Source organism: Burkholderia semiarida (assembly GCF_029268935.1).
In the GTDB taxonomy this organism is placed as follows: domain Bacteria; phylum Pseudomonadota; class Gammaproteobacteria; order Burkholderiales; family Burkholderiaceae; genus Burkholderia; species Burkholderia semiarida.
In genome coordinates this window covers 594-58264 of sequence record NZ_JAHLCL010000002.1, presented here as the reverse complement: position 1 = coordinate 58264, position 57671 = coordinate 594, and the positions used below count along the sequence as shown (strand labels likewise).

At 66.4% G+C, this 57671-nt stretch carries 41 protein-coding genes and 2 pseudogenes (1 of these 43 only partly in view); 33 read left to right on the top strand and 10 right to left on the bottom strand.

The window, feature by feature from the left end; translation table 11 throughout:
• A protein-coding gene (locus KPB06_RS03710) for a GlxA family transcriptional regulator (protein ID WP_089466000.1) crosses the window boundary here: on the bottom strand, window positions 1–173 show its start. The gene continues 793 nt to the left of window position 1, outside the view; only the first 173 of its 966 coding nucleotides appear in the window; the start codon lies at window positions 171–173; its stop codon lies off the left edge, out of view.
• 172 nt (window positions 174–345) lie between these two features.
• Between KPB06_RS03710 and KPB06_RS03705 the strand changes: the two genes are divergently transcribed.
• From KPB06_RS03705 to KPB06_RS03695, 3 genes are all read left to right on the top strand, one after another.
• A complete protein-coding gene (locus KPB06_RS03705) occupies window positions 346–987 on the top strand; it encodes an HD domain-containing protein (RefSeq protein WP_275905448.1) in 642 nt (213 codons plus the stop codon).
• A 350-nt stretch (window positions 988–1337) separates the two neighbouring features.
• A complete protein-coding gene (gene parS, locus KPB06_RS03700; protein ID WP_006480981.1) occupies window positions 1338–1793 on the top strand; it encodes a type II RES/Xre toxin-antitoxin system antitoxin in 456 nt (151 codons plus the stop codon).
• Window positions 1790–2269, top strand: coding sequence for an RES family NAD+ phosphorylase (locus KPB06_RS03695; protein ID WP_060317467.1), 480 nt, complete (start codon window positions 1790–1792; stop codon window positions 2267–2269). The genes parS and KPB06_RS03695 overlap by 4 nt, the downstream gene beginning before the upstream one ends.
• Window positions 2270–2308: 39 nt before the next feature.
• Here the strand turns inward: KPB06_RS03695 and KPB06_RS03690 are convergent, their stop codons facing one another.
• Window positions 2309–3244, bottom strand: a complete 936-nt coding sequence (locus tag KPB06_RS03690; protein ID WP_275905447.1) for a tyrosine-type recombinase/integrase — start codon at window positions 3242–3244, stop codon at window positions 2309–2311.
• Between the two features lie 607 nt (window positions 3245–3851).
• On the opposite strand from KPB06_RS03690, the gene KPB06_RS03685 reads away from it, so the two are divergent.
• The 11 genes and pseudogenes from KPB06_RS03685 (at window position 3852) to KPB06_RS34545 (ending at window position 15786) form a co-directional block, all read left to right on the top strand.
• The gene (locus tag KPB06_RS03685; RefSeq protein WP_124659522.1) at window positions 3852–5837 is read left to right on the top strand and encodes a gamma-glutamyltransferase family protein; all 1986 of its coding nucleotides are present in this window, start codon (window positions 3852–3854) and stop codon (window positions 5835–5837) included.
• A gap of 371 nt (window positions 5838–6208) precedes the next feature.
• Window positions 6209–6751, top strand: coding sequence for a hypothetical protein (locus KPB06_RS03680; protein ID WP_275905446.1), 543 nt, complete (start codon window positions 6209–6211; stop codon window positions 6749–6751).
• A gap of 321 nt (window positions 6752–7072) precedes the next feature.
• Complete coding sequence (locus KPB06_RS03675) at window positions 7073–7258, top strand: hypothetical protein (protein WP_155634627.1); 186 nt, start codon at window positions 7073–7075, stop codon at window positions 7256–7258.
• A 687-nt stretch (window positions 7259–7945) separates the two neighbouring features.
• Window positions 7946–9115, top strand: coding sequence for an ornithine cyclodeaminase family protein (locus KPB06_RS03670; protein ID WP_226094377.1), 1170 nt, complete (start codon window positions 7946–7948; stop codon window positions 9113–9115).
• Window positions 9109–10491: an alanine racemase gene (locus tag KPB06_RS03665; protein WP_059579601.1), complete on the top strand. Its 1383-nt coding sequence runs from the start codon at window positions 9109–9111 to the stop codon at window positions 10489–10491. Before KPB06_RS03670 ends, KPB06_RS03665 begins: the two co-directional genes overlap by 7 nt.
• A 2-nt stretch (window positions 10492–10493) precedes the next feature.
• Complete coding sequence (locus KPB06_RS03660) at window positions 10494–11531, top strand: cysteine synthase family protein (protein ID WP_059579603.1); 1038 nt, start codon at window positions 10494–10496, stop codon at window positions 11529–11531.
• A complete protein-coding gene (locus KPB06_RS03655; protein WP_059579606.1) occupies window positions 11528–12904 on the top strand; it encodes an MATE family efflux transporter in 1377 nt (458 codons plus the stop codon). Before KPB06_RS03660 ends, KPB06_RS03655 begins: the two co-directional genes overlap by 4 nt.
• A 1014-nt stretch (window positions 12905–13918) precedes the next feature.
• Window positions 13919–14695, top strand: coding sequence for a helix-turn-helix transcriptional regulator (locus KPB06_RS03650; RefSeq protein ID WP_226094378.1), 777 nt, complete (start codon window positions 13919–13921; stop codon window positions 14693–14695).
• Window positions 14696–14707: 12 nt separating this feature from the next.
• Window positions 14708–14956, top strand: a complete 249-nt coding sequence (locus KPB06_RS03645) for a hypothetical protein (RefSeq protein WP_060009226.1) — start codon at window positions 14708–14710, stop codon at window positions 14954–14956.
• A 153-nt stretch (window positions 14957–15109) separates the two neighbouring features.
• Window positions 15110–15685, top strand: a pseudogene (locus KPB06_RS03640) (DUF3683 domain-containing protein); the annotation flags it as partial.
• Between the two features lie 44 nt (window positions 15686–15729).
• Window positions 15730–15786 (top strand): DUF3400 domain-containing protein, encoded by a 57-nt coding sequence (locus tag KPB06_RS34545; protein WP_420831929.1) that lies wholly within the window; start codon window positions 15730–15732, stop codon window positions 15784–15786.
• A 50-nt stretch (window positions 15787–15836) separates the two neighbouring features.
• Here KPB06_RS34545 and KPB06_RS03635 read toward each other — a convergent pair whose 3' ends face one another.
• Window positions 15837–16817: a thioesterase II family protein gene (locus KPB06_RS03635; protein WP_275905444.1), complete on the bottom strand. Its 981-nt coding sequence runs from the start codon at window positions 16815–16817 to the stop codon at window positions 15837–15839.
• A gap of 75 nt (window positions 16818–16892) precedes the next feature.
• Here KPB06_RS03635 and KPB06_RS03630 point away from each other — a divergent pair, with 75 nt between their 5' ends.
• From KPB06_RS03630 to KPB06_RS03600, 7 genes are all read left to right on the top strand, one after another.
• Entirely contained in the window at window positions 16893–17603 is a 711-nt protein-coding gene (locus KPB06_RS03630; protein ID WP_059583855.1) for an ABC transporter ATP-binding protein, read from the top strand.
• Window positions 17600–18991, top strand: coding sequence for an ABC transporter permease (locus KPB06_RS03625; protein WP_060010827.1), 1392 nt, complete (start codon window positions 17600–17602; stop codon window positions 18989–18991). The genes KPB06_RS03630 and KPB06_RS03625 overlap by 4 nt, the downstream gene beginning before the upstream one ends.
• 151 nt (window positions 18992–19142) lie before the next feature.
• Window positions 19143–19487, top strand: coding sequence for a FixH family protein (locus tag KPB06_RS03620; protein ID WP_226094347.1), 345 nt, complete (start codon window positions 19143–19145; stop codon window positions 19485–19487).
• 59 nt (window positions 19488–19546) lie between these two features.
• A complete protein-coding gene (locus KPB06_RS03615; protein WP_059642214.1) occupies window positions 19547–20689 on the top strand; it encodes a DJ-1/PfpI family protein in 1143 nt (380 codons plus the stop codon).
• 109 nt (window positions 20690–20798) lie between these two features.
• Window positions 20799–21581: an outer membrane lipoprotein-sorting protein gene (locus KPB06_RS03610; RefSeq protein ID WP_059642217.1), complete on the top strand. Its 783-nt coding sequence runs from the start codon at window positions 20799–20801 to the stop codon at window positions 21579–21581.
• Entirely contained in the window at window positions 21578–22849 is a 1272-nt protein-coding gene (locus KPB06_RS03605; protein ID WP_226094348.1) for a hypothetical protein, read from the top strand. The genes KPB06_RS03610 and KPB06_RS03605 overlap by 4 nt, the downstream gene beginning before the upstream one ends.
• Before the next feature lie 67 nt (window positions 22850–22916).
• Entirely contained in the window at window positions 22917–23309 is a 393-nt protein-coding gene (locus tag KPB06_RS03600) for a RidA family protein (protein ID WP_059583847.1), read from the top strand.
• Between the two features lie 19 nt (window positions 23310–23328).
• Here the strand turns inward: KPB06_RS03600 and KPB06_RS03595 are convergent, their stop codons facing one another.
• From KPB06_RS03595 to KPB06_RS03570, 6 genes are all read right to left on the bottom strand, one after another.
• A complete protein-coding gene (locus KPB06_RS03595) occupies window positions 23329–24555 on the bottom strand; it encodes a cytochrome-c peroxidase (protein ID WP_275905443.1) in 1227 nt (408 codons plus the stop codon).
• 58 nt (window positions 24556–24613) lie between these two features.
• Entirely contained in the window at window positions 24614–25576 is a 963-nt protein-coding gene (locus KPB06_RS03590) for an amidohydrolase family protein (protein ID WP_060010814.1), read from the bottom strand.
• Window positions 25573–26235: a GNAT family N-acetyltransferase gene (locus tag KPB06_RS03585; protein WP_060010812.1), complete on the bottom strand. Its 663-nt coding sequence runs from the start codon at window positions 26233–26235 to the stop codon at window positions 25573–25575. The genes KPB06_RS03590 and KPB06_RS03585 overlap by 4 nt, the downstream gene beginning before the upstream one ends.
• 13 nt (window positions 26236–26248) lie before the next feature.
• Window positions 26249–27274, bottom strand: a complete 1026-nt coding sequence (locus tag KPB06_RS03580) for a PLP-dependent cysteine synthase family protein (RefSeq protein ID WP_059583841.1) — start codon at window positions 27272–27274, stop codon at window positions 26249–26251.
• A 160-nt stretch (window positions 27275–27434) separates the two neighbouring features.
• Window positions 27435–29276, bottom strand: a complete 1842-nt coding sequence (locus KPB06_RS03575; protein ID WP_146075239.1) for an alpha/beta hydrolase — start codon at window positions 29274–29276, stop codon at window positions 27435–27437.
• Window positions 29277–29286: 10 nt separating this feature from the next.
• Window positions 29287–29553 (bottom strand): acyl carrier protein, encoded by a 267-nt coding sequence (locus KPB06_RS03570; RefSeq protein WP_060010806.1) that lies wholly within the window; start codon window positions 29551–29553, stop codon window positions 29287–29289.
• Between the two features lie 172 nt (window positions 29554–29725).
• On the opposite strand from KPB06_RS03570, the gene KPB06_RS03565 reads away from it, so the two are divergent.
• From KPB06_RS03565 to KPB06_RS03510, 12 genes and pseudogenes are all read left to right on the top strand, one after another.
• Entirely contained in the window at window positions 29726–30472 is a 747-nt protein-coding gene (locus KPB06_RS03565) for an iron-containing redox enzyme family protein (RefSeq protein WP_059583837.1), read from the top strand.
• 13 nt (window positions 30473–30485) lie between these two features.
• Window positions 30486–31994: an AMP-binding protein gene (locus tag KPB06_RS03560; protein WP_060010803.1), complete on the top strand. Its 1509-nt coding sequence runs from the start codon at window positions 30486–30488 to the stop codon at window positions 31992–31994.
• Window positions 31995–32061: 67 nt separating this feature from the next.
• A pseudogene (locus tag KPB06_RS03555) lies at window positions 32062–33282 on the top strand (AMP-binding protein); the annotation flags it as partial.
• A gap of 646 nt (window positions 33283–33928) precedes the next feature.
• Window positions 33929–34333 (top strand): acyl carrier protein, encoded by a 405-nt coding sequence (locus tag KPB06_RS03550; RefSeq protein ID WP_275920414.1) that lies wholly within the window; start codon window positions 33929–33931, stop codon window positions 34331–34333.
• Window positions 34334–34380: 47 nt separating this feature from the next.
• On the top strand, window positions 34381–39990 hold the full coding sequence (locus KPB06_RS03545) for a type I polyketide synthase (RefSeq protein WP_081075321.1): 5610 nt from the start codon (window positions 34381–34383) through the stop codon (window positions 39988–39990).
• A complete protein-coding gene (locus tag KPB06_RS03540; RefSeq protein ID WP_059608828.1) occupies window positions 39987–44654 on the top strand; it encodes a condensation domain-containing protein in 4668 nt (1555 codons plus the stop codon). Before KPB06_RS03545 ends, KPB06_RS03540 begins: the two co-directional genes overlap by 4 nt.
• A gap of 57 nt (window positions 44655–44711) precedes the next feature.
• On the top strand, window positions 44712–49073 hold the full coding sequence (locus tag KPB06_RS03535; RefSeq protein WP_275905442.1) for a thioester reductase domain-containing protein: 4362 nt from the start codon (window positions 44712–44714) through the stop codon (window positions 49071–49073).
• A gap of 314 nt (window positions 49074–49387) precedes the next feature.
• Window positions 49388–50164: a hypothetical protein gene (locus KPB06_RS03530; protein ID WP_059583826.1), complete on the top strand. Its 777-nt coding sequence runs from the start codon at window positions 49388–49390 to the stop codon at window positions 50162–50164.
• A 457-nt stretch (window positions 50165–50621) separates the two neighbouring features.
• Window positions 50622–51872, top strand: a complete 1251-nt coding sequence (locus KPB06_RS03525; RefSeq protein WP_059583824.1) for a metallophosphoesterase family protein — start codon at window positions 50622–50624, stop codon at window positions 51870–51872.
• 3 nt (window positions 51873–51875) lie between these two features.
• On the top strand, window positions 51876–55346 hold the full coding sequence (locus tag KPB06_RS03520; RefSeq protein ID WP_059583822.1) for an ATP-binding protein: 3471 nt from the start codon (window positions 51876–51878) through the stop codon (window positions 55344–55346).
• A 122-nt stretch (window positions 55347–55468) separates the two neighbouring features.
• Window positions 55469–55993 carry an HD domain-containing protein gene (locus KPB06_RS03515; protein ID WP_059583821.1) on the top strand — a complete coding sequence of 175 codons (525 nt, stop codon included), beginning with the start codon at window positions 55469–55471 and terminating at the stop codon, window positions 55991–55993.
• Window positions 55994–56002: 9 nt separating this feature from the next.
• The gene (locus KPB06_RS03510; RefSeq protein WP_059583819.1) at window positions 56003–56680 is read left to right on the top strand and encodes a DUF429 domain-containing protein; all 678 of its coding nucleotides are present in this window, start codon (window positions 56003–56005) and stop codon (window positions 56678–56680) included.
• Between the two features lie 124 nt (window positions 56681–56804).
• On the opposite strand, the gene KPB06_RS03505 is transcribed toward KPB06_RS03510, so the two are convergent.
• A complete protein-coding gene (locus KPB06_RS03505) occupies window positions 56805–57275 on the bottom strand; it encodes a hypothetical protein (RefSeq protein WP_059583818.1) in 471 nt (156 codons plus the stop codon).
• Window positions 57276–57671 lie beyond the last annotated feature (396 nt).

Here is a 57671-nt window from a genome sequence, read left to right as displayed (position 1 = left end):
AGCAACCGCGCACCGGACGAACTGCGGATCGGGCCTGGCCCGGCCGCGATGATCCGCAACGCATAGAACGGTTTCCCGCATTCGGCGTTCGCCTGCGCGAACACGTCGAGCGGCGCGGAGACGTCGAGCAGCTGAACGCCCGGAACGGCGAAAATACCTACGACCTTCGGCATGATCGTTGCGTGTTGTATCGAACGTGATGCGCAGCAGTATAGGGGCGCCGCATTCGCCGTGCAGGCGTCGTGTCCGTCGATCGCGCAAAATGGCAGAATTTGTCGTGACATGTCTATTTAAGACATACGTCGGACTCCGGAGAATCGAGGGTATCTTCCACGGAGGTCGACCATGACTGTGAGTGTTGCCGGCATTACCCTTCCCGCTACGCGACTGACGCGCGAGATTACCGAACTCGTGCGCGATACCGAGTCCGAGCTGTTGTTCCATCACTCGAGCCGCGTGTTTTATTTCGCGGCGCTGGCGGGCCGGCGCCGCGGGCTCGACTACGATCCCGAGCTGCTCTATTGCGGCTGCATGTTCCATGACATGGGGCTCACGCACCGGCACAGCAGCGCATGCGAGCGCTTTGAAGTGGACGGTGCCAATGCTGCCCGCGATTTTCTGAAGGGCCACGGGATATCGCAACAGGACATCGACGTCGTGTGGACGTCGATCGCACTGCATACCACGCCCGGCATTCCGCAACACATGCATCCCGTCGTCGGGCTGGTCACGGCGGGCGTCGAAATGGACGTACTGGGCCTCGCTTACCCGGAATACAGCGACGTCGAGCGGGAAGCGGTCGTGCGCGCGCATCCGCGGACGCCGCATTTCAAGGAAGACATCATTCAGGCGTTCTACGACGGCATCAAGCACAAGCCCGGCACGACGTTCGGCAACGTAAAGGCCGACGTGCTCGCGGACAAGGATCCGCATTTCCGTGCGGGCAACTTCTGCAGCGTGATTCGGGCGTCCGCATGGGCCGGCTGAGCGGGGGAGGGTGGCCGCGCCTCGGCCGACGTTGATCGACTGCCGGGCGTACGGCGCATTCGGCGCCGACGCCACCCTCGCGGCCTTGGCCGAACCCGGGGGACAAGGGGCGTTCGTTCGACTCGCGTATTACCGCCGGAAGCCGGAAAATTGTTACGTGACAACTTCGGGTAATCAGGCGCGTGAATTTTATATACTGAATTTGTGTACGCGCTCCCCGAGGCGAATCTCCGATTCGCGTGTCCCCAAATACCGGCCTGCCAGCCCGACGGGCAAACCCCGATGCTCGGCCGTCCGCAAGCATCCGGCAAAACGCCTATAATGATTGGGCAAATTGCCGGAGACAGGTCATGAGCACCATCGCTTTTCATCCTTCGGGCGTCGCCCATCCGCGTCAGGCCGAATTCACGATTCTCGAACAGCTGCTGGCGATCCGCGTCCGCTCGGGCGCGGATCTGGCCGAACTGGCGAGCGCGCGCGTCGACGTGTCGGTGATCGATCGCCTGTCCGAGCGCGGGCTGAAATCGGACGAGCTGGCCTTCATCATCCCGCGCCGCACGCTGAGCCATCGTCGCCAGGCGCACGAACGCCTATCGCCGGAAGAGTCGGACAAGGCGATTCGTCTCGCACGCATCGTCGCGCAGGCGACAGCCACGTTCGGCGACCAGGACAAGGCGATGGCGTGGCTGCGCAACGGGCTCCAGCGCTTCGGCGGCCGCACGTCGCTCGACATGGCGAGCACCGAGCATGGCGCGCGGCTCGTCGAAGAGGCCCTCACGCAGATCGACGAGGGGTATTTCGCTTGACGACGCTGTGGCGGATCAGCAATTACGCCGACCTGAAAGGCGTCGGCGGGTTGCGGGCCGGTGGGCGCTGGCATTTCGCCGGGCAGCCGGTTGTGTATCTCGCCGAGCATCCGGCGCTCGCGTTGCTCGAGACGCTGGTTCATTTCGAAATCGCGACCGTCGCGCAATTGCCGAGCGGCTACCAGTTGCTGCGTATCGAGGTGCCCGATTCCGTGGACGTGGCCGAAATCGCCGAAGGCGATGCGCCAGAGGACTGGCGAACGAACGTCGACTGGACCCGCAGCGCCGGCACCGAGTGGCTGCACACGCAGCCGAGCGCGCTGCTGCGCGTGCCGAGCGTCGTCGTGCCGCACGCCCATAACTTCCTGTTGAATCCGCTGCATCCGGCCGCGTCCAGTATCCGTATCGCGGAAGTGATGCAAGCGCCGTACGACACGCGGATTCTGCGGCTGGTCCAGTCGAGGCCGGGCGAATAGCGAACCGGGAGGAACACGATCCGCGCCGGCGGCGCGCGTTCAGCGCTCGTGAGCGGCGCGATCCGCGGCCGCATCGGGCGGCAGCGTCTGCCGGATGCGCGTGACCGTTCGCATGCTGGCGAGGCCGAGCATCGCCGTGACATCGGCATGCGCGTGGCCGGCGAGCAACTGGCGGCGCGCATAGGTATTGCGGAGTATGCGCGGGCTCATGTCCGCTGCGCGAAAGCCGATCGCGTTCAGCGCGTCACGTACGACCAGCAGCAGGAACATGTCGTTCATCGCTCCCCCGCGCGGCGCGGGAAACAGCCGCGCCGACGGCGGCACGTCGGTCGAGTGCGCGCGCCATGCGGCGAGCGGCGCCACCGCGAACGCGGCGAGCGCGATCCGGCGCGCCGGCCGCGCGCGATCGCGCGGCACCGACAATGCCGCTGGCCGCGCGTCGAGATCGAGTGCATCGCCTGTCGCCGCGCGGATCTCGGCCGACGTGATGCCGCTCGCGAGCAGCAGCGCGACGATCGCGCGATTCCGGCAGTCGGCCGGCGTGTCGTTCGCTCGAGGCTGCACATGACGCTGCAGCGCCGCGTCGGCATCGGGCGGCAGGTAGCAGGGCTCGGGCTCGCCGTCCGGCCATGCGAGATCGCGCGTCGATCGGCCGGCCGGATGGATCGTCCGCACACCGGTGTCGACCAGATGCCGGCCGAGCCGGTCGATCAGCTTCCCATAGCGCACGCGCGTCGACGTGCCGGGCGCGCAGGTGCGGTCGAGTTCGGCGAGGAAGGCTGCGACGTGGTCGGGCCCGAATGTCGCGAGCGACACGCGGTGTGCGCTCAGGTGGCGCAGGAATCGCTCGAACATCGCGACGTGCTGCACGACCGAGCGCGGCGCGAACGGCCGGCGGCCGGCGCCGGCCGCAGTGGTTTCCTGCCAGGCGCGAAACGCGCCGACGGGGTCGTGAATCCAGCGAGTCGTGTCCATCTCCGTTTTATAGCCGGACGCGGTGACGCCGGCAATCGTCCGGATGCCAGGGCGGAGCGCGGCGATGCCGACCCGTCAGGCCGCGGTACGCGTGCCGTCGATGTCGTCATCGTTCATCGTCAGGCAAACGAGCACGCGCAACAGCGTGATGAAGACGCGGAACGTATCCGGTACGCGGTTCCATTGCATCGATATCCGGATTCCTGACCATTAGCCGCCGGCCGGCATGAACGCGACCAGCCGTGCGAGGAAGCCGAGCTTCAGGCAAGAACGCAGGCGTTGTCAAGCGCGGGCAGCGTGCGCAATGGCGCGGCTGCCGCGCGTCGGGCGAAGGCGCCGCAGCCGCGCCGGCGTGGGCTTGCCTGCCCGGCCGCGCGAGCACGGCGAACGCCATTTGCGTCGCGATGTAAGCCGCATTGCGATGCAGCAGGCAAAACCGCATGCCGGTTCGGTGACGTTGCGTACACAACTTTCGGCTGCGTGACGTGATTTCCCTATTGCCGGAAAAATTTTGTCCGTGCGAGTATCGAACACGTTGCCCGGGCACCGAGGCGGTTGCCGGCAACAGGATGCCCATCGCAACGATCGACAGGAACATCGGCAGACAATGCACAGAACAGCGATTTTTCCGTATGCGTCCGCGTTGCTCGCGGCAGCCCTGCTGACCGCCTGTGGCGGCGACGTCGAGAACGAGGCGGCCCGCACGACCGCGCCTTCCGCCGATGCGAGCTGCCTCGCGGTCGACAACAGCGGCGCGACGGTCGTGGTGGGCTCGAACCAGCCGGGCGACCCGTCGCTGCCGGAAGCGTCGTCGGGCTATCGCACCGGGATGAAGCCCGTCTATGCGAAAACGTACCTCGTAGCCACGTCGAACGCGTACGCGAGCGCGGCCGGTTGCGCGGTGTTGAAGAAGGGCGGCACGGCCGCTGACGCGGCGGTCGCCGTGCAGGCCGTGCTCGGCCTGACGGTGCCCGAGGCGACGGGCCTCGGCTCGGGCGGCGTGCTGCTCTACTACGATGCGCGCGGCAAGACGCTGCAGGCATACGACGGCCGCGAAACCGCGCCGGCCGCCGCGACCGAGAACTACCTGCGCTACGTCGATGACGCCACCGATCATTCGGCGCCGCTGCCGAGCGCGCGCGCGAGCGGCCGCTCGATCGGCACGATCGGCGTGCCGCGGCTCATCGAGGCGCTGCAACAGGATCACGGCCGCTTGCCGTGGCAGAGCCTGTTCGGCGATGCGATTACGCTCGCGACCAACGGTTTCCCGATCGGCGGCCGGCTGGCCGACGCGATCGCCGCGAATGCCGCGAACCTGAAGCGCGACCCCGAAGCCGCCGCGTATTTCCTGAACGCCGATGGTTCGCCGAAGACGCTCGGCACCGTTCTGAAGAATCCGGCCTACGCGCGCACGCTGTCGCTGATGGCGCAGTCGGGCGCGAATGCGCTGTATACGGGGCAGATCGCGCAGGACATCGTCGCGAAGATCGCCGCGACGAAGGGCGCGGACGGCTCGACGCTCACGCCGGGAAAGACGACCGTCGCCGACCTTGCCGCATATCAGGCGAAGCGCCGCGACCCGGTGTGCACGACCTATCGCAGTTACTGGGTTTGCGGGATGCCGCCGCCGTCGTCGGGCGGCATCGCGGTCGCATCGGCGCTCGGCATCCTCGAGAACTATGACCTGAAGTCGCTGAAACCGACGGCGATCGATCTCGAAGGCGGCAAGCCGACCGTCGCGGGCGTTCATCTCATTGCCGAAGCCGAACGGCTCGCGTATGCCGACCGCGACAAGTACGTGGCCGATACCGACTTCGTGCCGCTGCCGGGCGGCACGTGGAACACGTTGCTGAACAAGCCGTACCTGAAATCGCGCGCGGCGCTGATCGACCCGGCCAAGAGCATGGGCACCGCGCAGCCCGGCAATCTCGGTGCCGTGCCGCTCGGCGTCGACACGACGCTGATCGAGCATGGCACGAACCAGTTCACGATCGTGGATGGCGACGGCAACGTGCTGAGCGCGACGACGACGGTCGAATCGAGCATGGGCTCGTTTCACATGACCAACGGCTTCCTGCTGAACAACCAGTTGACCGACTTCTCCGCGAACCCGCTCGACACGTCCGGCAATCCGGTCGCGAACCGCCTGCAGCCGGGCAAGCGGCCGCGCAGCTCGATGGCGCCGACGATCGTGTTCGGGCAGGCTGCCGACGGCTCGCGCGGCGACTTCGTGATGGCGACCGGTTCGCCGGGCGGCGGCACGATTCCGCAATACGTGGTCAAGACGCTGGTCGGCGCGCTCGACTGGGGGCTCGATGCGCAGCAGTCGGCGGGGCTCGTCGATTTCGGCGCGAGCAACAGCCCGACGACCACGATCGGCGGCGAGCATCCGAACGTCAACCCGGCGAACAACGGCGCGAACGATCCGCTGATCACGGGGCTGCTCGCGCTCGGGCACAAGGTATCGACGTCCGCGCAGGCGAGCGGCGTCAACACGGTGATGCGCGTGACGGTCGGCCAGTCGCCCGCGTTGCAGGGCGGCACCGATCCGCGTCGCGAAGGCATCGTGCTCGGCGATACGTTCCGGCCGTAACCGGGCAGCGTACGCACGGCCCCGGTCCGCTCGTTAGCGGCCGGGCCGTGCATCGTGACGCGGCCGCATCGACGGCCACGCGATCCTCGTCCTTCGGAATGCAGATGAGGCGGCCGGCATGAAGCACGTCTGCCGGCCCGGGCCACGCCCGTCCATCGTCGAATAGAGCGGCCGCCCCGCCGTAAACGTCCGATTGTCAAACAGTGTGAGTCAATCGTCAGCATTTGCAACGGAAGTAACAGTCCCCGCAATTCGATCGTTTTGCACGCCGCCGCCGCTACATTAGCTCCACCTGCCGCATGTCGCGGCGAGGCATGCGACAAGCCGCACGAAGGCGGCCCGCAGCAACAACGTCTTTGGGGAGAATGACCATGAACACGATTCGCACGATTCTGCTGGGTGCCGCTCTGACGGCGATGGCGACTTCGGCTGCATTCGCACAGACGGCCCAGACCGGTGCGCAGGGTTCCGCAGGCGTCGGCGCCCAGGTCCAGACGCCGCTGCTCGGCGGCGGCGTGGGTGTGCAGGCCGGCGGCGGCGTGAATGCGGCAGGTTCGGGTTCGGGCGCGGGCGATGTCGTCGGCGGCGCGCTGAACGGCGTCGGCAAGACGGTCGGCGGCGTGGGCTCGGCAGCCGGCGCGGCGGTCGGCGGCGCGACGCAGGCGGTCGGTTCGGCGGCCGGCGCGACGAAGGATGCGACGGCGTCGGCCGTCCACACGACGAAGTCGCACGTGAAGCGCGTCGCCGGCTCGGCGAAGAGCCATGCACAAGGCGCGGTGTCGACCGCGGGCGACGTCGCCCGCGGCGCGAAGGCGAAGGCCGGCGAGGCGCTCGAAGGCGCGACGAACTCGGTGCAGGGCGGCGCGTCGGTTGGCGTGAAGGGCTCGGCGTCGGCGCAAGGCGGCGCGCTGTAACAAGTAGCACGCATCGCGTCACGGCCCGGCCCGCTTCGATGCGGGCCGGGCTTTTCTATTGGGGAAACGCGATGTGTCGTGCGCGGTGTCTCATGTCGAAACACGGCAGCATGAGTGCATCGATATTGATTAGGATGACAGAAATAAAAAAGTGGGCGCTCGACTGAACTCGACGCCGAAAGGAGACGGCTATCGGGCCGGGGACACCGGAACGGCGTATCCACCCCGAACATTTCGGCGGCCCCCGATGCGGGGCGCTTTGGCGACTTCAAGGAGCCTATCGTCCAGGCGGCATGTTGAGTGACATCGGAGCGCCGTGGAATGGATGAGCCCGCCTTGTCCGGTGTTTCCGTATCTCTTCACGCCTGGATGCCCGGGCCGCACATTGACGGGCGCAGCAACCTCACGTCGGCGCGCAAGCCGGGCCTTTCGATGCTGCTATCAAGCAGCTATCGCTCGCAATTTTCACTTTCATGGCTCAATGACGATCGCCGTAAAGGTATTTGAAATTATTAAATAAAGTGTTTGCAAGAAAAGTGGGGGTTGGTTTATAAATACGAGCGATTTGTATTCTCTGTCGATCGCCACCATCGACGTTGATGGGGTTTCAGATCGATGTGACTTTGAGGGCCGCCTGCAAAGCAGGCTATGCCGACGTTGGGAGAATCCCGCCGAATTTTCTGAACTCGTCAGCCCGTGCCTGATGAATCGCAGGGGTAGCACGTTATTTTCGTGATCGAAGCGATGATTATCTGATCGGTGTCAATTGCGTGTCATCTTGTGATTCGCATTGGTGCTAATAAGGTATTTCACAATTAAATTGATTCGGATTGCGAAATTATAAGAAGGCGTTCGATGAAAAATGAAATGGTTGCAAATTACTTTTTATTATCTGTAATCCGACCGTTGAAAAACGAGATCGCATGATGAATACGCCGCTAAGCATGAAGCACCCGCGGTAATGGAACGTGTCGCCAGTCGACCGACACATCCGATTCATCTCCACCGAACAATATCGAGAGAAGACGACCGCGAAATGCACCACGCGGTGCATCGGTCGTCGACACCGAAAGCGGCGTATTCGCCTGATGTCAGACAGGTGAGTGCCGGATTTCACACGAGGGAAACAAATGACTCTTTTCGACGGGATCGATCCGTCCGATTCATGGCCGATGTCGAAACCCATTGCACACGATGAATGGCGCGGCGACGAGGCGATCCGGTCCACCGGCGTCGCCCCGTTACATCCGTGTTCAAGTCAACCTGCACGATGCATGCGGCAGGCCCCTTCGATACGTGAAATTCGGTGAGACACGAGTGAATACGATGATATCCACGATGGCAGATGACGCCAAACCCGACGCGGACATTCGGCTGCGGCTCGCGACGCAACCCTCGAAACTCCTGGTGCTTGGCAAGCGCACGATCGACGAACTCGACTACGACCCATCGATGGTGCTCGAAGCCGTCGAACGGGCATACCTTGGCCTCGGCACCGGCGAATCCGACAATCCGCGCAAGCTGATGAGCCAGCCGGCGGACAAGCATTCCGTCGCGTACTCGATGCTGGGTCGAGACGGTGGACGCAGAACGGTCGGTTTCAAGACGTCGTATAAGTTCGATCCGGAACATAACCGCGAACTTCAGAAGTACTACACGACGTTGTTGCTGTTCGACGACGAAACGGGCTTGCCTGTCGCGCTGATGGACGGCAGCCTGGTCGGGTCGCTGCGCACGCCGGCGGTGTCGGCCCTGATCGCGCGCGCGGCGGCGCCGCGGGCGCGAACGGCTCTCGTCGTCGGCACGGGCACGCAGGGGCGGATGGCGGCGCCGTTCCTGCTCACCGCATTGCCGGACGTCGAGCGCGTGATCGTGCACGGTCACTACGAGTCGGGAATCGACGCCGTGCGCAATACGCTGAAGCGCTTTCACCCGGATCGTGACATCGAAGTGTCGAAGGATCTCGTCGCCTCCGCGAACGAGGCCGACATCGTGCTGGGCGTGGCTGGCGCCGGTGTATCGGAGGCCGTGCGGCACGCGGCGCTGAAGCCGGGCGCGCTGGCGCTGCTGGTCGGATACGGAATTCATGCTGACGCGCTGCATTGCGCCGATTACCGCATCGCGACGAGCGAGGCGCAAATGCAGGTGACCGGCGCCGATCTCGTGGACGAAGCCGGAAAACTGCCTGCTGTCGACGCCGAGTTGCCGGACATACTGCTGGGCCGCAAGCCTGCACGGCGCAACGACACCGATATCGTTTACGCGTTCAACAGCGGAATGATCGTGACGGACATCGCGCTCGGGCGCGTGTTGGCCGATGCCGCGCTGGCGAAAAGGCTCGGTCGGGAAGTCGAACTATGGTGACGGATATTCCCCGATTGCCCGCGTTGTGGGATCCGCTACTGCGCGATTTCGTGGACGGACATCAGGCGATGATCCACGATCTTGTCGATGGCTTCGACGCACCCGTTCATTTCCTGTTTCCCGGGCGCTTCGCGCGCAATGTCGCCGAATTTCAGCGCGTACTGGACGATCGCCAGGTGTCTGGGCGCATTTACTATGCGAAGAAGGCGAACAAGGCGCGATGCTTCGCGCATGCGGCCGCGGCATCCGGGATCGGCGTCGACGTCGCGAGCACGGGCGAATTCTCGGAAGCGTTGGCCGCCGGGGTGTGCGGGACCGATATCGGCGTATCCGGGCCGTCGAAGTCGGAGGCGCTGCTGCGGCTCGCGGTTTCGCACGATGCGTTGATCGCGATCGACAGCGAGGAGGAACTCGATCGGCTGATCGCGCTCTCGGGACAGGCCAGGCGGACCGCGCGCATTCTGTTGCGCATGGCGCCCACGGCACGAGGCGATAGTCGATTCGGATTGAGTGCCGAGGCGCTGCGCGTTGCGCTGTCGACCTGTGCCGCGACGCAGGCGTCGGTCGCCCTTGAAGGGTTCTCGTTTCATCTGTCCGGGTACAGCGCGATGGAGCGCTGCAATCAGGCCGCGATGGCGATGCGTGCGTGCATGGCTGCTCGTGAACTCGGCCTTGCGCCGAACACGATCAATATCGGCGGCGGCTTCGCGATGTCGTACGCCAGCGAGAGCGACTGGCGCGCATTCCAGCGCGCACACCGGCCGGACGATTACCACGCGAACAAGGTATTCGGCGGCTTCTATCCGTATCACTCTGCCTGCAGCGGCGCGCGGATGCTCGATGCAATCCTGGCGGGCACTCCCGACACGGAGTCCGCAACACTCGCCGAACTGGCCCGCGAGTATGGCCTGAAAATCATGCTGGAACCGGGGCGTGCACTGCTGGATCAGGCAGGATTCACGGTCTTTGCCGTGCAGGGCGTGAAGGACTGCGGCGACTATGGCATCGCGACCGTCAATGGCACGAGCTTCAGCGTTTCGGAGCAATGGTTCGCCAGCGAATTCCTGCCCGATCCGGAACTGCTGAGCGCGGCGCGCGAGCCCTCGCGATCGCCGCGCACGGGCACGCCTTATCGCGCCTGTGTCGGCGGGGCGAGCTGCCTCGATTCGGACATGCTGACCTGGCGCAAGATCGCATTCGGGCAGCGCCCGGAACCCGGCGATCTGCTGATCTACCCAAACACGGCCGGCTACCAGATGGATTCGAACGAATCTTCGTTTCACGAGCTGCCGCTTCCCCCCAAGCTTGTCTTGGCACTTGACGGCGCACGGCCGCGTTGGCGCGTCGATCGCCTCTTCCAGTTTCCGGGAGCCTGACCATGAATGTACGCTTTCTCGGTGAGCAAGCCACGATCACCGTACCTGCGATCGTGTCGAAGGTATCGGATCTTGTCGGCCGCACGCCGTTGTTCGAATTGATTCGCGGCGCCGACGGCGCGCGCATCCTGCTTAAACTCGAGTCGACGAATCCGACCGGCAGCGCCAAGATCCGGATGGCAAGGCAGATGCTCGATGAAGCCGAACGGGACGGGAGTCTCCGGCCGGCCGGGCATGTGATCGAATCGACCTCCGGCAATACGGGCATGGGGCTCGCGCTGTTGTCGGCCGAGCGCGGCTATCGGTTCACCGCGGTCGTGGATCGTCACGCATCGAAAGACAAGTTGCGCGCGATGCAGGCCTTCGGCGCGGCACTCGTCTACGTGAGCGACGGCGACGAGATCGCGACGGCGGACCGGGACGCACTTGCCAAGCGCATGGCGGCCGACGATCCGGACGGCATCTGGACGGAGCAGCACAACAATCCCGCGAACGGTAACGGTTATCGCGGGCTGGCACATGAGCTGCGCGACATTCTTGGTGACCGGATCGACTTTCTGGTCGGTGCGGTCGGCACCGGCGGGTCGCTGTTCGGCACTGCGCGGGAACTGCTCGCGACCGGCCCGGCGCCGCGAGTCGTCGGCGTCGAGCCCGTCGGCTCGATCGTTTTCGGCGGCGAAGGCGGGCCGTATTATCAGTCGGGCACCGGGACACCGCCCGGCGCCGAGATCGGCGCGTTGGTCGACTATGCGTTGCTCGACGAAGGCTTCAAAGTGACGGACGCGGCCGCATTCAATACAGCACGCTATATCGCACGCAAGAAGTCGCTGCTCGTCGGCGGCTCGGCAGGCGGTGTCGTCTGGCACGCGTTGAAGATGTTCGATTCGCTGCCCGCGGGTGCGACACTCGTGGCCCTGGTCTGTGACGGCGGGGAGAAATATCTGGACACGGTGTTCAACGACGACTGGATGCGAGAGCGGAATCTGCTCGACGAGTCGGTTGCTCACGAACTTGAATCGATATTTTCCCGCGCCGTATGAAACTTCATCGGCAAGTCTGGCTCGATGCCAGACAAATCGGCGTGCTTGCCGCTCCGCTCGTTCTCACGCAGCTCGCACAGGTGGCGCTGACGACCACCGACATCGTCATGATGGGGATGCTTGGCCCGCGCGAGATCGCCGCTGGCGGTCTCGCGCTGACGATCTTCAACCAGTTCCGGACGATGGGAACCGGGCTGGTGACGGGAACCGGCAACCTCGTCGCGTTCGCGAACGGCCAGCACGCGCATGCGGAAATCATGCGGCTGGTGCGGTCCGGCTTTGCGTTGTCGACGCTTGCGGCACTGGTGTTTGCATTGATGATGCTGTGCATCGAAATGCCGCTTGTCTGGCTCGGGCAGGATCCCGACGTCGCGCGGCAAACATCGTTCTATCTGGCGGCGGCCGCGCCCGGCATGTTGCCGTGTCTCTGGTTTCAGGTGCTTCGACAATATACCGTCGGATTGCGCAGGCCTGGGCCGCTATTGGCGATCACGATCGTATCGATCGTCGTCAACGCCGCGCTCGACTATGCATTGATGTTCGGCCGGTTCGGATTTCCGAAGCTCGGCCTGATCGGCATTGCGTGCGCAACCAGTTGCGTGTACCTGCTTTCCTTCATCGCGTTCCTGACGATCGCTAGGCGCCGGCCGGAACTGTCCGAACACTTGTCGCTCGCCGTCTGGCGTGCCGATGCCGATACGTTGGCGCGGACGTGGCGGATGGGTTTGCCGATTGCGGCAACCTATGGATCGGAGGCAGCGTTCTTTACCGTCCTCACGCTCGTGATCGGGACGCTCGGCGCCGATGCGCTCGCCGCCCAGACAATCGTGAATCAGGTGATCTACATCGTGTTCATGATTTCCGTCGGCTTGTCTCATGCGTCGTCGATCAGCATCAGCCATGCGTGTGCACGGCACGACTATCGCGGGGCGCGTCGACTCGGCTATACCGGGCTCGCGTCGGGCGTCGTGATCATGGTGATCGTCGCGCTGCCATATCTGGTCGCACCGGCGCGCGTGCTTGCGCCGTTTCTCGATAACCGGGTGGCCGCGAGTGCCGAAGTGCTGCGACTCGCCGGCGGGCTGCTGACGATCGCGGCACTGCTGCAAATCTTCGATTGCAGTCAGAACATCGGCGTCGGCATCTTGCGAGGGCTCGGTGACGTAACGAGTTCGTTCCGGATATCGATCGTCGGATACTGGGTCATCGGTCTGCCGGTCGCCTGGGTGGCCGGTGTGCTGCTGGGATACGGCATCTATGGCATATGGAGCGGACTCGCCATCGGCCTTGCGGCCACGGCGTCGATGTTGCTGCACAAGTTCGAGGGCCGCCTTCGCGCGATGGCGAAACGCCCGTCGGGCGGGCATTCGTGAACTGGCTAGCGGTACCGACGAGCACACGGATACAGATGCGGTGCCAGCATGCCCGGCCATACTGGCCGGCGCCGGATGCAGCGCCGTTCGCATACTGTCGACCGATGGCAGTACGCGGTTTGTCGCTGTCGCCACGCCGGCGATGTGCCCGCCGTTCGATCGATCAGGAGCGGGTGTCGCGAGATGCGTCGACCGGCTGGTTGCGTGAATCAGGATTTTTTGCCGATTCAGTCAGGGAATATTCGAACGGACGGGGAAGATTTGACTGCGTTCAGGCAGCAGGATCGGATCAATCGATTTTCCTGAATTATCGGCGTGGCAATTGACTGTCGCAAATTCAAACGATGTAAATAATCGACGGAACTATACGAGCATGCGAAATTGAAATCACGGAGATTTGTAAAGTTTTCTAGCTCGATCGGGCCGTGGCTTCTGCAAAATCGCGCTTGATGTCGAGATATTGAAACGACGTGCGTCAGTTTGTCGCAGGCATGAAACAAAATTCGAATTTTTGATGTAACTAGATAGAAAGCTTCATTACATATTTTTTTCGAAAGGTAATGTTTCTGTCTTCTGTCCTCCGATATACTTGCGCAGCGCCAGGTTTAGAGAATGAAGTCTAGGCGTGAAGTTCAGCCGCCGGCTCTTCAATTGGCCATTGTCTGGCTTGCGGCTGGTGAATGAATACATTTCGACATCGCGCGCGTGGATGAAATCGTTCTGTCATTAGGGCATGTGAAGTCCGGTTTCAATAATTGGCATGTTAATAATTCAGATGTTAATCATTCGGCGTCGTTGATCCGTACTCCTTGACAAATGTTTGTTCTGGAAGCATGGCATCGCGAGCGATGCTTGACTTGATGTTGTCATCGAATATTGGCCAGTGCCGATGTACAGGGAGTAAGCGCCAGGTGCCGGCAATCCGTTACGGTCTTGAAGCTTGGGTAAATAAACCGGGTTGCCACGGCGCGTCGACGATCAAGAACCTTGTCTTTTCAATAAGGGCCCGGAAAATTGGAGACCTTTTCTCGCATCATCGGCGAGATTCTTCGTCCCAACGGTTTGACCGAGGGGATCGATCAGCTCGCGGAAAAAATTGGACGAGTGATTCCGTTCGACAAGTGTTTGATTTTGCATGGAGGAAGCGGCGATGCAGCTTCTCACGGACTGATATATCGCTATGGTGCCGCGAACGACGCCGGAACCCGACGAGGCCTGACGCTGTTTGGAGCCGGGATCGACATTGATCGATATTTGAGTTGCTTCGCCTTGTCGGATCGTCAGGATCATACCTTTCGCTGGCGCGATCTCGACGGGGAATTGCCGCAACGCGATGCGCAGGTCAACGATGTCGCGTCATACATGCGCGGGCAGGGGGTGGTCGCTTGTATTGGCGCGCCGCCCGGCGATTCGACGGCCATTCGGACCGTCTTGCAGTTGAAGTGCGAAGACACGACGTTGCATTCGGCGTTGCTCGTCAGTCTCATTGCCATGCATTTGCATGCAGCACTGGCCCAGAAGATTGCGAGACAGAGCCGGGAAGCCGCGGAATCACCTGCGGCAGGCTTCGAGCCGGATGCTTGCGCGGACCCGAACAGGATTCAGTTCACGAGAAAGGAATCCGATGTAATCAAATGGGTAGTCGAAGGCAAGACTGCGTGGGAAATTGGCCGAATACTTTCGATGTCGGAAAGAACGGTCAAGTTTCATCTGACGAATGTGTATGAAAAACTGCGTGTTTCGAACAGGGCGCAGGCGGTGGCGAAGGTTAGCCGTCTGGGATTGATCTAGGAGAGTTCGGGAATGTCTTTCAAGGAAAAGGTCAAGGCATTTGTCGCGCGTCATGGGTTTACGTACAAAGCCTATATTTTGTCGATTCTCTTTCTGCCGCCTGCCGCGCTTTATATCGCATGGAAGCGGCCGGGCTTGCCGGTCCCGGGCCGTGTCCTGCTGTGCGTGACCGGGGTGCTTGCGCCTCCATTGGTCGGCATAGCCACGGCGATGATCCTGAAAAGCGCGTTCGATCTGGTCCGGACCGCCATTTCCGTTTAGTTTGCCTGCTGCCTGCCGAATACGATTCCGCTTTCCCGAGCGTGGTTCTCGATCGCATCATCATTCATTTCATAGACGCCAATGAATGCCCGACTGCCAAGCGTACATTTGCTAGATCGTGTTCGGGCAATAGCAGGATTACATGAACCGTCGCGCAATATTCCGTATAACTACACGTCGTTTTCCGATCGCGAGATCGTGATCCGCCTGCTCGGCGAAGAGGCGTGGTCGGTGCTCGACGAACTGCGCGCCGAGCGCCGCACGGGCCGCTCGGCGCGGCTGCTCTGCGAAGTGCTCGGCGACATCTGGGTCGTGCGCCGCAACCCGTATCTGCAGGACGACTTGCTCGATAACCGAACGCGTCGCGCGTTCCTGATCGCCACGCTGCATGACCGGCTGTCCGAAATTGCAAGACGTCGTCGGGTGAGTGTGAGCGGATGGTACGACGCCGCCGGCCGCGAGCGCGCATCGCGCGTCGAGATGCTGGAAGCGGCGGCGCAGCGCGCGGTCGACGAGTTCGCCGACGAATTCGACAAGATGGCCGAGCTGCGCCGCCGCGCGACCAAGGCGCTCGGCCGCTGCACGCAGAAGGACAACATCCGCTTCGACGGGCTGTCGCGCGTGTCGCACGTGACCGATGCGACCGACTGGCGCGTCGAATACCCGTTCGTCGTGCTGACGCCCGACACCGAAGCCGAGATCGCCGCGCTGATCAAGGCGTGCTTCGAGCCATCGTGGTCGAGATCGCGCGCCAGGTGCTCGGCGAGAACTGGATGGCCGATTATGTCGCACGCGCCAACCATGGCGGGATCGAGCGCGTGATGCTGTGACGGGATGACCTCGCAGCCGATGCCGGCGCGACCGGTTCTCGGTATCGTGGCTATGCCTGTGCGGCCAGCGTCGCGACCACGCGATCCTGTAGCTCGCGTTCCCGGGCATGGATGAAGAAATGATCGCCGTCGAACCGATGAAGGGAGAACGGTCCGTCGCTGTAGCGGCGCCATTCGCGCAGCGCGTCGATATCGACATGCGGATCGTGCAGGCCGCCGAATACGGTCAGCCCGCACCGCAACGCGAATGGCGCATCGGTGCAATATCCTTCGGCGAGCGCCAGATCGGCGCGCAGCGCGCGCAGGAAATGCCGAAGCCAGTCCGGCTCCGACAGCAACGCATCCGGTGTGCCGCCCATCGTTTTCAGCCAACCGATGAGGTCCGGTTCCGGCAACCGATGAATCGAGAGCGGACGCGGTGCGACATGCGGCGCGCGGTGCGCTGCACAGAACGCATGAACGGGCCCGCGAAGCCGTCGTCGATCGAGTTCCTTCAACCATTCGATACCGACGACACTGCCGAAACTGTACCCGAAGGTGCCGAATGGCTTGTCGAGGAGCCCGGTCGCGGCCGTGGCCAACGCATCCGTCATCGCATCCAGCGACGTGGGCGGCGCTTCCGAGAAACGCGTCTGGCGTCCCGGCAGTTCGACCGCAACGACTTCGATCCAGTCGGGCAGATCGAGCGCCCAGCGCCGATAGAGCAGCGAGCCGGCACCGGCGTACGGGAAGCAGAACAGCCGGTGCGTGGCCGCGGGTTGCGGGCGATGCAGGATGAACCAGGGCGTGATCTTGACTGGCATGCCGATTGGGAACGGAAGTCGTGACGAGACGCGGCCGCGATTCGATCCGGGGCGGCGCGCCGATGACGGTGCAGCGTAATCGCAAGGGGCGGCGACGTGTGCCGTCCGACGGTACAGGTTGACGGTCCCTCCCGGCCGTGATTGTTCGCGAATGCGGGACGCGACATGCCATCCCGGCATCGCGTTCGCGCCCGGACGCTGCCCCAACGAACAGGTTTTTCCGTACACGCAAGTTGGTATTCTGCGCTGCGCGATCGTCCTGCACCCTGCTGTCGCGGCCTGCCAACTTCGTACATCGAGACCATGAACGCCGTAATACTCGAAGCCGTTGAAAAGTCGTATCTGATGGGCTCCGTCAACGTGACCGCGCTGCGCGACGTCACGCTCGACATCCGTGATGGAAGACTGACCGTCATTGCCGGCGCGTCCGGCAGCGGGAAGTCGACGTTGCTGAATCTTGTCGGGTGCGTGGACCGGCCCGATCGCGGCCGCATCGTCGTGGCGGGCGAAGAGGTCGGCCGTTTGTCGGACGACGCGCTGTCGGATTTTCGTGCCCGGCGGCTCGGTTTCGTCTTCCAGAACTTCAATCTGCTGCCGGTGCTCACGGCGCACGAAAACGTCGAATATCCGCTGCTTCTCGCGGGCACGCGATTGACGGAGTCCGAGCGGGCGCTGAAGGTGCGGGACATGCTCGATGCGGTCGGCCTGGCCGACAAGGCGCACCATCGTCCGGGACAGATGTCGGGCGGCCAGCGGCAACGGGTCGCGATCGCACGCGCACTCGTCGCGTCGCCGAACCTCGTGCTGGCGGACGAGCCGACCGCCAATCTGGACAGCAAGACCGGCCAGCAGATCATCGCGCTGATGCGGCGCTTGCAGCGGGAGCGGCGCGTCTCGTTCGTGATTTCGTCGCATGATCCGCAGGTCATCGCGGCGGGCGACGACGTCGTCCATATTGCCGACGGGATCGTGTCCGACGTGACCCGCACGGACGAGCAGGAGGCGTTCGCATGAAGACATTTTCGCTCGCGCTCCGCAATCTGCTGCGCAACCGCCGTCGCTCGATCACGACCTTGCTTGCGATGATCGTCGGCGCGCACGCGGTGCTGCTGTTCGGCGGCTATACGCGCAACATCACGTATGGTCTGCAAACCGATTACGTGAAGTACGGCGGCCACCTGCAGATCGAACGCAAGGGGTTCTACGAGTTCGGCAGCGGCAATCCTTCCGAGTACGGGATCGACAACTACGAAGCGATTATCGACGCGGTGAAGGCCGACCCGGTACTGGCGACGATGGTGCTCGTCGCGACGCCCACGCTGCAGTTGCAGGGCATCGCGGGCAACTTCGACGCGGGGTTGTCGCGTACCGCGCTCGCGCTCGGCGTGCGCGTGGACGACCAGAACCGGATGCGCGCCTGGAACGACTATCGCTTCCCCGTGACGATCCCGCCGATGGCGCTGACCGGAACGACGGGCGACGCAGCCGTGATCGGTACGGGCCTCGCGCGTGTACTCGAACTGTGCGGGCCGCTCAAGGTGCCCGACTGCAAACCGCCCAGGAAGTCCGCGGACGCCACGCCTGCCTCGCCGCTTCCGGGCGATATCGCGGCCCTTGCCGAGGGAACGCGCGCGGCGCCGGCCGCCGGGACGAGCGGCCGGCGGATCGAACTGCTTGCGGCGACCGCGCGCGGTGCGCCGAACGTGGCGGAACTGCAGGTCGTGAAAGCGGAACGACAGGGCATCAAGGAATACGACGACATGTACGTCGGCCTGCATCTCGCGCAAGCGCAACGACTCGTGTACGGCGCCGAGCAGCCGAAGGCCACGGCGATCGTCGTCCAGTTGCGCCACACGTCGGATTTGCCTGCCGCGAAGGCGCGGCTCGAGACGCTGCTCAAAACGAAATTCGCCGGTACGGACACGGAAGTCGTGGATTACACGGTGCTGAACCCGTTCTATGGTCAAGCGCTTGCGATGTTCGCGACGCTGTTCGGTTTTGTCGCACTGCTGATCGCCGCGATCGTGCTGTTTACCGTGGGCAACACGATGAGCACGGCGGTGTTCGAGCGCACGGTCGAAATCGGAACGCTGCGCGCGATGGGGTTGCGCCGCGCCGGCGTGCGGCGCCTGTTCCTGTGCGAAGGGCTGCTGCTCGGCGTGATCGGCGCGGTGCTCGGCGTCGCCAGCGCGGCGCTGCTCGCCGGCGTCATCAACGTCAGCGGTCTGACGTGGACGCCGCCGGGCCGCTCGCCGGTGCCGCTGATCATTCGCGTGTGGGGCGAGAACGACCTGATCGTCGGCACCGCGATCGGCCTGCTGGTGGTATCGATGCTGTCCGCGTTGCTGCCCGCGCGCCGCGCGTCGCGCATGGAGATCGTCGATGCGCTCCGCTACGCGTGATCGAGCGGCCGGATCGGGCGCCGATGAAATGTCAATGAAATCGATTCGTCGGCGGAACGTCATGTTAGCCTTCGCCGGGAGTTGCATCGCCATGCTCGGCGCATGCGGCGCACCGGCCGAGCAGTCGGTTCCCGCGGGTCTGAATCTGTCGTTGACGCGAACGACGGCGTCGGGCGCATACGTCGTGACGCTCGAGCCGCCCACGACACCGCCGCCGCTGAACCGGATCCATGTCTGGACGGTCAGCGTGAGCCGTGCGTCGGGCGAGCCCGTGCGCGGTGCGCGCATCGACGTGAGCGGCGGGATGCCGCAGCACGGGCACGGTCTGCCGACGCGTCCTCGCGTGGTCGAGAGCGACGGAAACGGTGCGTATCGGCTGCAAGGGATGAAGTTCAGCATGCCCGGCTGGTGGACGATCACGCTGAAGGTCCGCGACGCGCAGCGCGACGACGACGTGACGTTCAACGTCGTGTTGCCGGCGGCGGCGGCGTCATGACGGCCGGCACAGGCGCCATGCCTGATTACTGGATGAGTTCCATACACGGAGAGGCTTCAATGCGAAAAGTCATGCTGTACTGGATGATGTTGCTGCTCGCGCCGCTTGCATCGGGCATCGCGAACGTTGCCCATGCGGGGCCCGCGAGCGAAGCGTCGGCGCCGGCAGCGGCCGCGCCCGCGGCGGCACGCGCCGACCGGCTGCCCGCCTATCAGCCGCGCTTCGGGCGCACGCGCCCGATCGTCGCCGTCGTCGGCGAAAACTACTATACCGAGCTGACCGACTACGTCGTTCCCTATGGCATCGTGGCCGAATCGGGCGCGGCGGATCTCGTCGCGCTCGCGACGAAGCCGGGCCCGATCCGGATGTTCCCGGCGCCGATGAACGTCATTCCGGACGAAACCACCGCGCAGTTCGACGAGCGCGTGCCGCAAGGGGCCGACTACGTGATCGTGCCGGCCGTGCATCGCGACAGCGATCCGGCGCTGCTTGCATGGGTGGCCGGGCAGGCGAAGAAGGGCGCGACGATCATCGGCGTGTGCGACGGCGTCTGGGTCGTTGCACGCGCGGGGCTGCTGGAAGGCCGCCGCGCAACGGGGCATTGGTACTCGATGAACGATCTGCGCAAGAAGTTCGCCGATACGCGCTGGGTCGACGGCAAGCGTTACGTTGCCGACGGCAAGGTCGTCACGACGACCGGCGTCACCGCGACGATTCCGGTATCGCTGGCGCTCGTCGAGGCGCTCGCCGGGCACGAACGCGCGCTGCAGGTCGCCGAGCGGCTCGGACGCCCTGCATGGTCGTCCGAGATCGCGACCGACCGCTTCAGTCTCGGATTGCCGGCGATGGCGACGATCGCAACCAACTATGTGTCGTTCTGGTCGCACGAGGATTTCGGTATCCCGATCGCGCCGGGCGTCGACGAAATTGCGCTCGTGCTCGAGGCCGACGCCTATTCGACGACGTTCCGCTCGACCGCCTACACGGTGGCCGCGAGCCGCGAACCCGTGCGCACCCGGCGCGGGCTGACGATCGTTCCCGATCGTGTGGCCGGCGTCGACGCGCCGACGCGGATGCTGTCCGCACCGGTCACGCGCTATCCGTTGCATGCGCTCGATGCATCGCTGAATGCGATCGCGTCCGAATTCGGCAAGCGCACGGCCGCCTGGGTCGCGCTACAGATGCAGTATCCGGGCTACTGAGCTGCGCATCGCAGCGTCCCCGTACGTCCTCTAGCCAGTCGGTTCTCCGCCCGTTCCGGGCGGGGGCCGCACTCGTCCCCGTCATTCCGTATTTGCCCCGGAGATTCCGATGCAGACGCATTCGATGGCGCGCCTGGGCGCCGCCGCGATCCTCGCACTCGCCTGCTGTACCGCGCACGCCGCGCCCGATCCGCAGCGCATCCTCGCCGCGAGCGATGCCGTTCGCAACCCGAGCGAACCGTTCACGCTGAATGTCACGCTGACCCAATACACCGATGGCAAGCAAACCGATTCGAACGCACTGACCGCCTATTCGCGGATCAACCCGGCGAGCGGCCAGTTTCGCAGCCTGATTCGATTCGCGGCACCGGCGCGCGATGCGAACAAGCTGATGCTCAAGAGCGGCAACGATCTGTGGTTTTTCGATCCGGCGAGCAAGGCGACGATCCGCATTTCGCCGCAGCAACGGTTGCTCGGGCAGGCGTCGAACGGCGACGTGGTCACCGTCAATTTCGCGCAGGGATATCGTGCGCAGGTCGAGGCGGAGGAGGATGTGCAGGACGGCGAGCGCCAGATGCGCCGCGCGTACCGGTTGAAGCTCGTCCAGAGCGTATCCGACATGACCTATCACTCGATCGAGATGTGGATCGATACGACGGATTCGCGCCCCGTGAAGGCACGTTTCTTCAGCGAAAGCGGCAAGCTTCTCAAGACGGCCTTCTATCGACGCTTTCAACAGCAGCTCGGCGCGTTGCGGCCGACCGAGATCGTGATCATCGACGGGCTCAATCCGAATCTCGTGACCGTGATGCGATACGCGGACTACGTGGCGCGGGAGATTCCGGATGCCTGGTTCCAGTCCGATTTCATGGCGCGTTTCCAGCCGGAATGATGACGCGAATCGGCATCGCCTGTATCGCGTTGGCCGGCATGGCGGGCGTATGCCATGCAAACGATGCGGAAGAGGCCGGACTCGCGCTTGCCGACGCGACGCCGGTGCAGAAGGTCGACGACGGCAAGTACCAGTTCAGTCTCGAACCCGGCTTGCGTTTCGCCACCCTGCGGCCGGGCGGCACGCGCACGGCCACGCGCCTGTCGCTCGACCTGAGTGCGCGCCATGCATTCTCGAACGGCTGGGGCGTCAGTTTCGCCGATCGACTCGACCTGAACGGTCCGTGGCGCTTCGACGGCGACTCGGGCGCGATCAATACGCTGAAGGAACTGTATGTGGACGGCCGCGTGGGCGGCGGCAGCACGCTGCTGCAGGCCGGCCGCGTCAATGTGCGGCTCGGTGTCGCCACCGGCTACAACCCCACCGACTTTTTCCGCGACAACGCGGTCCGTTCGGTGACGTCGGTGGATCCCGCGAGCCTGCGCGAGAACCGGCTCGGTACGGTGATGCTGCGCGGCCAGCAATTGTGGGCCGACGGTTCCGTCAGCGCGCTCGTCGCACCGCGGATCGCGGATCGCGCAACCGACGCGTCGTTCTCGCCGGACTTCGGCGCGACGAATCAGCGCACGCGCTGGATGCTCCAGTTCAGCCAGCGCGTCATCTCGGATCTGTCGCCGCAGATCGTGATCTACGACGACGGAAAGCCCGGCAGTTCGCCGCAGTTCGGCGTCAATCTGGTTCATCTCGTCAACAACGCGTGCGTCGGGTACGTGGAGTGGTCGGGCGGGCGAGGGCCGTCGACGCTTGCACGCGCGCTCGGGCAGCCGTACAGCGACGTCGCGTTCCGCTGGAAGCTCGCGACCGGCGCGACCTGCACGACGTCGCGCAATCTTTCCGTCACGCTTGAGTACGACCGGGACGGCGCCGCGCTCGATCGCGCGGGCTGGCAGGCGCTGCGCAATGGCGCGCCGGCCGGCTACGCCGCCTATCGAACGCTGGCGGCCGCCCAGCAGGACCCCACGACGCGCGACGGGCTCTTCGCGATGGTCAGGTGGCAGGATGCCTGGATCCAGCGTCTGGATCTGTCCGGTTTCGTCAGGTTGAACCTCGCCGATCGCAGCCGGCTCACCTGGCTCGAGGCGCGTTATCGCTTCGCCAGAACCGATGTCGCGCTGCAATGGCAGATCAATGCGGGCGCGTCGACGACCGAATACGGCGCGCTGCCGCAGTCGAATCTCTTTCAGTTGCTCGTCAAGCACTATTTGTAACGCGGGAACGGATGCCCGTACGTATCGCGTGACGGGCAGCACCGCCCGATTCGAGGAGAGGAAGCGCATGAAACGCTATGTGACGTCGGGCAACGATCTGCCGCAATGGCCGTCGCCGATCAGCCATGCCGTTGTCGCCAACGACACCTGCTATCTCAGCGGCCAGCTTTCGCTGGACGCCGACGGCCGCTACGTGCCGGGTACGCCGGCCGAAGAAGCGAGACGCGCGTTCGCGAACCTGTTCCGCGCGCTCGAAGCGGCGGGATTCAGCCCACGCGATCTCGTGTTCGTCGACATCGCATTCTCCGACATCGGCGCGCTCGCGGAAGTGAATGGCGTGTATGCCGATCTGTTTCCCGCGGATCGCCGGCCTGCGCGGACCGTCTATCAGGCGGCTGCGTTGCCGTTCGGCGGCCAGGTCAAGGTGATGGGCGTCGCCGTTCGCGACGCATCACGCTGACGGGCGGCGGCGCGGACGATCAGCGCTCGACGACAGGGCCGGAAAACGCACCGAGCAGCGCGACGAGCTGCCGCTGCTCGTCGTCCGACAATGCGATCCGCTTCAGTTCGCTATGCCCGATCGCGGCCGCGGGTGCGTCCGCGTAGTGGCGCATCACGGCGTCCAGCGACGCGAATTGACCCGTGTGCATGTACGGCGGCCGTAGTGCGACGTTGCGCAGGCTCGGCGTCTTGAATGCGCCGAGCATCTGCTGGTCGTCGGTCGAGATGAATTGCAGCTCCTCGCACTGCTCGGGCTTCGCGTCGCTGAACGGCCCCATGCAGTTGAATTCGTCGTGCAGCACCTTGTCGACCGCCGCCGCGCGACCGGTGTCGGCAGCCGTCCCGCTGCGCGGCGGTACGCCGATGTTGTGAAACTGACGGTCGCTCAGCATGGGCCCGGTGTGGCAGGTCATGCATTGGCCCTTGCTCACGAACAGGTGGAGGCCTGCCTTTTCGGTCGGGGTCAGCGCGGCCAGCTTGACCGGATCGCCGGTCCGGACGCCGTCGACATAGGTATCGAAGCGTGAAGGCCCGTACTGTAGCGTCGCTTCGTACGCCGCGATCGCCTTGCCGAGATTCGCGAACACGCGCGACACGTCGGTGCGGGTGCGTTCGTCGAGCCCCTGCCAGACAGCTTTCTCCGCGTCCGTACCGAGCGGGCCGCCGTCGCGCGGCAGCGCGCTCAGGTCGGGCAGCGGTCCGAACAGAGGCTCGTAGGCGTCGCGGTAGTGCTCGGCCAGCACATGGGCGGCGCGCAGCCGGGTGCCGCCGTGCTCGTTGTGATCCTCGATCGGCCCGATCGCCTGCGACCACAAGCTGTCCTTGCGGCCGTCCCAGAACAGCCACGGTGCATCGGTCGCGCCGACGACAGGCATCGTGCGGCGCACGCCGACGCCCACGCCGATCGCCAGCGGCCGCCCGTCTTCGAACTGGCGATCGGGGGCGTGGCAGCTCGCACAGGCGATCGCGCCGTTTCGGCTGAACCGGGGGTCGGAGAACAGACGCTTGCCCAGCTGCGCTGCCTGTGCGGACGTGGCCACGCGATTCGACGGGTCAACCTTGACGCCGGCGTTCGCGGGCAGGCGCATCGATTCGAGCTGCGCCCGTTCATCGGCGCGCCAGTGGTCAAGCGTGTCGGCGGTTTCCGCCATCGCGTCGGCCCGATGCCCGGGCCACGCGGTCCAGACGAGCAGGGCGCCGATCATCGAGGCAGCCGCGAGCCCGTAGTGCGTGCGGGACGGCCGTCGCACGCGACGGCCGGAATCACGCCATCGCATCGATCGTGCGCGATGCCGGCAGCAGTGCGCGCGCATTGCCCGACATCAGCCACTTGCGTTGTACCGGCGCGACTGCCGCGAGCGGGCCGTCGGGCGCGAGGAACTGCTCCATGACCTTGCGATGGCCGCCCGAGTTGCGAAAGACCGGCCAGTCGGTGCCGAACAGAATCTTGTGATTGATGTTCATGCGGAACAGCTCGGCGAGCGCGACCGACCACCCCTGCGGATGCTGGGAGCCGAGAAACGCGCTGACGTCGAGATACACGTTGGGCCGATACGCGCACTGTCGCGCGCAGGCGTCGACGTGATGAACGGCGCCGTGCGCCAGGATGAAGTTCACGTCGGGGAAATCGAACGCCGCGCGGTCCAGCAGATCGGGGTGCGAGTACGCGAACTCGAGCGCCGGGCTGGTCGGACCCACGTGCAGAAGAACCGGCAAGCGATGGGCGCGACAGATTTCGTACAGCGGGTAAAGGCGCTTGTCGCTGGGGCTGTAGCCGCAGGGCGGGTACAGTTTCAATCCGGAGAAGCCGTACTCGGTCACGCCTTTCTCGAACAACGCGACACCGTCCGCTCCCCAGCGCGGATCCATGCCGCCGAATACGTGAAAGCGCTCGCCGTGACGCTGCAGGATCGCATGATGCTCGGCATACATCTCGGCGATCGTGAGATCGCTTTTCATCACGTACGTGAAGTCGGGCAGCAACAGCACGGCCTGCCCGATGCCGGCCGACGTCATGTCGGCCACGAGTGCATCGCCGAAGTGGTCCTGACTTTGCGCGAGGTAGGTATCGAGCAGTTCCGATCGCGATTTCCGTATGCCGTTGGCGACGAGCCGCACATGAATGTTGGCGCAGAATCCCTCGAGGAACGCCGTGGGAATGAAGCGCGTCGATGCGATGTGGCAGTGCGAGTCGATGATCGGCCCGGTGTAGAGGGCGTCGCTCATGCCGATGCGCTGGCGGCGGTTCGGTTGGCGTCGCGGCCCATGAGCATGCCGAGCGCGCGTTCCTTGAGGTCCGCCACGCGCTGCATCATGAAGTGGCCGGCATGGACCTTCCCGTTCGCACGGGCGTAGTCCGGCAAGGTGCCCCACGTCTGAAAGCCGTAGTGTTCCCATACGCGATGAGCGGGCGTGCCGTCTCGCACGTCGAGCGTCACCAGTTCGACATTGTCCCGATCGCATTGCAACGCGATCTCGACGAACGCGGCAGGCAGCACGCCGCCGCCGCGACAGGCGTCGTGGATCATGCCTTTCGCGAGATCGGTGATATGGCGGTTGTTGGGATTCACGTTGCGGCGCAGCGTGCACAGGCCGATCAGTTGCCCGGTGTTCGCGAAGATCGTCAGCAGGCGAACCTTCTCCGCGGCGAGATTCGAGCGCAGTTCGTCGAGATAGTGGTCCGCTTCCGCGTCCGTGATGGTCTCGGCGAAGCCGATGATCGGCGCGCTTTCGCTCGTGCGCCGCATCAGTTCGACGATCTGCGCGCCGAGCGCATCGTCGACGCCGTTGGTCCAGCGATACGTGACGTGTGTGATGTTGGCCTTCGGCAACGCGATCGGATACCGTGCGCCGTCGGCAAGCAAGGTGCGGATGGAGTCGTTCATGGGTGTCCCTGGGTCACGTGGTTTCGAGGGCCACTGCGCTTTCGGCGCGTGGCGGTGTCGCGGAGGTGCACAGGTCGTCGAGCACGGCCTGGAGGCCGTGATCGATCAGCCACTGATCGTCGTAGATCGTGTCGAGATACTTGGTACCGCTGTCGGGGAACACGAGCACGATGTTGGCCGGGCCTTGCAGGGTGGCGACGTAGCGGCGTGCGGCCTGCGCGATCGCGCCGGACGAGCCGCCGAGCAGCAGGCCTTCGTCGAGCGCGAGGCGGCGGCAGCCGATGAACGCATCGCGATCGACGATCCGCATCGTGTCGTCGACGAGGTGGATCAGGATGTTTCCGGGCTGAAAACTGAGCCCCGCGCCGTTCTGCAGATGCGGCCGGTACGTGCCGCCGAACACGACCGAGCCGTCGGGCTCGACGCCGATCACGCGGGTTGCGGGATCGCGCTCCTTCACGTAGCGGGCGATTCCGCTCAGATGGCTGCCGGTGCTGGCGGACACGATCACGGCGTCGAGCCGGTCGGCGAGCTGCGAGACGATTTCGGGCCCGGTCGAGTAATAGTGAGCGTCGATCGCGGCCGGATTGTTGTATTGATCGAGGTTCACGCAGTTCGGCACGCTCGCGGCGATCGCTTTCGCGACCGCAATGCGCTTGCGCTGATAGCTGCCCGTTTCGTCGGGGTGTTCGACCATCTCGACCTCGCCGCCGAATGCCCGCACGAGATTGGCATTCGTCTTCGGTGTCTTCGGGTCGAGCACGCAAATGAAGCGATAGCCGCGCGTGGCGCACAGCATCGCCAGCGCGTGTCCCATGTTGCCGGACGTCGATTCGACGATCGACCAGCCCGGCTTGAGACCGTGGTCGCGCTCGGCCTGGCGCAGCAACTGAAGCGCGCTCCGGTCCTTGACGCTGTTGCCGGGGTTGTAGCACTCGAGCTTTCCGTACACGCGGATTTTCCTGTGCTCGTTCGACAGGCTTTTCAGATACAGCAGCGGCGTATCGCCGATCAGTTCGACAAGGCTGTTTGCGTACATTCGAAATCTCCGACCAGCGGGTTGGCATTGGCTTGCGCGTCGTTCGCGAGCGGCACGACGCGATCGGCCGCGTGGGATCCGGCTTGCTGCCACAGTGCGACTTTAATGATCGATGCCCCGGGCCTGTAACTGTCCGAACGGGCATCGGAAGGCTCGTGCGTCACAGTTCGCCCGACTCCATTTCCATCTCCATTTCGACACGGTCGGCCGCCGGGACGATTCGCAGTCTCGGATGCGGCAGTGAGTCGGCTGTCACGGCCGGAGCGTCGACGAAAGTGCCGACGAGCCTTGCCAGGAGCGCCGCATTCTGATGAACCATGTGATGACTGCCGCCTTGAAGCTCGACCTGGATCGGACGAAGCTGTGCCGACGTAATGGCTCGCGCGCGGATCGCGCACGTCATTTCGTCGTATTCCCCGGTCACGAGCAGCGCAGGGATGCCGGCGATCGACGCGTCGCGTTCGGCCTCGATGCGGTGCGCGCGGAAATTCAGCAATTGCCCGCTGTACTCGATCATGTTCGCCGCCGACACGAACGGCGCGTGCAGCCAGTGACGGGTCGCGGAATCGGGTAGCGCGAACATCGACGCATGGCCGCCTTCGAGCGCGTCGTTTCGCGCCCGCTTGTCCAGAAGCCCCGTCATCGATCTGGCCATGCTGTCCGCGGCCTTCGGCATGCGCGCGACGAGGGAGCACATCGTGTTGAGATTGTTTTCGTAGGCGCTGTCCGCGCCGTCGTAGTCCTGTGCGCCGGCAAACGACGGGGCGATCAGGCTCATCGACGCGATGCGGCCGGGCAGGGCGCGGGCGAGCGCCAGCGCATATCGGGCGCCCCCGCACCAGCTCGCGACATGAATCGCGTCGATTCCCTCGACGTCGAGCAGTTCAGTCACGCTTCGCGCATAGCGCTCAGGCGCATCGGGGCCCGAATAGTACGCGCGTGTCAGTCCTGCGTCGGCCGGCGCATCGCCCGTGTCGTCCGCCAGATAGAGCGAGAAATCCGGCGCCAATCCGGCCGCGAAGTCGTGCCACACGTCGTGCGGGATGCCGAATGCGTTGATCAGTAACATGGCGCGGGGGCCGCGCCCGGCACTCAGGTACGCGTGCCCGCTGCCGGTCGTGATCCGGCGCGCGGACGGCAGGTCGACAAATCGGGGCGCGTCGCGCCGTTCGTGCCGGGCGGCGTGAGCGGCGACGCGCGCGGCGACCCGGCCCTGCCAGTCGAAGCCGTCGCAGCGCAGCCGGTGAGACGGGATGCCGGGCGGCGGCACGTGCGCGCCGTCCGCGTACCCGAGCATCCGTTCGGCATGCTTCAGATTCGTTTCGAGCAGCGCGAGAACGGCGTCCGGTTCGGCCTCGGCAGCATCGGTTCGGGTCCGAATCGGCACCCGTCGCGCGACGGTTTCGGCGAGCTCGCGCCACGCAATGCGCCGCTCGCCATGCACGACGTGAAGACCGGGCGACGCTTCCGTCGCAAGCCACGCAAGTACGGCTTCGGCCGTCAGCAGGCAAGCCGCGCCGGCAGCGTCGGCAGGCAACGCCAGCGGCGCTTGCTCGAAGTACGTATCGATACGGCGGCGTACTTCGAACACGGTGTCGGCAACCGCGTCGGCGAGCGTGTCGACGGACGATAGCGATGACGCGTCCGCGTCGCCGAAGGCCGTCGTGCCATCGGCGAGCGCATCGCCGAGCACGACGATGCATGCGTTCGCGACGGATGCCGCCGCGACGTCCAGCGCGGCCGAAAGGGTTCGGGGCAACGACGCGAATTCGCGTGTGCGACGAAGGTCGGGATCGTCGATCCCGATGGCGAGCCGCCCGGAACCGGATGCGTTCAATGCCTCGCGCAGTTTCGCGAGGCGTGCGTACGTGCCGGGTTCCGTCGTCGCATTGCCGTCGGCCGCCGCGCGCAGCGCGTCGAGGTCGCCGGCATCCAGCAGGCAGACGCGGTCGTAGCCGCCGGCCGACGGCATCATGCGTGCATCGAGCGGATGATCGTTCATCGTCATCTCGTTACGCTTTCACGGACAACAGCATTTCCACCAGATCGACCGCGTCGCCGATGGTTTCGAGGTTCGCGACCTGTTCCGTATGCGATGCAAAGCTGACGCCGAGCCGATCCTCGGTCAGCGCCATTAGCGACAGCAGCGAAATCGAATCGAGCATCAGATCCGATGTGAGCGACGTTTCCCGCGTCAGCATGTCCGGCGCGATATCGAGCGCGGCAATCTGCGGAATCAGTTCGGTAAGCGTAGCGAACACGGTCGCGTGATCGTCCATCGGATTCTCCAAGTGCCGTAGGGGTTCCGCTTTATAGCGTCATGCCATCGCACTGCCTACCTGCACTGACGTACAGGGTTGGCGTACACGCGAGACACTCGCCCGAACGGACAGGTTTCAGCCTTGAAAGCCGCCATTACATTGCCGGTTACCTCACCGACAGGGAACGATCATGACCCTCACTAACGAAGCCGTGCTGATGGACAAAGCGACGTTTTCCCGCGCGCTGCGCGACACGCTGGACGAGCAGCTCACGCTCGATCACCCGATCTTCGCGGAGTTGTTTACGCCTCAGAAAAACTGGCGGTTGCTGAAGATCATCACGCTCGAGGGTTACCAGATCACCCGGTACTTTCTCGAGTACATCGAGAATCTGTACTTCCGCTGCCCGTTTCCCGACCACAAGCGCCGGCTGCTGTACAACCTGTTCGAAGAGGAAACCGGGCGCTTCTCGAAAACGAAGAACCATGTCGAGCTCATGGAAGACTTCATTCGCGCGCAAAACATCAGCGACGAGGAGCGCGATGCATGGACGCCGTCCGCGGCCACGCGTGAATTGATCGACTATCGCCTCGAGAACTGCAAGGGCGAGGGCACCTACCATATCGGCGCCGCCGCGGTGATGATCGCGAGCGAAGGGCAGAGCCTGGAAACCCGCGCGGGCGACGCGCGCCACTCCATTCTGGCGAAGTGCTACGGGCTCACCGAGGAGGACACGCGGTTTTTCTCGGTTCACCAGAAAGAGGACGTCGCGCACGTCGCCGAGGGCATCTCGCTCGTGACCGACCTGTGCACGACCGCGCAGATGCAACAGGAAGCGCTGTTCGCGGTGCGCCACACGTGCAAGCTGTTCTGGAACATGTACGAGAGCGCCGCGCAAAAGTACTACGCGTCCGCGGAGGGCGTCGCGCACGCTTGACGGGAAAACGCCGATGATGACCTTCGATGATCTCGTCGCGCGTTTGCGCGGCAGCAGTCATACCCTGACCTTCGTCGACGACAAGGGCGCCGAAACCGTCCGGACCTTTCACGACTTGTTCGAGGACGTGCTCGCCACGGTCGAGCGCGGCAAGGCGATCGGCCTCGTACCGGGCGCGCGCGTCGGCATCGCGGCGCCGAACGGCTATCCGTGGATGGTGTGGGATCTCGCGTGCATCGAGCTCGGCTGCGTGTCGGTCGCTTTCCCGAACGACGGCCTGCCCGACACGTGCGGCGCGTTGATCGAGCGCTACCGGCTGAGCGCGCTGGCCGTCGACGCTCGATGGCTCGATGCCGCCGAGACGATCGGCGGGCGGATCGTGGACATCGATCCGGCCGGCCGCGGCGATTCGCACACGCGTATCGAGCCGGTGCGCGTCGAGCATGCGCCCGATACCCATTCGCTCGTGTTCAGTTCGGGCACGACGGGCCGGACCAAGGGGCTCGTGATGAGCCGCGGCGGCACCGCGCACCTGCTCGGTCTGTATGGCGACGCATTCGGCGTCGCGCCCGGCGAGCGATTCCTGACGTTCCTGCCGTTCGCGAACTATCAGCAACGGATGACGTACTACTTCTGCCTGTATCACGGGATCGATCTCGTGTCGGTGCCGTTCCACGGGCTCTTTCCGGGGCTCAAGCGGCACCGGCCGACGTTCGTGATCGCGCCGCCGGTGCTGTACGAGACGCTGCATACGCTGGCGCGCGCGGCTGCCGGGCCCGGCAGCGACGCATCGACGCTCGCCGAGCGGCTGAGCGCGCTGACCGGCGGCAACATCCGCTACATGGTCACCGGGATGGCGCCGATCAAGCGCGCGGCGCTCGATTTCTTCTGGGATTGCGGGATCGAGCTGTACGAGGCATTCGGGATCACCGAAGCCGGCATGGTCGCGTGGAACAAGCCGGGACACGTGCGCGTCGGTACGGTCGGCCAGCCGGCCGAGCCCGGCAGCGTCTCGTTGCTGGAAGACGGCGAAGTCGTCGTCACGCGAAACGCCCTGCTGTCGCTCGGCTACTTCGATGCGCCGGAAGAGGATAGTCGCGCGACCTTTATCGCACCGAATGCGGTCGCGACCGGCGACATCGCCGAGTTCGACGGCGACGGTTTTTTGCGCGTCGTCGGCCGCAAGAAGGACGCGATCATCACGAGCAACGGCGAGAAATTCCATCCCGAGCCGATCGAGGCGCTGCTGTATCGCGATCCGCGTGTCGACGTAGCTGTCGTGATGGCGGGCCCGCAGGCGGGGCTCAGTGTCGTCATCGCGACGCGCCGGCCGGACGATCCCGAAGTCACCGACGCGCTGCGCGAGCTCGTCCGCGCGGTCAACGGCACGCTGCCGGCACAACGGCAACTGGTGAAGGTGATTTTCACCGACCGCGCATTCGACGTCGAAAGCGGATTGCGCACGCGCAACCTCAAGCTCAATCGCCGCGCGATCGCGGACGCATTCCTGCGAGACGCGTGAGATCACACCCGTGCGCGGGCTGCCGCGGTCGCGCGGCGGCTCGTACGGACCTCATTCTGGACACACCATGACGACGCATCCGAATCCGAACGTGTTTCAGATGGAAGTCGAACCGACCTCCATCATCGAGACCCTCGCCCATCACACCGAGCGGGGCCCCGATCGTGTCGCGCTGACCATCCTGCGCGACGGCGAAGCGATCGAAAGCGAAAGCACGTTCGGCGATCTGCATGCCGGCATGATGCGGGTTGCGCGCGGACTCGCGCAACTGACCGAGCCCGGCGCGCGCGTGCTGCTGCTGTTGCCGACGAGCGCCGAGTTCGTCTGCACCTTCTATGGATGTCTGGCATCGGGGCGCGTCGCCGTGCCGGCCTATCATCCGCAACAGGTACGCAAGGTCGCGCAATGGGCCAAGCTGCACGCGATTGCCGACAATTGCGGCGCGACGCTGATCGTCGCGCCGGCGACGTCGATCGCTACGCTCGAGACCCTGCGCGCGACGCAGCAGCTTTTCACCGGCTGTCAGCTCGTCACGTACGAGGCGCTCGTCGAGGCGGGCGCGCGGGATACGTCGGCGTTGCCGCGGCTGCCGGCGTCGGACGATATCGCTTTCCTCCAATACACGTCCGGATCGACGGGCACGCCGAAGGGCGTGATGATCACGCACGGCAACATCATCGACAATCAACGGTCGATCGCCACGCTGATGCAGCATGATCGCGACACGCGCATGCTGTCGTGGCTGCCGCTCTATCACGACATGGGACTGTCCATGCCGTTGCAGCTCGCGTCGATCGGGCTGTCCGTCGTGCTGATGTCGCCCGTGGCGTTCGTCCAGCAGCCGGGCCGATGGTTGCGCGCGATTTCCGCGCACCGTGCGACGACGTCCGGCGGGCCGAATTTCGCGTATGCGTTGGCCGCCGCCGCGCTCAACGGAACCGACGACGGGGCGCGGCTCGATCTGTCCAGCTGGCGCGTCGCCTTCTGCGGCGCGGAGCCGATTCATCGCCAGACCGTCACCGATTTCATCGACGCCGCACGCCCGCACGGCTTCGCGCCCGGGTCGTTCTATCCGTGCTACGGGATGGCCGAGGCGACGCTGATCGTGTCGGGTGTGCCGTGTGGCGAAGGCGCCTACTATCTGGACGTCGATAACGTGAAGCTCGCCGCGGGCATCGTCGAACCGGTTCGGCCCGGCGACGCGAACGCGAAGAGTCTCGTGTCGTGCGGCGGCACGCCGCCCGGCACCGAAATCCGGATCGCGGGCACCGATGGCCGGCCGGTGGCCGACCCGAACGGTGTCGGCGAGATCTGGGTGCGCGGCGGCGCGATCGGCGTCGGCTACTACGGCAACCCTGAAGCGACGCGCTCGACGTTCGGCGCGCACTTCGACGACGAACCCGGCGCCGAACCCGACGCACGTCCGTTCCTGCGCACGGGCGACCTGGGCGCGATCGTCGACGGCCGCCTGTACGTGACCGGCCGCGTGAAGGACATGTTGATCGTTCGCGGGCGCAATCTGTATCCGCAGGATATCGAGGCGTGCGTGCAGGACGCCGTGCCGGCGTTGCGCCGCGGGTGTGGCGCCGCCGTATCGGTGCAGGCGGACGGGGAAGAGAAGCTCGTGATCATCCAGGAGGTCGGTCGCACCGCGCGCCGGACGATGGATCTCGACGCAACGCTGCGCGCGATGGTGGTCGCGATCGGCGAGGACTTCGGCGTCACGCCGCACGCGATCGTGCTGGTCGAGCCGGCGACCATCGAAAAGACCTCCAGCGGCAAGATCGCGCGCGCTGTGTCGCCGTGCGTATCTGCAAGGCGAGTTGCGCGCCGTCGCCAGCTGGACCGACGGCGCCTATGCGAAGGATGCCGGCGCTTCGCGGGACGGCGCGGTGGCGCCGACCGTTTCCCCGGCCTCGACCCTTTCCGGACCGATGCTGCTCGAGCGCGAGATCGCGGACCGTATCGTACGGATCGTCGCCGAGCGGCTCAGGATCGCCGAGACGCAGGTGTCGCGCACGGCCGCATGGGTCGAGATGGGATTCGATTCGATGAGCGCGCTCCAGTTTTCGTTGAAGGTGCAGCACGCGATCGGGCTGACGTTCGACGCGGCCGTGCTGTGGGACTGTTCGAACGTCGAGCAGCTTGCGGCGCACCTGGCGCGGATGCAGGGCGCGGCGGATGCGTTGCGATCGAGCGACGCCCCCGCGTCGGCCGCCCCGCACGCGGGTTCCGCGCCGGTCGACGGCGGCGCCGAGGCGCCGCACACCGCGGAGCAGCTTGCGGCGCTCTCCGACGAGCAGGCCGAAGCGCTGCTGCTCAAAGCGCTGCAGCGCTGAGCGCATCCCCCGGCAGTCCCGTTCCGCGAACGTCTGGAGTTGTACACATGATCGAGTCCAATCGGGCGCCTGCCGCGCCCCTTACCCCCGTGAAGCAGGCGCTGCTGAAGATAGACGCGCTGCAACGCGAACTCGCGCAGACGCGCAGCGCGATGAACGAGCCGATCGCCATCGTCGGCATGGGCTGCCGCCTGCCCGGCGGCGCGGATTCCGCCGACGCGCTCTGGTCGATGCTCGCGGCCGGCACCGACGCCGTCGGCCCCGTGCCTGCCGACCGATGGACCGATGCGGTCTACGATCCGCGGCCGGGCCGTCGCGACACGAGCTACAGCAGGCATGGCGGGTTCATCGACGACGTCGATCGTTTCGACGCGGGATTCTTCGGCGTGTCGGAGCGCGAGGCCCCGCACATCGATCCGCAGCAGCGGCTGCTGCTCGAATGCACGTGGCGTGCACTCGAAGACGCCGGCTTTTCGCGAGAAACGATCGCGTCGTACCGAACCGGCGTGTTCGTCGGCTCGTCGGTCGACGACTACGCGCGTGTCAGCGAGAGCGTGTCGGGCGACGCGCTCAGCTATGCGCAGACGTCGCTCGGGACCGCGCGGCCGTTCGCGGCCGGACGCATTTCCTATCTGTTCGGATTTCATGGCCCGGCGCTGCATCTCGACACCGCGTGCTCGTCGTCGCTCGTCGCCGTTCATCTGGCGTGCCACAGCCTGCGCACCCGCGAGTCCGATGTCGCATTCGCGGGCGGCGTCAACCTGATGCTGTCGCCGGAGATGACGATCGCGCTGAGCGAGCTTCAGGCGCTGTCGCCGAGCGGTCGCTGCCGGACCTTCGACGCGGCCGCCGACGGCTACGTGCGCGGCGAAGGCTGCGGCGTCGTCACGCTGATGCGGCTGTCCGACGCGCGCGCGCAGGGCAGGCCGATCCGGGCGGTGATCCGCGGCTCCGCCGTCAATCACGACGGGCGCAGCAACGGGATGACGGCACCGAACGGCCGTGCGCAACGCGACGTGATCCGCGAGGCGCTCGAGCACGCCGGCGTATCGCCGGCCGACGTCGATTACGTCGAGGCGCACGGCACCGGCACGCCGCTCGGCGATCCGATCGAGCTGCGTGCGCTCGAGGACGTGTACTGCCGAGATGCGAATCGCACCGGCGACCTGTACGTCGGCAGCATCAAGACGAATATCGGGCACCTCGAGTCGGCCGCCGCGGTCGCCGGGCTGATGAAGGTCGTTTGCGCGCTGCAAAAGGGCGAACTGCCGCGGCACCTGCATTTCGATACGCCGACCGCGCACGTCGACTGGCATGCCAACCGCATTCGCGTCGCGACCGAGCATGCGGCATGGCCGTCGTCGCGACCGGGCCGGCGCGTGGCGGCGATCAGCTCGTTCGGCATGAGCGGCACGAACGCGCATCTGATCGTCGAGGCGTGGGAGGAGGCGCGCGCCGCGGAACCCGATGCGGACGTCGCGCCAGCCGGGCACGCGCGTCACGACATCTGGCCGTTGTCCGCACACACGGCGCCGATGCTGAAGCAGACGATCGAAGACTGCGCGGCGCACGTGCGGGCACACGCATCGTTGGCGCCCGACGCGGTGGCCAGCGCGCTGCGCGTCGCGCGCGACAGTCATCGACATCGCGTGGCGATCGTCGCGGATTCTCGCGACGCGCTGCTCGATGCGCTGTCGGACGCGGCGCGGGCCACGGCCGTCTTGGGCGGGCAGCCCGGCGGCGCGCGCGACCGCCTTGCGTTCCTGTTTACCGGCCAGGGCGCGCAGCGCGCCGGGATGGCTCGGCAGCTCTATCGGGATTTCGCGCCGTTTCGCGACGTATTCGACGCGTGCGACGGTCATATCGAGGCGCAAGGAGAACTGTCGCTCGCGGACGTGCTGTGGGGCGACCATCAGGACCGGATAGACGATACGCGTCACACGCAGCCGGCGATGTTCGCGCTCGAAGTCGCGCTCGCGCGCTTGTGGATGCACTGGGGCGTCGTGCCTGACGTCGTGATGGGCCACAGCATCGGCGAGTACGCGGCTGCGTGCATCGCCGGCGTGTTCTCGATCGAGGACGGCTGCCGCCTCGTGGCGGCGCGCGGGCGCTTGATGGATACGCTCACCGCGCCGGGCCGCGCGCTCGCGGTGTTCGCCAGCGTGCGTCACGTCGCCGATGCCGTGCGCGACTACCCCGGACGGGTCGCGATCGCCGCGGACAACGCACCGGAGAGCGTGTTGGTGTCGGGCGACCCGGACGCCATCGAATCGATCGCGCGGCTGTTCGCGTCGCGCGGCATCGCGACGAAGGCGCTGGCGGCATCGCGCGCATTCCATTCGCCGCTGATGGAGCCGATGCTGGCCGAATTCGGCGCGGTCGCCGCGACCGTGCGGTATCGCGCGCCGGCGATTCCGATCGTGTCCAACGTGACGGGGCGATTCGAGGTCGAGCGCCTGTGCGACCCCGCGTACTGGGTCGAGCACGTCCGGGCCACGGTGGCCTTCCGCGCGGGTGTCGGCGCGCTCCTCGACGACAAGGTGACGACGCTCGTCGAGATCGGGCCCGGCAAGACGCTGTCGAGCCTCGTCACCGCATGCATGGCGGAGCGGGCAGACCGTGACAACGTGATCGCGCTGCCGTCGATGAACAGCGACGGGCGCGAGACCGAGCAGTTGTTGCGCGCATTGGGCCATGTCTACATGTGCGGCCGTCGTGTCGACTGGCACGCATACGAGCGCTCCCGCACCGGTGTGCCGATGCGGCAGGCCGCGCGCCGCGGCGTGCTGCCGCCGTACCCGCTCGAAGCATCCCGTTACTGGGTAAATGCGCGGGAGCCGGCGCAGCGGGCGCACGTGCTGACGCGCGCGGCCGACCCGCGTCGGGCCGCCGATCGCGGCGTGCTGGGCCGGCGCCTCGCGATCCCGGGATCGGACCCGCGTCGCTACGAGAGCCAGGTGTCCGATCGGCATCTGCCGTTTCTGGGCGGGCACCGGGTGCATGGGCAACTCGTTTTCCCGGCGGCAGGGTTCGTCGAGGCGCTGCTCGATGCCGCATCGCGGCGCGATGGCGCCGACGCGGCAGCCGCGGCCGGCCGCTGGCTCGTCGCGCAAGCGGTGTCGTTCGATCACGCGCTCACGCTGGAGCCGGGCAAGGCGGTGACGTTCGGCACCGTCGTGCACGCGGCCGGTGCCGAACAGCCGGGCGACGAAGGCGCGCGGATCGACATTCACGCGTGTCACGACACGGCCGCCGCCGAGCCCGAATGGACGCTGCAATGCGCCGCGCGGATCGGGACGGCGCACGTCGTCCCCGACGTGCCGGCGCTCGACGCATGGCGCGCGCAATGCCGCGACGCGTTGCCCGTCGACGGCTTCTACGCGCGCTTGCATGCGACCGGCCTCGCGTATGGCGGCGCGTTTCGCTCGATTCGCGCGCTGTCGCGAGGCGGCGATGCGGCGCTGGTTCGAATCGACATGGAGCCGGATGGCACGGACGACCTCGTCCGCATCGTTCATCCGGCGCTGCTCGACAATGCGTTTCAGGCCGTCGCGGGCGCGCTGTGGGATGCGGAGCTGAACACCGCCTTCGTGCCGATCGGCATCGAACGGATCGCCTGCTTGCCGATGCCCGGCGTGCGGGCGGCGTGGTGCGCGGTGCGAGCCCGGGTGAAGCGAAGCCTGGCCACCGCGGATCTCTGGTTATACGACGACGCGGGCTGCTGCGTCGCCGTCGTCTCCGGACTGCGGCTGATGGCCGTCGACCCGCGCCGATTTCAACCGGCCGCGCGGCCTGTCGCGCTGAACACGCTCGTCTGGCGCCCGCTTGCGCTCACGCATGAAGCGGCCGGCGCACGCGCGAACGTCGTGCTGATCGGCAACGGTTCCGCGCTGGATGCGATGCTGCCGCGTGCATGTGAAGGCGCCGGCGACGCATGTGCGATCGCGGCGCTGCCGGCCAACGACTCGTTCGACGGCGAGGACGGCGCCCGGCGCATTCGCGCCGCGCTCGACGAGGCGCTCGCAGGCCTGGATGCGCGACCCACCGTGCTGCTCTACACGTGGCCGTCAATCGACGATGCGACATCGGAAGACGAGCTCGCCGCTGTCGGCGCGGCTTACCGGCGCTTCGCGAACGTCTGGCGCGAAGTGCAGTCGGCCCGCTGGCCGGACGGCCCGCCGACCGTATGCATCGTGACCCAGGCGGCGCAGCGCGTGCCGGGTATCGACGTGCGCGTGTCGCCGTTTCAGGCGGCCGCCTGGGGCATCGCCCGCAGCCTGATGCACGAGAGCGGCGACATGCCGGTGTTGGCGGTCGATCTGCCGGCGCCGGATGCGACGTCGTGCGCGAGCGCGCTGGCTGCGCTGGCGGGCGCCGCGCAGAGCGGCGAGACGCAGTTCGTGTCGCATGGCGACGCCGTATACGTCCCGCGGCTCGTCGCACGCGACGCCGGCGCGGCGCAACCGCTCGCGCGCGGCGCCTATCTGGTGACGGGCGGCCGCGGTGCGATCGGCACGCGGGTGATCGAACAGTTGATCCGCAACGGCGTGCCGAAGATCGTGTCGGCCAGCCGTCAGTTGCCCGCCGACAGCGAACGCGCACGGCTGGCCTCGATCGCCGATGCGCACGGCACGATCGTCGAATTCGTGGCGGCCGACGTAGCCGCGGCCGCCGACGTGCACGCGCTCGTCCATGCGCTCGAGGCGGATTCCGCGCATCCGCTCGTGGGCGTCCTGCATGCGGCGGGCATGCTGGATGACGGCCTGCTTGCCACCCAGCCGATGACCGACGTATTGAAGGTGCTCGCGCCGAAAGTCGCGGGAACGTTGAATCTGCATCGCGCGACCGCGCATCTGCCGCTTCGGCACTTCGTATCGTTTTCGTCGATCGTGGCCTGCATCGGCTCGCCGGGACAATGTGCGTACGCCGCCGCGAACGCCTACGTGGACGCGCTGACGGCGTTGCGCAACCAGGACGGCCTGCCCGGACACACGATGAACTGGGGCCTGTGGGGCGGCAACGGGATGGTCGATCAGCTCGACGCGCGGCAACTGCGCCGCATCGCATCGTTCGGCCTCGAGCCGATCGAGCCGGACGTCGCCTTGCGCCTGTTCGACACGCTGGTGGCCGAGCCCGACGGGCAGACGCAGATCTGGAGCGTGGACGTCGATACGTTGATCAAGCGCAGCCCGAGCCGGGCGATGGGGACGCTGTTGTCCGCGCTCGTGCCGCCGGCGCCCCCGGCGAATCGCCCGGCCGGTGCCGGCCCGGACTTGCGCGAGCGCATCGCGGGGTTGCCGGACGACGCGCGCATGCAGGTGCTGCGCGGACACCTGACCGATGCGATCGCCGCGACCCTGCATACGTCGACCGAGCGGATCGCGCCGGATATCCCGCTGATCGAGCTCGGGCTCGATTCGCTGATGGCCGCGGAATTCCGCAATGCATTGCGCGGCGAGCTGGGCGTCGACGTCCCGTTCGGACGATTGCTCGAAGGCGCGACCATCGACGACGTCGTGCGCACGATCGTGGCGACGCTCGATCGCGGCGAGCCGCGGGCGCTCGATGGCACATCGCCGCCGCGCGCCGCGGACCGGATCGACGTGGTGTCCGCAGAAGCGACGTTCGGCGTGGAAATGGAAGGAGGAGAGCTGTGAGCTCGATCGAATTCATCAACGAACTGGCCGGGCGCGGAATCGAGCTGTGGACCCAGGACGGCAAGCTGCAATACAAGGCGCCGAAGGGCGCCGTGACACCTTCGCTCGTCGACGAGCTGAAGACCCACAAGGCGACGCTCATCGCGCTGCTCGAGCAGTTTGCGGGAACGGCGGGCACCTACCCGCTTTCGTTTGCGCAGAAGTCGCTCTGGTCGCTCCATCAGCTCAATCCCGACAGCGCGGCATACAACGTGACATACGCGACGCGTCTCGACGACGACGTCGACCTATCCGCGCTGCGCCGCTGCGTCGACTATCTGATCGCGCGCCACCCGATCCTGCGCACCGCGTACCGCGTGATCGACGGCGAGCCGCGTCAGCAGGTAGGGTCGCAAGCGCGCGCCCAGTTCTCGGTCGATCGCGTGTTCGTGGCCGACGAAGCCGCGATCCGCCGGTGGATCGACGAAGAGTCGAATCGCCCGTTCGACCTGACGCAGTCGCCGATCCGCCTCAAGCTGCTGCTGAACGAACACGACGGCGCCGACGCGATTCGCGTGGTGCTGCTGTTGAACGTTCACCACATCGCCGCCGATTTCTGGTCGCTCGAGATCCTGCTCAACGAGCTGCGCGCGCTTTACCGGCTCGCCTGCGCGGGGGAGCCGCTGAAGTTGCCGCCTCTGCCGGTGCAGTACAAGGATTGTGTCGAACACGAGCGCGCGCGGCTCGACGGGGCGGACGGCGAGCATCTCGCGGCGTTCTGGCGGCGCGAGCTGGCACACGGATTTCCGGTGTTGAGCCTGGCGACCGACCGGTTGCGCCCGCCGCGCAAAACCGAGCATGGCCGCATCTACGACCGGCCGCTCGGAGTGGCGCTTTCGCATCAGGTGCGCGACACGGCCAGGCTGCTGCGGGTGACGCCGTACATGCTGCTGCTCGCCGTCTATCAATTGCACCTTCACCTTCATACCGGGCAGGCGCGATTGATGATCGGCGCACCGACTTCCGGGCGCAATGCGCCGGGCAGCGAAAGCGTGGTCGGTCATTTCGTGAACACGGTCGTGCTCGCGTGCGAAGTCCGGCCCGAGGATTCGTTCGACGCGCTGCTGCGACGCACGCGCGACATGATGCTGCGCGTGCTCGATCACCAGGATTATCCGTTTCCGCTGCTGGTCGATGCACTGCGTCCGGCGCGCGATCCGAGCCGATCGCCGATCTACCAGGTGATGTACAACTGGAACCAGGCTCGCGGCGATTTCGCCGCCGAAGGCGGGAGCGGCGCGCCGTTCTATCGCGAACGCCTCGCCGCATCGAGCACCGGTACGCGCGGAGCGACACACGACCTGACGCTCAACGTGCAGGATCTCGGCGACGACTATCTGACCGCCTGGACGTTCAATACGGATCTGTTCGACATCGGAACGATCGAGCGATTCGCGAGCCAGTATGCGCACCTCGTGGGACAGGTGGTGGCCGACGCGAGCCGTCCTTTGCACCAGTACGCGCTCGCGGCCGAGCCTATTGACGATGCGCGAAACCGCATTGCCGCGGCCGATGCGTTCGTCGGCCGCGCCGGTTGCGCCGAATCCGATATGACGCAGGATGCATCGCGCGTGGTCTGGCAATTCGACGATCGCGCGATCCGCCACGGCGAGATTCACGATGCGGTTCGCGCCGTTCGTGCGCAACTGGATGCCGCCGGGATCGGTGTCGGCAAACGCGTCGAGCTCCGGATGCGCAGTGTCGCCGAGCGCGCGGTCGCGTTGCTCGCCATCCGCGCCGTCGGCGCGTGCCATACCGTGTCGGGCGACACGGCCGACGCCGTGTGCCGCGGGCGTGGCGACGGCTGGTCCGGGTGGGAGATCGACGCGATCGACGTGGTGCATGCGCGCGATGTCGCCGCGCGTGGCGACGGCGTTGCCGCGGGCGAAGCGTCGGCGGTCGAGCCGCTGCTCGACTATGTCGGTCGACTGCTCCATCTCGACGCCCACGCAACGGTGCTCGTTCCGCATGGCGCGCATGGCGGGCTGTCGGCAGTGGCGCTGGCCCGGGCCGTGGTGGTCGGCGGCGCGGCGCGACTGTCCGGGCGGGCGTCGATCGAAGCGCTTGCTTCTGGCGATCCGGCGGTCGCGAAGATCGCGTACGCCGAACTCGACCGCTTGCTCGCGGACGGCCCGTCGCTCATCCTGCCGTCGCTTCTGTTGCAGCGTGCCGATGTTGCCGGCATCGGGCGAGCACGCGCGCTCGTGGCTTACGGCGAGCATCCGCACTCGTTGACGTCGTTCGCCGCAACCAGCCGGGCACCCACAGCGGCGTACTTCGTCCCGGTGCGGTGCGCGGACGCCGGTTCGGCGCTGTGCGCGTTCGCGGCGGGGCCGGCAGGCTGGCAATTGCTGGCGCCGTCGTATCCGGGGCGCATTGCGTTCGCGCTCGGCGCGTCCGGTACGTTCGCCGACGATCGTCAGGCCGGAACACTGCATTTCTTCGACGGCGCGTCCGTCCGCGCGTCGGTTGGGGGAGCTTCAATCGAAACCGCGCCACCGGACCGGATGCTGATACCCACCGGCGTGCCGGTCGTCCGCCGCGGCGACGCCCTGCTGTGCGCGGATCCTTCGCTACGGGTCGCGCATCACCGGCCCGTGCCTATCGAGATCGGCACGGTCGAGCAGGCCATCTCCGCGGTCCCCGGCGTGGCCGCCGTCGCATGCGCGTGCGTCGTTCAGGACACACAGGAAATGCTGGTCGCCTATCTCGTCGCGGATGATGGCCACGCGGATGCGCATGCACTCGAAAACGCGGTTCGTTCGGCATTGAAGCATGCGTTGCCGGATTCGATGCACCCTGACGCGATCATGGTGCTCGACCGGCTGCCGCTCGACGCGGGCGGCGCACTCGATGCAAGCGTGCTTCCGCCGCCTCGCGCGCGCGAGCGGGGCGACCGTAGCGCGTCGACCGACATCGAACGCAAACTCGCCGCGATCTGGGCCGACGTTCTCGGCCAGCCGTCGGTCGGCGTCGATCAGGACTTCTTCGAATTGGGCGGCGATTCGATTCTCGCCGCGGTCATCGTATCGCGGGCCGCGCTCGACGGCATGTACTTGAAGCCGCAGGACATCTTCCTGCATACGACCGTGGCGGGTCTGGCGACGGTGGTGCGCGAGACGCCGGGTCTCGACGTCGATCAGGGGCCCGTGCATGGCGAGACGGTGCTCGGTCCGGCGGCGCAATGGTTCGTCGAGCGCGTCGACGTCGATCGGTCGCACTTCAACCAGGCGCTGCTCGTTCCGCTCGGGGAGACGCCCGACGCGAACATCATGGCCGAGGCGCTCCGCGTCGTCGTGCGCCATCACGACGTGCTGCGCTCCCGTTTCGTCGCGCACGGCGACGGGATGCGGCACGCGTTTGCCGGCGACAGCGGCGCCGAGACCGTCGATTTTGCGATCGTTCCGTGTATCGACTCGGCCGGCCGGCATTGCGAACGCACGTGGCGCGCGGCGATCGACGCGGCGCAGAGCGGCCTCGACCTCGAGGGCGGCCGGCTCATGGCGGTCAGATGGCTCGAAAGCACCGGCGTGTCGAGCAGCCGGCTACTGATCGTCGTCCATCACATGGCGATCGACGGCGTGTCCTGGAGCATCCTGCTGCAGGATCTGGCCGATTGCTATCTGCGGCTGCGTGCCCGCACGGCGGCGGCGTTGCCGCCGAAGACGACCTCCGTGAAAGCATGGGTCGACCAGTGGCTTGCCCTGGCGCAGGGCGATGCGCTCGACGACGATCGTCGCTACTGGCGAAGCGTGAACGCACGGGTGCGCGACGTGCTGGCCGGGCCGAAGCGAGTCGCGCTGATGCGTCACGGGCTGACCTCGATCGTTCAGCATGCTTATCAGGAATCGTCGCTCAGTTGCGCGATCACGCTCGATGCGGATCTGACGCACGCGTTCCGAACCACGGCGCCGCGTGCCTATGGAACCGACGCCAACGATCTGCTCATTGCCGCGCTGCACGCGGGCTTTCATGCATGGAGCGGCTGCGACGCGCTGCTGGTGGACGTCGAGGGGCACGGCCGGGACGCACTCGGCGACGCGGTCGACCTGAGCCGCACGATCGGCTGGTTCACGTCGATCTATCCGGTACTGATCGACACGCCGGCTACGGTCGCGGATCCGTCGAGGCTCATCAAGTCGGTCAAGGCACGACTGCGCGAGGTGCCGCGCAAGGGCGCGAGCTATGGCGTGCTCCGCTATCTCGACACGAAGCCGCAGGCTGGCGACGAGGCACTGACGTCGTTTCCGCGGGCGCCGATCCTGTTTACCTACCTCGGTCAACTGGAGCAATTGTCGGGGCCGTCGTCGCCGTTGTACGGCGGGCCGCCCGAACCGGCGCCCGGCATCCGCAGCCCGCGCCAGCGGCGCACGCACCTGCTGGACATCGTCGCGTACGTGTCGCGCGGCAGGTTGACCGTGGAGGCCGGCTTCTTCGGGGTGCCGGGCGTCGACGAAAGCATCGGCTGTCTCATGTGCCGCGTCGAGGAGGCGCTGACGACGCTGATTCGTCATTGCAGCGCCGACGGGGTGGGCGGCCTGACACCCGACGACGTTCCTCAACTCGATGTCGACCAGGATGCGCTTGACGCGCTGTTGAATGAAATCGACGCACTCGAGCGCTGAACGAGGCGGCGCGCGATACCGCGCGTTCGTCGAGCATGACCGCAACAGGAACTCAGGATGACCCGAAACGTCGACACGATTTACCCGCTCACGCCTCTTCAGCGAGGCATGCTCCACCATTCGCGACTCGATCCGGCCTCCGGCGTCTACGTCGAGCAATTTTCCTGCGTGCTGCACGGCTCGCTGGACCTCGAGCGATTCCGCGGCGCGTGGGAGACGGTCGTGCATCGCCACGACACACTCAAGACCTTGTTCATTCGCCTGCATGAAGAGCAACCGTTGCAGGTCGTCCGGCATACGGTCGGATTGCCGTTCGAGGTGATCGACTGGCGCGATCGGGCGGCCGACGAGCAAGCCGACCGATTCGAACAGTTGCTGGCGAGCGATCGTGCGCGCGGCTTCGATTTCAGCGTCGCGCCGCTGATGCGCGTCACGCTGATCCAGCTCGGTCACGAGCGGCATCGATTCCTCTGGACCTATCACCACGCGATCCTCGACGGCTGGTCGATGCCCTTGCTGCTCGGCGAGGTCTTTCAGCGTTATTCACGCCCCGACGCACCGCTTCCAGCGATCTCGCGCGACTATCGCGACTACGTTGCGTGGCTGCGCACACGGGATGGCGACGGTTCGCTCGACTATTGGCGCGATCTGTTGCGCGGCTATCGCACGCCGGCGGGATTCGCGCCGTCGGTATTTCCGGCGCCGGCAAGCGATGCCGCAGCCGGCGCCGAGGCGCGCCGCACGCGCTCGACGCGGGTCGAGACGATGCCGGCCGAATGGATGGAGACGGCCGGCCGGGCATGCCGCGTCGCCCGCGTGACGCTCAATACGCTGTGCCAGGGGGCGTGGGCGATGCTGCTCGCGCGCTACGGCGGCTGCAACGACGTCGTCGGCGGCATCGTCGTATCGGGGCGTGCCGCGGAGGTGGACGGCATCGAACGCATGGCCGGCTTGTTCATCAACACGCTTCCGTGGCGCGCGACGCTCGACGGCGAGCTCGATATGGCCGACTGGTTGCGACGCTTGCAGGCCGATACGCAACGGCTGGAACAGCATGCGCACAGCGCACTCACCGACGTATTGAAATGCAGCGAAGTGCCGCGCCAGCAATCGCTCTTCGACACGCTCTACGTATTCGAAAATTATCCGGGCCGCGATGCGTTCGATCGGCTCGCCGCGAGTTGCGGGTGGCGGATCGACGACCCGCGTGCCGTCGAGGAAACGAGTTACGCATTGGCGCTCGTCGTATTGCCGACGGATACGCTGACGTTCCAGTTGACCTACGATACGGCCCGATTCGATGCGGCGTTCATTGAGCGCATGGCTGCGCAATACCGCGGGCTACTTCAAATCCTGGTCGGCGCGACCCCGCGAAAAGTGGGCGATCTCGTGCTCGATGCAGGATCGTCGACGGGGGCCGGCAGGGCGTCCGACGCATCCGAACATGCGTCGATCGGCGGCGCGACGTTGTCGGCGCGGATTGCCGCGCATGCCGCTCGCGCGCCGGACCAAATCGCCTTTTCCCGGCTGGACGGCCGTCAGTCGCCGGTCGGCGCGCACGGCGTCACCTATGGAATGATCGCCGATCGCGTGCAGCGCGCCGTTCGCCAATGGCGGCGTTTCGGCTATCGGCCGGGCGAGCGCGTGCTGATCGCATGCGACGACCCCGTCTCCGGGCTGGTGTTGCTGTTGTCCGGGCTGACGTATGGCGTCGATTGCGTGATGACCGACCCGAACCTGCCGTCGTCCGCGTTCGATGCGGTCGTCGATGGCGGTTGGTCGCCGGAACCGCTGCGAAGCTGTGTGACGACCGCGCAGCATACGCCGTTGACCGGTGTGATGTGTTACGTCTTCGACGAGCAGGACCCGATGTACGGGCAAATCGACGGTACGCGCGACGATCATTCGGATCCGGTGCAGGGCGCCTGTTCGTTGCTGCGGCGCGATGTCGATGGCGACTGGCGCGTCATCCGTTATACGCACGCACAACTGATCGAAGCCGCGCGCGCGTTCGAACGGACGTTACCGGGCGGCACGTCGCGCGATGTCGCGTTGGGCGAGGGGCCGCTGTCCCATACGGCATTGTGGGCGGTACTGGGCGCGCTGAGCGCCGGGCTGTCGGTGCATCAGCTCGCAAGCGCCGGCGATCCCGCGTTTCTGCCGCGAGCGGCGTCTCCGGATGCGCACTGGCACGGTATCGTCCTGAGTCCGGAGGCGACGCGTCACATCGTCCGCGCATCCTCCGCCCTGTCGGCCGGCGCGCTTCGCACCGACTGGGTCATGGCCGACGCACGCTCGCTGACGCGTGCGGACGCCGCGCGACTCGCCGAGCTCGCACCCCGCGCGCAACGCTTCCGGCAATTGTGCTGGCCCGCGTGGTCGCTTCCGCATGCGGTTTCATCGGCCGACGAATTCGATCGCTTCGAATCGGGCGTGGTGTCGGCGGACGAATCGGTGTTCGTCGCCGACACCCATTTGAACCGGGCCGGTACGGACGCGCTCGGTACGCTCGTCGTCTCGGGGCATTCGGTACCCGATCTGATGTTGCGCAACGGCAAGCCGGACCGTGGCAGCCTGACCGTCACGCGCGACGGTACGTGGCTGCGCACGACGCTTGGCGCGTGGCGGACGGAGCGCGGCTGTCATACGTGGCTGCCCGACCGGAGCGCATGCTCCGAAGAATGGACGGCGGACTGGCTGGATGTCGAAGCCGACATTGCACGGCGCGCGGGTGTCGACGAGGTCGCGCTCGTGGAGCGGATCGCCGAAAGCGGAGAATGGGACTATGCGCTTTTTCATCAGGACGCGACGGCCGACGCCGCGGACATCGCGCGCCGGCTGGCCGGACAGCGCGGCGTGCCGGCACTGTCGGCCGGCGCGATCGTCGCGCTCGCCGCTTTGCCGCGTTCCGCGACAGGAAGGATCGACCGCGTCCGGCTCCTGTCCGGCGACGTCGAGGTGCGCAAGCACGATCGCCATGCGGCGCCTCGCGACATGGTGGAAACGGCGATTCACGAAATCTGGTGCGGGTTGCTCAAGCAGCAACGCATCGGCATTCACGACAATTACTTCGATCTCGGCGGGGATTCGCTGCAGGCAACCGTGATGCTGTATCAGATCGGCGAGCGGCTTCAGCATGCGATCGACATGGAAGCGCTGCTCGCCGCGCCGACGATCGCCGGTCTGGCTGCCAGTATCGCGAGCGGCAATGTGCGTCGCGATATGGCGATCGTCGATTTGCCGGGTGAAGCCCGGCTCGACCCGGCAATCGAGACACGGCAGCCGTATTCGTGGCGCCCTTATCGCACGGTGCTGCTCACCGGTGCGACGGGATTCCTTGGCGTGCACCTGCTTCATACGCTGCTCGCGACGACCGATGCACGCGTGATGTGCCTGGTTCGCGCCGACGAGCCAGCGGCGGGCGTACGGCGCATCGAGGCCGCGATGCAGTCGCATGGCTTGTGGGAAGCGCGGCACCGCGATCGGATCGTCGCCGTGCCGGGTGACCTTGCCGAGCCGAACCTCGGTTTGTCGGCGGCGGCATTCGACGCGCTCGCCGCTGAAATCGACGCGATCTACCACAACGGGGCGTTGGTCAACTTCGTTTATCCGTACGCGACGCTGAAGCAGGTCAACGTGCTGGCGACCCAGGACATCGTCAGGCTGGCGAGCCTGCATCGAGTGGCGCCGATTCACTACGTGTCCACCGTCGGCACGCTCGACCGTTATTCGGATGCGTTGCCGGAAACGCTCGCCGTGCCGTTCCACGGACACCTGACGAGTGGCTACGAACAGAGCAAATGGGTCGCCGAGCAATTGCTCGCGCAGGCGCACGCGCGCGGCGTTCCCGTCACGGTATATCGTCCGGCGCGGATCGTCGGGCACGCGGTGAGCGGGCGGATGAACCTGGACGACCTGTTCTGCCGATTGATCAAGGGCATCATCGTGTTTGGAAAGGCGCCGCGCGACGTCGGGTTCGACAACATCCTTCCGGTCGACGTCGTCAGCCGGATCATCGTACGCGCGTCGCTCGACCCGACCGCCGCGGGGCAGGGCGTGCATGTGATCAACCCGCGCTGGAACTCGCTCGACGCACTGGTCGATTTCATCGAGGACGAAGGGTTCGCGATCGAACGCATGAGCTACGACGCGTGGCTCGCGGCGCTGGCGGAACATGTCCGGCAGGACCCGGCGCATCCGCTTTCGATGCTGATCCCGGTCCTCAGAAAATTGAACCCCGTTGCGGATCCGACGGTCGGGCGCATTCTTCCGATCGACGTCACCCAACTGAAGCGGCTCGCGGGTGACGTGCTCGCATCGAGCCTGCGTCCGGCAAACGACTGGTTGCGTACGTTCTTCGACTACTTTTACGAAGACGGTTTTCTCGAGCGCCCGCATGAAAGGCTGGTCACCGCATGACGGCCGGCTCGCCGGCGCGGCCGGGCGCAAGACGATAAGTTGAAGCCGGCGCCGTCGGGCCGCGACGAGCGATCCTCGTCGAATGGCGCGTGCCGGGAAGTATTGCATTCGATCCATCCCCGGATCGGGGCGCCCCCCTGCCCAATGCCCGCGCGCCATGCTTAAATAGCAGGGCTCCCGACAGCCGGCCGCCGCGATGGCGGCGCCGGCCGGCACGGGCCGGCATGTCCGATCGACACCGTGACGACAGACGATACGAAAACGCCGCTCCGGCCCGCCCGGCGCGGTCCGATAACATTCCGAGGCATCACGTCATGACCCTCCTGTTCCGTCTGCTCGCGCTCGCCTGCGCGCTCTGGCTGGCCGCCTGCGCGGCGCCGCCGTCGTCTGCGCCATCCTCGAGCGCCGCCGCGCCGGCCGCCGCACCGGACGCCGGCGAACGCCGCGGGCTCGGTACCGCGTGGGGCGAATCGGTGCGATCCGAAACCCGGCAGGTCGAATTCGAACGCGCGGATCCGGCGAATCCGACGGATCTCGCGTCGGTCTACTACAACGACGTGCTGCCCGGCCATCTTTCCGCGTCGCAGGTGCGCCGGCTGCCGACCCGCGTCGCACTCGCGAACGGCGACATCGCGCTGTCGTTTACCGACGAGAAGGGCGCGCCGCTGCGTCTCGCGCGCAGCAACGGCCGCTGGCACATGGCGGGCGTCGAGGGCTCGCGCTACATGATCGTGTTGCGCAACCAGGGGCGCCGCGCGTTCGAAGTCGTGTCGACGGTCGACGGGCTCGATGTGCGGTCGGGGCGGCCGGGCAGCTATACGAACGGCGGCTACGTGCTGTATCCGGGCCGTACGCTGACGATCGAAGGCTTTCGCAAGAGCCGCGACGAAGTCGCCGCGTTCCGCTTTGCGGCCGTGCCCGACAGCTATGTCGCGAACGCGAAGTACGGCGATGTCGCGAACGTCGGCGTGATCGGCGTCGCGCTGTTCGCGCAGAAGGAAAACGACGAGGACGCGCTGCGCCGCAATGCAAATCCGTTTCCCGGCAACGACAACGGCTATGCGCCGCCGCCCGTTCCGCGCGGCGAGTAACGGCATGTAGCCGGGCCCCCGCGGGCATCGCGCTGCCCGCGGGCGATCCCGTGGGTTTTCCTGCCGCCCGTTCCATGCCGTGCCGTTACCGTTTCGCTTCGCTCGAAACACGATCCGAAGCGCAATCGCCCCTACCGCACGATCGCGCGGCCACCGTTTCGTGAGCGGCCCGTTCCACGGCGCGCGGTTTTGCCGTCGCCCGCCCGTGCTGCGGCACAATGTCGGTTCGTGCCGGTATCGCGTGCTTGCCCACCATCCGGACCGACGCGGAACGGCATATCGCGACCCGCTTTCAGGTACCATCCCGACCCGCTTGCAACGGGCGGCATGATCCGGCCCGGCCGCCGCGCCGCATGTGTCGCATGTGTTGCGGCGGGCCCCGCGGCCGGCGGTACGACGATGGACGGGGCGAGCCCGTGCGAGCGTCGCCCCTTCGCCATGAAACAGAGGAACCTTCGTGAAGTTCATCCACGCGGCAGACATTCACCTTGACAGCCCGTTGCACGGCCTGAGCGCGTATCCCGACGCGCCGGCCGCGCAGTTGCGCAACGCGTCGCGCGAGGCGCTGCGGCAACTCGTGGATCGTGCGATCGAAGAGGAAGTCGCGTTCCTCGTGATCGCGGGCGACCTGTACGACGGCGACTGGAAGGATCACAACACGGGCATCTTCTTCGGCCAGCAGATGGGGCGCCTGCGCAGGGCCGGCATCCGCGCGTTCGTCCTCGGCGGCAACCACGATGCCGAAAGCGAGATGACGAAGAAGCTGACGCTGCCCGACAACGTCACCGTATTCGGCCACCGCAAGCCGGAGACCTTCACGCTGCCGGAATTCGACGTCGCGCTGCACGGGCAGAGCTTCAAGGACAAGGCCGTCGTCGACAATCTCGCGATCGGCTATCCGGACCCGGTGCCCGGGTACTACAACATCGGCGTGCTGCACACGGCGCTCGAAGGGTATGCGGCGCATGCGAACTACGCACCCTGCACGCTGGCCGAACTGCACGCGAAGGGTTACGACTACTGGGCGCTCGGCCACGTGCACGAATTCCAGCAATGGACGGGTCCGTCCACCGTCGTGTTTCCCGGCAACCTGCAGGGGCGCCATATCCGCGAGACGGGCCGGCGCGGCGCGGTGCTCGTGACGGTCGAGCCAGGCAGGACGCAGGTCGAGCGTCTGTATCTCGACGTGCTGCGCTGGGAAGCCGTGTCGGTCGATGCGTCCGATTGCCTGTCGGTGGCCGATCTGTCGAGAAAGATCGGCCAGTCGCTGGAGGCGCTGTTGACGGTCGACGGCCACGTGCCGCGCGCGGTGCGCGTCACCGTCACCGGGCGCACGCCCGCGCACGGCCTCTTTTTCGGCCGCGCGCCGCAGTTGCGTGCGGAGGTGCTGAACCAGATCGGCATCATCGGCAACGAGCGGCTGTGGCTGGAGAAGGTCCGGCTCGCGACGTCCGCCGCCGATCGGCAGCCGGGCGAAAGCGAGCCGCTCGAAGCGCTGGAGGACCTGAAGCAGATCCTGGCCGACGCCGCGCACGATCCGGATTTCCTCGCGCTGCTCGAACGCGACCTGAAGCCGTTCGTCGGCAAGGTCCGCAGCGACGTGAAGGAGGACGTACCGTTGCTGACGCTGGCGCGCGCGGGCGAACTGACGGCGCTGGTCGAGCAGGTCGGGCCCGCGTTGCTCGCGCGGCTGGCGAGGGGGGAGTAAGCGATGCGCATCCGCCAGCTCGATCTGATCAAGTACGGCAAGTTCACCGACGAGACGCTGCGTTTCCCGTCGGCCGGCGAGGATTTTCATGTGATCGTCGGACCGAACGAGGCCGGCAAGTCGACGATCCGCACGGCCGTGTCCGAGTTGCTGTTCGGGATGAAGCTGCAGACGCCGCTCGATTTCCTGCACAGCACGCCCGAACTGCGGATCGGCGGCGTGCTGGAGAGCGGTGCGGGCGAATTCGTGTTCCACCGCGCGCGCGGGCGCAGTCCGTTGCGCACGCCTGCCGACGACAAGCTGCCCGACGACTATCTGGCGTCGATTCTCGACGGCGCGACGCGCGAATTCTTCGAGCAGATGTTTGGGCTCGATCACGGGCGGCTGGTCGATGGCGGGCGCAGCATTCTCGACGCATCGGACAAGCTCGGCCAGGTCCTGTTCGAATCGGCTGCCGGCGTTGGCAGCCTCGGGCCGGTGCGCGAGGAGCTCGACGCGCGCGCGCTCGAATTGTGGGCGCCGCGCCGCAGCGGCAGCGCATTTGCGCTGGCCGAAACCGCATTCAACGAAGCCGTGACCGAACTGAAGGCGGTCCAGGTGCGCACGCGCGACTGGGTCGATCGCAAGGAAACGCGCGAAGCGGTCGAGCAGCAGATCGAGCAGGCGCGGGCGGAACAGCGCCTGCTCGAAGCGCTGCGCTCGAAGCTCGAACGCGTGCGGCGGCTCGCGCCGTACCTGAAGGAGCTGACGGTCAAGGATGCGGCGCTGGCCGAACTGGGCGCGGTGATCGAGTTGCCGCCGACCGCGTATGCGGATCTGCTGAAGGCGCAGGGCGATTTCGCGGCCGAGCAGAAGGTGCTCGAGGAGCGGCGGGCCGACCTCCTCGCGAAGCGGCAGGCGCGCGATGCGATCGCTGCGGACGCCGACACGCTGGCGCTCGAAGCCGATATCGAGGCGCTCGATCGGCTGCGCGCCGCGTGCACGAATCACGCGCAGGATCTGCTGTTGCTCGGCGCGGACGTCGAGCGGCACCTGTCCGCCGCGTTGTCGGCGGCCGCGCAGCTCGGCTGGCCGGCGGACGAAGCGTCGCTGCGCGCCGCGTTGCCGACGGCGCTGTCGCTGAAGACCGTCGCGAACCTGCTGCGCGAACACGGCGCGCTGCACCAGGCGCTCGCCGGCGCGCGCGAATCGCTCGACGAGCGCACACGCGAGCTGGCGCAGGTGCGGGAACAACAAGCGCGCCTGTCGACCGTCGACGTGCCGGAGGCGTTGCGCGCGGCGCTGGCCGATGCGCAGGGCTTTCGCAACAGCGGCGCGCGCGAGCAGGCGCTGGCGCATGAAATCGCGGCCGCCGAACGCGCGCTGGCCGGCGCGCTCGACGCGCTCGGCCAGTGGCGCATGCCGGTCGATGCGCTGCGTGCGCTCGACGTGCCGTCGGCGGCGCGGCTCGGCGCGCTGCTCAAGGAAGACAGCGAACGTGCCAGCGCGGCTGCTGCCGCGCGCGACGCGCGGGATGGCGCGCTCGAAGAGCTCGAACGGCTCGAACTGCAGGAGAAGCATTTCGCGGAGAACCACAAGGTCGTCACGACCGCCGACGTGCTGGCGGCGCGTGCGCGTCGCGACGGCGCGTGGGGCGATATTCGCAGCGGCGCCGTCGAGCTCGCCGCGGGCGCACCGGCGCTCGACGACGCGATGCGCCTTGCCGACGAGCTCGTCGATGCGCAACTCGGCGCGAGCCAGGCTGCGGCGACGCTGCAGTCGCTGCGCCAGCAGGTCGAATCGGCGCGGGCCGGCCTTGCACGCAGGCAGGCCGCGCTGGACGAACGCGAGCGCGAGCTCGCCGCGCATCGTGACGCATGGGCCGCGCTCGCGACGGCGGCCGCGGTGCCCGGCATGCCGCTGGCGGCGATGGGCGACTGGCTCGCGAAGCGCGATGCGGTGTTCGCCGCACAGGCCGATCTCGATCGGCAGCGCCGTGAATTCGACACGATGCGCGCTGCCCGCGCCGGCGCGGAAGCCGCGCTGCGTGCGGCGCTGTTAAAGGTATCGCGAGGCGGCGAGGCGGACGGGCTGGTCGCGCTCGTCGCCGTCGCCGAGACGTTCGTCCAGTCGGCCGAGAAAGCGGCCGCGCAGAAGGACAGCCTGGACGATCGTGCGCGGGAGGCCGAACGCGGGTGCGCGACCGCGCGTTCGCGGGTCGATCACGCGCAAACGGCTTACGACGCGTGGCAAGCGCAATGGCGCGACGCACTGGCCGACGCGAAACTGTCCGCGAGCGCGACGACGCTGGCCGCGGCGGAAGGTGCGCTCGGGCTTGCGAACACGGTGACGGCCGAACTGGCCGATGCAGACGCGCCGCGCAACCGGATCGCCGCGATCCGCGCGGAGCTGAACGCGCTCGAGGCCGGCGCACGGCGGCTTGCCGAAGCGCTCGCGCCGGAATGGCTGGCGAGCGGCGACTGGCTGGACGTGGCGCGCCGGCTGACGATGCGCCTCGCGGCCGCCAGGGAAATCGCCCGTGCGATCGATCGTGCCGACGAGGCCGTGCGGCAGGCCGACGGCAAGGTCGCGGACGCGGCTGCCGCGGTGGCCGGCGCCGACGCGCGCATCCAGCCGCTGCTGCAACTGGCCGGCGTCGCGTCGATCGACGCGGCGCTGCCGCTGGCCGAGCGCTCGGATCGCCAGCGCCAGCTTCGGCAGGCGGTCGATGCCGCGCACGACGCGCTGGTGCGCGACGGCGACGGGCTTTCCCGGTCCGCCGTCGAGGCCGAGGTGGCGGAACAGGACATTGCCGACGTGCCGGCGCATCTCGAAGCGGTGAAGCAGTCGCTGGCCGATATCGGCAAGCGGCTGAACGAGTTGGCGCAGCAGCAGGTCGTGGCCGACCAGGCGTTCGGCGCGATCGACGGCCAGGCGAGCGCGGCCGTCGCCGAGTCGAAACGGCAGGAGGCGCTGGCGGCGATGGGCGACGCGGCCGAACAGTATCTGGAAGCGGCCACGGCGAGCCGCTTGCTGAAGTGGGCGACGGATCGCTACCGCGACCAGAAGCAGGGGCCGATGCTTCGGCGCGCGGGCGAGATTTTCGCCGGGCTCACGCTGGGTGAATTCGCGAAGCTGACCGTCGATACCGAGCGGACGCCGCCCGCGCTGTATGCACGGCGCACGCGGGGAACGTCGGTCGAGGTCGCGGGGCTGAGCGAAGGGACGCGCGATCAGCTGTTCCTCGCGCTGCGGATCGCGGCGCTGGAGTTGCAGCTCGGCAGCCGCACGGCGCTGCCGTTCGTCGCCGACGATCTGTTCATCAATTTCGACGATGCGCGTGCGAGGGCGGGGCTCGAGGCGCTGCGCGATCTGTCGACGCGCACCCAGGTGCTGTTTCTGACGCACCACGACCACCTGTTGCCGCTCGTGAGGGACGTATTCGGCGCGCGCGTCAACGTGGTCGAGTTGCAGCGCGCGCCGGCCGGCGCGTGATGCGGGGCGCGTCGGAATACCCGCGCACGGGAACGGGCGTCGCGTACAGGTAGTATGAGCGGTTCCGAAACGCACGCGGCCGGTTCAACGGTCGCGGGTCTGGCCACACGAGGGGTGAGAATATGAAGAAGCTGGTAGCCGCGATTGCGTTCGCGGCGGACAAGCATCGCAATCAGCGACGCAAGGATGAAGAGGCGTCGCCGTACATCAATCATCCGATCGCGCTCGCCGACGTGCTGGCCAACGAGGCCGGCATCGAGGACGAGCGTGTGATCGTCGCGGCTGTGTTGCACGACACGGTCGAGGATACGGAGACGACCGAGCAGGAGTTGCTGCGGCTGTTCGGCAAGGACGTGGCGGACATCGTGATGGAAGTCACCGACGACAAGTCGCTGCCGAAGGACGAGCGCAAGCGTCTGCAGGTCGAGCACGCCGCCACCATCAGCCGGCGCGCGAAGCTCGTGAAGCTGGCCGACAAGATCTGCAACCTGCGCGACATCGCCCGGCATCCGCCCGCGGACTGGCCGCTCGAACGCAAGCAGGCGTACTTCGACTGGGCGAAGTCGGTCGTCGATCCGATGCGCGGCGTTCATCCCGGTCTCGAGGCGATCTTCGATGCCGCGTACGCCGCACGGCCGGCGGACTGAGGCGCGCGCATGCGATCGGCCCGATCCGCCGCACGGCAACCGGCCGCGGTGGCGGGTGTCGACGTCGGCGGCGACAGGAAGCTGTGCGATCTCGTGATCCTGCGTGGCTCGACGATCGTCTGCCAGGAAGCGCGCATCGCGCCCGAGTCGCTGCCTTCACTGTGCCTCGCCCATGATGTCGTCGCCGTCGGCGTCGACGCGCCCAGCCTGTGGTGGACGGGGAGCGGCCGCCGCGCGGCCGAACAGGCGCTCGCGCGCGAACGGATCTCGTGCTTTCCGACGCCGTCGCGGGAACAGGCCATCGCGAGCACGTCGGGCTTCTTCGACTGGATGTTCATGGGCGAGCGCGTCTACCGTGCACTCGCGCACGCCTATCCGTTACTGACCGAGGCGCGCTACGCGGGCGGGCGCGCGAGTTTCGAAACCTATCCGTATGCGATCACCTGCGCGATGCTGGGCAAGGCCGTGGCGTCGGCGAAGCAGAAGCGCAACCAGCGTCGGCAATTGCTGGAGCGGCTGGGGATCGATGTGTCGACGCTGCGTTCCGTCGATGCGCGAGACGCCGCCTTGTGCGCGTTGACGGCGCAATACGTGATCGACGGCAACGCGCATGCGTATGGCGATGCGGCGGGCGGTTATATCCGCGTGCCGATGATGAGCGAGACGATCGTGCTGGATGCGCCGTAGCGGCGACGCGCGGTTCCGGGCCAGGCGGCGAGCGCGGGGAAGCCGTTTCGTGCGGGAGGATGAGAACGGCTGTCGGCGGGCACGACGTGAAGCTCGTGCAGCGCGTGATTCCGGCTGAGCCTGCTTAATCCTCGAGGATGGATTTCGGCACGCTGGACAGGTCGCAGGCTTGGGCGTGCTCGAAGTAGCTGTCCGCATCGTCGATCATCACGACCGCGACGTCGATCAGTTCGTCCAGCCGTTGCAGCAGCGATTCCCGCCACTCGATGTCTTCGTCGCGCTCGGGCGCCTTGTCCAGCTGCTCGATGATCGAGTCGGCCGTTTGCAGGAATGGAATCGCCTGCTGATAGTTTTCGATCGAGACCAGCGCCGCATTGCGCGCGCCGACGAGCTGCTCGCGATACGTGTCCGCGAGTTCGGATTCGCCGCTGATGCGCGGCAACATGTCCGAGATGCGTTGCAGAAGCGGCGGGACTTGTTGTTCCAGCTGGATCGCACGCTCGCGCAGGGCTGCATATTCGTCGCGAAGGTCGGTGTCGCCGGGTTGAGTCGTGCTGTCCATCATCGATATGAGTGCGTGGTTCGGTCGCGGCATGATACTCGACCGCGCCAGGTTCCTCGCCCGTTCCGCCTCTTTCTATATACGGAAGGAAAGAGAGGTGTTCGTCATATCTTTGGAGGGCGGCGCGCGTTGTCCTTTCCGGCCCGTCGAGCCCAAGGCCTCCGTGCGCGACAGCGCACGGAGGCCTTTTCAAACTTTCTTCACAAAGAGCTTGCACGGATGGGGGCGGGTGCTTAGAATCACGCCTCTTTCGCGCTAACGGAAACGCGGCGCCGGAGGAAGGGAAGCGGTGCTGTTGGGGTTCGGTGGTAACGAGCCGCGGCGGCGCAGGAAGTTGAGCCCCGCAGTCGCAACGAAGTCGTTCAGAAAGTTGTTGACGAGCTGCGAAACACGGTTCATAATCTCGCTTCTCTGCTGCTGAAAACGCAG

What these genes read in the sequence shown, in the direction of transcription:
- KPB06_RS03545 (WP_081075321.1), top strand. Translation starts at nt 34,381, where the DNA reads ATGATCGAGTCCAATCGGGCGCCTGCCGCGCCCCTTACCCCCGTGAAG.
- KPB06_RS03510 (WP_059583819.1), top strand. Translation starts at nt 56,003, where the DNA reads ATGCGATCGGCCCGATCCGCCGCACGGCAACCGGCCGCGGTGGCGGGT.
- KPB06_RS03530 (WP_059583826.1), top strand. Translation starts at nt 49,388, where the DNA reads ATGACCCTCCTGTTCCGTCTGCTCGCGCTCGCCTGCGCGCTCTGGCTG.
- KPB06_RS03575 (WP_146075239.1), bottom strand. Translation starts at nt 29,276, where the DNA reads ATGAACGATCATCCGCTCGATGCACGCATGATGCCGTCGGCCGGCGGC.
- KPB06_RS03520 (WP_059583822.1), top strand. Translation starts at nt 51,876, where the DNA reads ATGCGCATCCGCCAGCTCGATCTGATCAAGTACGGCAAGTTCACCGAC.
- KPB06_RS03590 (WP_060010814.1), bottom strand. Translation starts at nt 25,576, where the DNA reads ATGAGCGACGCCCTCTACACCGGGCCGATCATCGACTCGCACTGCCAC.
- KPB06_RS03560 (WP_060010803.1), top strand. Translation starts at nt 30,486, where the DNA reads ATGATGACCTTCGATGATCTCGTCGCGCGTTTGCGCGGCAGCAGTCAT.
- KPB06_RS03615 (WP_059642214.1), top strand. Translation starts at nt 19,547, where the DNA reads ATGCGAAAAGTCATGCTGTACTGGATGATGTTGCTGCTCGCGCCGCTT.
- KPB06_RS03585 (WP_060010812.1), bottom strand. Translation starts at nt 26,235, where the DNA reads ATGAACGACTCCATCCGCACCTTGCTTGCCGACGGCGCACGGTATCCG.
- KPB06_RS03655 (WP_059579606.1), top strand. Translation starts at nt 11,528, where the DNA reads ATGAAACTTCATCGGCAAGTCTGGCTCGATGCCAGACAAATCGGCGTG.
- KPB06_RS03685 (WP_124659522.1), top strand. Translation starts at nt 3,852, where the DNA reads ATGCACAGAACAGCGATTTTTCCGTATGCGTCCGCGTTGCTCGCGGCA.
- KPB06_RS03660 (WP_059579603.1), top strand. Translation starts at nt 10,494, where the DNA reads ATGAATGTACGCTTTCTCGGTGAGCAAGCCACGATCACCGTACCTGCG.
- KPB06_RS03535 (WP_275905442.1), top strand. Translation starts at nt 44,712, where the DNA reads ATGACCCGAAACGTCGACACGATTTACCCGCTCACGCCTCTTCAGCGA.
- KPB06_RS03645 (WP_060009226.1), top strand. Translation starts at nt 14,708, where the DNA reads ATGTCTTTCAAGGAAAAGGTCAAGGCATTTGTCGCGCGTCATGGGTTT.
- KPB06_RS03515 (WP_059583821.1), top strand. Translation starts at nt 55,469, where the DNA reads ATGAAGAAGCTGGTAGCCGCGATTGCGTTCGCGGCGGACAAGCATCGC.
- KPB06_RS03670 (WP_226094377.1), top strand. Translation starts at nt 7,946, where the DNA reads ATGAATGGCGCGGCGACGAGGCGATCCGGTCCACCGGCGTCGCCCCGT.
- KPB06_RS03550 (WP_275920414.1), top strand. Translation starts at nt 33,929, where the DNA reads ATGCTGCTCGAGCGCGAGATCGCGGACCGTATCGTACGGATCGTCGCC.
- KPB06_RS03630 (WP_059583855.1), top strand. Translation starts at nt 16,893, where the DNA reads ATGAACGCCGTAATACTCGAAGCCGTTGAAAAGTCGTATCTGATGGGC.
- KPB06_RS03505 (WP_059583818.1), bottom strand. Translation starts at nt 57,275, where the DNA reads ATGCCGCGACCGAACCACGCACTCATATCGATGATGGACAGCACGACT.
- KPB06_RS03610 (WP_059642217.1), top strand. Translation starts at nt 20,799, where the DNA reads ATGCAGACGCATTCGATGGCGCGCCTGGGCGCCGCCGCGATCCTCGCA.
- KPB06_RS03570 (WP_060010806.1), bottom strand. Translation starts at nt 29,553, where the DNA reads ATGGACGATCACGCGACCGTGTTCGCTACGCTTACCGAACTGATTCCG.
- parS (WP_006480981.1), top strand. Translation starts at nt 1,338, where the DNA reads ATGAGCACCATCGCTTTTCATCCTTCGGGCGTCGCCCATCCGCGTCAG.
- KPB06_RS03705 (WP_275905448.1), top strand. Translation starts at nt 346, where the DNA reads ATGACTGTGAGTGTTGCCGGCATTACCCTTCCCGCTACGCGACTGACG.
- KPB06_RS03565 (WP_059583837.1), top strand. Translation starts at nt 29,726, where the DNA reads ATGACCCTCACTAACGAAGCCGTGCTGATGGACAAAGCGACGTTTTCC.
- KPB06_RS03595 (WP_275905443.1), bottom strand. Translation starts at nt 24,555, where the DNA reads ATGATCGGCGCCCTGCTCGTCTGGACCGCGTGGCCCGGGCATCGGGCC.
- KPB06_RS03690 (WP_275905447.1), bottom strand. Translation starts at nt 3,244, where the DNA reads ATGGACACGACTCGCTGGATTCACGACCCCGTCGGCGCGTTTCGCGCC.
- KPB06_RS03625 (WP_060010827.1), top strand. Translation starts at nt 17,600, where the DNA reads ATGAAGACATTTTCGCTCGCGCTCCGCAATCTGCTGCGCAACCGCCGT.
- KPB06_RS03680 (WP_275905446.1), top strand. Translation starts at nt 6,209, where the DNA reads ATGAACACGATTCGCACGATTCTGCTGGGTGCCGCTCTGACGGCGATG.
- KPB06_RS03665 (WP_059579601.1), top strand. Translation starts at nt 9,109, where the DNA reads ATGGTGACGGATATTCCCCGATTGCCCGCGTTGTGGGATCCGCTACTG.
- KPB06_RS03580 (WP_059583841.1), bottom strand. Translation starts at nt 27,274, where the DNA reads ATGTACGCAAACAGCCTTGTCGAACTGATCGGCGATACGCCGCTGCTG.
- KPB06_RS03675 (WP_155634627.1), top strand. Translation starts at nt 7,073, where the DNA reads ATGGATGAGCCCGCCTTGTCCGGTGTTTCCGTATCTCTTCACGCCTGG.
- KPB06_RS03605 (WP_226094348.1), top strand. Translation starts at nt 21,578, where the DNA reads ATGATGACGCGAATCGGCATCGCCTGTATCGCGTTGGCCGGCATGGCG.
- KPB06_RS03600 (WP_059583847.1), top strand. Translation starts at nt 22,917, where the DNA reads ATGAAACGCTATGTGACGTCGGGCAACGATCTGCCGCAATGGCCGTCG.